Origin of the sequence: Campylobacter sp. 2014D-0259 (assembly GCF_008000505.1) — a bacterium.
In the GTDB taxonomy this organism is placed as follows: domain Bacteria; phylum Campylobacterota; class Campylobacteria; order Campylobacterales; family Campylobacteraceae; genus Campylobacter_D; species Campylobacter_D jejuni.
The window spans coordinates 1-57,671 of record NZ_VOAQ01000014.1 but is presented as its reverse complement, the minus strand read 5'-3'; the positions used below and the strand labels follow the sequence as shown (position 1 = coordinate 57,671).

The 57,671-nt window shown below is 31.0% G+C and carries 60 protein-coding genes and 1 pseudogene (1 of these 61 running past the window's edge); 28 read left to right on the top strand and 33 right to left on the bottom strand.

Going from position 1 to position 57,671, the window contains the following annotated elements; all coding sequences use genetic code 11:
* A protein-coding gene (locus SR63_RS02620; protein ID WP_002866654.1) for a beta-ketoacyl-ACP synthase III crosses the window boundary here: on the top strand, positions 1 to 782 show its 3' portion. It extends 193 nt beyond the left edge of the window; only the last 782 of its 975 coding nucleotides appear in the window; its start codon lies beyond the left edge, outside the window; the stop codon is at positions 780 to 782.
* Here the strand turns inward: SR63_RS02620 and SR63_RS02615 are convergent.
* From SR63_RS02615 to SR63_RS02535, 17 genes are all read right to left on the bottom strand, one after another.
* Entirely contained in the window at positions 779 to 1,129 is a 351-nt protein-coding gene (locus tag SR63_RS02615) for a RidA family protein (RefSeq protein ID WP_002866655.1), read from the bottom strand. The genes SR63_RS02620 and SR63_RS02615 overlap by 4 nt on opposite strands.
* Positions 1,126 to 2,202: a phosphoserine transaminase gene (serC, locus tag SR63_RS02610; RefSeq protein WP_147498349.1), complete on the bottom strand. Its 1,077-nt coding sequence runs from the start codon at positions 2,200 to 2,202 to the stop codon at positions 1,126 to 1,128. Before serC ends, SR63_RS02615 begins: the two co-directional genes overlap by 4 nt.
* A 9-nt stretch (positions 2,203 to 2,211) precedes the next feature.
* The gene (xseA, locus tag SR63_RS02605; RefSeq protein ID WP_022552225.1) at positions 2,212 to 3,375 is read right to left on the bottom strand and encodes an exodeoxyribonuclease VII large subunit; all 1,164 of its coding nucleotides are present in this window, start codon (positions 3,373 to 3,375) and stop codon (positions 2,212 to 2,214) included.
* Positions 3,372 to 4,079 (bottom strand): bifunctional demethylmenaquinone methyltransferase/2-methoxy-6-polyprenyl-1,4-benzoquinol methylase UbiE, encoded by a 708-nt coding sequence (gene ubiE, locus SR63_RS02600; RefSeq protein WP_022552224.1) that lies wholly within the window; start codon positions 4,077 to 4,079, stop codon positions 3,372 to 3,374. Before ubiE ends, xseA begins: the two co-directional genes overlap by 4 nt.
* A 2-nt stretch (positions 4,080 to 4,081) precedes the next feature.
* Positions 4,082 to 5,278 carry a hypothetical protein gene (locus SR63_RS02595; protein ID WP_002892855.1) on the bottom strand — a complete coding sequence of 399 codons (1,197 nt, stop codon included), beginning with the start codon at positions 5,276 to 5,278 and terminating at the stop codon, positions 4,082 to 4,084.
* Between the two features lie 45 nt (positions 5,279 to 5,323).
* Positions 5,324 to 5,734: a peroxide-responsive transcriptional repressor PerR gene (gene perR, locus SR63_RS02590; protein ID WP_002854244.1), complete on the bottom strand. Its 411-nt coding sequence runs from the start codon at positions 5,732 to 5,734 to the stop codon at positions 5,324 to 5,326.
* Positions 5,735 to 5,819: 85 nt separating this feature from the next.
* Entirely contained in the window at positions 5,820 to 7,667 is a 1,848-nt protein-coding gene (gene dxs, locus SR63_RS02585) for a 1-deoxy-D-xylulose-5-phosphate synthase (protein ID WP_002866660.1), read from the bottom strand.
* Positions 7,660 to 8,490 (bottom strand): flagellar assembly protein FliH, encoded by an 831-nt coding sequence (gene fliH / locus SR63_RS02580; RefSeq protein ID WP_002866661.1) that lies wholly within the window; start codon positions 8,488 to 8,490, stop codon positions 7,660 to 7,662. The genes dxs and fliH overlap by 8 nt, the downstream gene beginning before the upstream one ends.
* A gap of 7 nt (positions 8,491 to 8,497) precedes the next feature.
* On the bottom strand, positions 8,498 to 9,526 hold the full coding sequence (gene fliG / locus SR63_RS02575; protein WP_002854670.1) for a flagellar motor switch protein FliG: 1,029 nt from the start codon (positions 9,524 to 9,526) through the stop codon (positions 8,498 to 8,500).
* On the bottom strand, positions 9,526 to 11,208 hold the full coding sequence (gene fliF, locus SR63_RS02570; RefSeq protein ID WP_002866662.1) for a flagellar basal-body MS-ring/collar protein FliF: 1,683 nt from the start codon (positions 11,206 to 11,208) through the stop codon (positions 9,526 to 9,528). Before fliF ends, fliG begins: the two co-directional genes overlap by 1 nt.
* A 51-nt stretch (positions 11,209 to 11,259) precedes the next feature.
* Positions 11,260 to 12,354: a histidinol-phosphate transaminase gene (hisC, locus tag SR63_RS02565; RefSeq protein ID WP_012006641.1), complete on the bottom strand. Its 1,095-nt coding sequence runs from the start codon at positions 12,352 to 12,354 to the stop codon at positions 11,260 to 11,262.
* Positions 12,344 to 13,417: a prephenate dehydratase gene (gene pheA, locus SR63_RS02560; protein WP_002866665.1), complete on the bottom strand. Its 1,074-nt coding sequence runs from the start codon at positions 13,415 to 13,417 to the stop codon at positions 12,344 to 12,346. Before pheA ends, hisC begins: the two co-directional genes overlap by 11 nt.
* Positions 13,405 to 14,172 (bottom strand): HAD-IIA family hydrolase, encoded by a 768-nt coding sequence (locus SR63_RS02555; RefSeq protein ID WP_002866666.1) that lies wholly within the window; start codon positions 14,170 to 14,172, stop codon positions 13,405 to 13,407. The genes pheA and SR63_RS02555 overlap by 13 nt, the downstream gene beginning before the upstream one ends.
* A 1-nt stretch (position 14,173) precedes the next feature.
* A complete protein-coding gene (gene lysA, locus SR63_RS02550) occupies positions 14,174 to 15,382 on the bottom strand; it encodes a diaminopimelate decarboxylase (RefSeq protein ID WP_002854538.1) in 1,209 nt (402 codons plus the stop codon).
* A 43-nt stretch (positions 15,383 to 15,425) separates the two neighbouring features.
* Positions 15,426 to 16,484 carry an LptF/LptG family permease gene (locus tag SR63_RS02545; protein WP_052793092.1) on the bottom strand — a complete coding sequence of 353 codons (1,059 nt, stop codon included), beginning with the start codon at positions 16,482 to 16,484 and terminating at the stop codon, positions 15,426 to 15,428.
* 1 nt (position 16,485) lies between these two features.
* Positions 16,486 to 17,031: an aminoacyl-tRNA hydrolase gene (gene pth / locus SR63_RS02540; RefSeq protein ID WP_052793091.1), complete on the bottom strand. Its 546-nt coding sequence runs from the start codon at positions 17,029 to 17,031 to the stop codon at positions 16,486 to 16,488.
* Positions 17,028 to 17,564: a 50S ribosomal protein L25/general stress protein Ctc gene (locus tag SR63_RS02535; protein WP_002785352.1), complete on the bottom strand. Its 537-nt coding sequence runs from the start codon at positions 17,562 to 17,564 to the stop codon at positions 17,028 to 17,030. The genes pth and SR63_RS02535 overlap by 4 nt, the downstream gene beginning before the upstream one ends.
* A 130-nt stretch (positions 17,565 to 17,694) precedes the next feature.
* Between SR63_RS02535 and SR63_RS02530 the strand changes: the two genes are divergently transcribed.
* The 3 genes from SR63_RS02530 to SR63_RS02520 are packed head-to-tail and all read left to right on the top strand — an operon-like array spanning position 17,695 to position 18,965.
* Positions 17,695 to 18,033: a DMT family transporter gene (locus SR63_RS02530; RefSeq protein ID WP_002892867.1), complete on the top strand. Its 339-nt coding sequence runs from the start codon at positions 17,695 to 17,697 to the stop codon at positions 18,031 to 18,033.
* Positions 18,034 to 18,035: 2 nt separating this feature from the next.
* Positions 18,036 to 18,350, top strand: coding sequence for a DMT family transporter (locus tag SR63_RS02525; protein WP_063674905.1), 315 nt, complete (start codon positions 18,036 to 18,038; stop codon positions 18,348 to 18,350).
* 9 nt (positions 18,351 to 18,359) lie between these two features.
* Positions 18,360 to 18,965 (top strand): dethiobiotin synthase, encoded by a 606-nt coding sequence (locus SR63_RS02520; protein ID WP_063674903.1) that lies wholly within the window; start codon positions 18,360 to 18,362, stop codon positions 18,963 to 18,965.
* Here the strand turns inward: SR63_RS02520 and SR63_RS02515 are convergent.
* Positions 18,952 to 20,235: an adenosylmethionine--8-amino-7-oxononanoate transaminase gene (locus tag SR63_RS02515; protein ID WP_063674901.1), complete on the bottom strand. Its 1,284-nt coding sequence runs from the start codon at positions 20,233 to 20,235 to the stop codon at positions 18,952 to 18,954. The genes SR63_RS02520 and SR63_RS02515 overlap by 14 nt on opposite strands.
* Before the next feature lie 67 nt (positions 20,236 to 20,302).
* On the opposite strand from SR63_RS02515, the gene SR63_RS02510 reads away from it, so the two are divergent.
* Genes SR63_RS02510 through SR63_RS02480 form a run of 7 tightly spaced genes read left to right on the top strand, consistent with a single transcriptional unit; the run spans position 20,303 to position 25,470 of the window.
* Complete coding sequence (locus SR63_RS02510) at positions 20,303 to 21,445, top strand: aminotransferase class I/II-fold pyridoxal phosphate-dependent enzyme (RefSeq protein ID WP_052834194.1); 1,143 nt, start codon at positions 20,303 to 20,305, stop codon at positions 21,443 to 21,445.
* Positions 21,442 to 22,053, top strand: a complete 612-nt coding sequence (locus SR63_RS02505; RefSeq protein WP_147498348.1) for a pimeloyl-ACP methyl esterase BioG family protein — start codon at positions 21,442 to 21,444, stop codon at positions 22,051 to 22,053. Before SR63_RS02510 ends, SR63_RS02505 begins: the two co-directional genes overlap by 4 nt.
* Entirely contained in the window at positions 22,050 to 22,736 is a 687-nt protein-coding gene (gene bioC, locus SR63_RS02500) for a malonyl-ACP O-methyltransferase BioC (RefSeq protein ID WP_147498347.1), read from the top strand. Before SR63_RS02505 ends, bioC begins: the two co-directional genes overlap by 4 nt.
* Positions 22,737 to 22,786: 50 nt before the next feature.
* Complete coding sequence (gene modA, locus SR63_RS02495) at positions 22,787 to 23,536, top strand: molybdate ABC transporter substrate-binding protein (protein ID WP_063674899.1); 750 nt, start codon at positions 22,787 to 22,789, stop codon at positions 23,534 to 23,536.
* On the top strand, positions 23,533 to 23,934 hold the full coding sequence (locus SR63_RS02490; RefSeq protein ID WP_052834190.1) for a molybdopterin-binding protein: 402 nt from the start codon (positions 23,533 to 23,535) through the stop codon (positions 23,932 to 23,934). Before modA ends, SR63_RS02490 begins: the two co-directional genes overlap by 4 nt.
* Positions 23,927 to 24,601 carry a molybdate ABC transporter permease subunit gene (gene modB, locus SR63_RS02485; RefSeq protein ID WP_044793916.1) on the top strand — a complete coding sequence of 225 codons (675 nt, stop codon included), beginning with the start codon at positions 23,927 to 23,929 and terminating at the stop codon, positions 24,599 to 24,601. The genes SR63_RS02490 and modB overlap by 8 nt, the downstream gene beginning before the upstream one ends.
* Positions 24,598 to 25,470, top strand: coding sequence for a sulfate/molybdate ABC transporter ATP-binding protein (locus tag SR63_RS02480; protein ID WP_052834189.1), 873 nt, complete (start codon positions 24,598 to 24,600; stop codon positions 25,468 to 25,470). The genes modB and SR63_RS02480 overlap by 4 nt, the downstream gene beginning before the upstream one ends.
* An 11-nt stretch (positions 25,471 to 25,481) precedes the next feature.
* Here the strand turns inward: SR63_RS02480 and SR63_RS02475 are convergent, their stop codons facing one another.
* From SR63_RS02475 to surE, 4 genes and pseudogenes are all read right to left on the bottom strand, one after another.
* Entirely contained in the window at positions 25,482 to 26,300 is an 819-nt protein-coding gene (locus SR63_RS02475) for a CPBP family intramembrane glutamic endopeptidase (protein WP_002876876.1), read from the bottom strand.
* A gap of 143 nt (positions 26,301 to 26,443) precedes the next feature.
* Positions 26,444 to 26,945: pseudogene (locus SR63_RS02470) on the bottom strand (GNAT family N-acetyltransferase).
* Positions 26,929 to 27,585 (bottom strand): ThiF family adenylyltransferase, encoded by a 657-nt coding sequence (locus SR63_RS02465; protein ID WP_052834186.1) that lies wholly within the window; start codon positions 27,583 to 27,585, stop codon positions 26,929 to 26,931. Before SR63_RS02465 ends, SR63_RS02470 begins: the two are co-directional and overlap by 17 nt.
* Positions 27,582 to 28,355: a 5'/3'-nucleotidase SurE gene (gene surE, locus SR63_RS02460; RefSeq protein ID WP_052834185.1), complete on the bottom strand. Its 774-nt coding sequence runs from the start codon at positions 28,353 to 28,355 to the stop codon at positions 27,582 to 27,584. The genes SR63_RS02465 and surE overlap by 4 nt, the downstream gene beginning before the upstream one ends.
* Positions 28,356 to 28,534: 179 nt before the next feature.
* On the opposite strand from surE, the gene SR63_RS02455 reads away from it, so the two are divergent.
* From SR63_RS02455 to SR63_RS02410, 10 genes are all read left to right on the top strand, one after another.
* A complete protein-coding gene (locus SR63_RS02455) occupies positions 28,535 to 29,905 on the top strand; it encodes an MFS transporter (RefSeq protein WP_002865955.1) in 1,371 nt (456 codons plus the stop codon).
* Between the two features lie 141 nt (positions 29,906 to 30,046).
* Positions 30,047 to 30,799 carry an AcfC family glycoprotein adhesin PEB3 gene (gene peb3 / locus SR63_RS02450; RefSeq protein WP_052794775.1) on the top strand — a complete coding sequence of 251 codons (753 nt, stop codon included), beginning with the start codon at positions 30,047 to 30,049 and terminating at the stop codon, positions 30,797 to 30,799.
* 96 nt (positions 30,800 to 30,895) lie between these two features.
* On the top strand, positions 30,896 to 31,990 hold the full coding sequence (gene lpxB / locus SR63_RS02445) for a lipid-A-disaccharide synthase (RefSeq protein ID WP_022552219.1): 1,095 nt from the start codon (positions 30,896 to 30,898) through the stop codon (positions 31,988 to 31,990).
* An 11-nt stretch (positions 31,991 to 32,001) separates the two neighbouring features.
* Entirely contained in the window at positions 32,002 to 32,487 is a 486-nt protein-coding gene (greA, locus tag SR63_RS02440) for a transcription elongation factor GreA (protein ID WP_022552218.1), read from the top strand.
* A 9-nt stretch (positions 32,488 to 32,496) separates the two neighbouring features.
* The gene (locus SR63_RS02435; RefSeq protein WP_323469217.1) at positions 32,497 to 33,255 is read left to right on the top strand and encodes a UDP-2,3-diacylglucosamine diphosphatase; all 759 of its coding nucleotides are present in this window, start codon (positions 32,497 to 32,499) and stop codon (positions 33,253 to 33,255) included.
* A complete protein-coding gene (locus SR63_RS02430) occupies positions 33,248 to 34,204 on the top strand; it encodes a chemotaxis protein (protein ID WP_002857365.1) in 957 nt (318 codons plus the stop codon). Before SR63_RS02435 ends, SR63_RS02430 begins: the two co-directional genes overlap by 8 nt.
* A gap of 3 nt (positions 34,205 to 34,207) precedes the next feature.
* Positions 34,208 to 36,517: a chemotaxis protein CheW gene (locus tag SR63_RS02425; RefSeq protein WP_002857311.1), complete on the top strand. Its 2,310-nt coding sequence runs from the start codon at positions 34,208 to 34,210 to the stop codon at positions 36,515 to 36,517.
* A gap of 4 nt (positions 36,518 to 36,521) precedes the next feature.
* Positions 36,522 to 37,043, top strand: coding sequence for a chemotaxis protein CheW (locus SR63_RS02420; RefSeq protein ID WP_002826355.1), 522 nt, complete (start codon positions 36,522 to 36,524; stop codon positions 37,041 to 37,043).
* Positions 37,043 to 37,666, top strand: coding sequence for a phosphoserine phosphatase SerB (gene serB, locus SR63_RS02415; protein ID WP_002880526.1), 624 nt, complete (start codon positions 37,043 to 37,045; stop codon positions 37,664 to 37,666). Before SR63_RS02420 ends, serB begins: the two co-directional genes overlap by 1 nt.
* Positions 37,666 to 38,643, top strand: a complete 978-nt coding sequence (locus tag SR63_RS02410; RefSeq protein ID WP_002921692.1) for a transaldolase — start codon at positions 37,666 to 37,668, stop codon at positions 38,641 to 38,643. The genes serB and SR63_RS02410 overlap by 1 nt, the downstream gene beginning before the upstream one ends.
* Here SR63_RS02410 and SR63_RS02405 read toward each other — a convergent pair whose 3' ends face one another.
* From SR63_RS02405 to SR63_RS02360, 10 genes are all read right to left on the bottom strand, one after another.
* Positions 38,644 to 39,066, bottom strand: coding sequence for a Sua5 YciO YrdC YwlC family protein (locus SR63_RS02405; RefSeq protein WP_147498346.1), 423 nt, complete (start codon positions 39,064 to 39,066; stop codon positions 38,644 to 38,646).
* On the bottom strand, positions 39,063 to 42,332 hold the full coding sequence (gene carB / locus SR63_RS02400; protein ID WP_063674894.1) for a carbamoyl-phosphate synthase large subunit: 3,270 nt from the start codon (positions 42,330 to 42,332) through the stop codon (positions 39,063 to 39,065). Before carB ends, SR63_RS02405 begins: the two co-directional genes overlap by 4 nt.
* Before the next feature lie 260 nt (positions 42,333 to 42,592).
* The gene (gene mreC, locus SR63_RS02395; RefSeq protein WP_002877813.1) at positions 42,593 to 43,342 is read right to left on the bottom strand and encodes a rod shape-determining protein MreC; all 750 of its coding nucleotides are present in this window, start codon (positions 43,340 to 43,342) and stop codon (positions 42,593 to 42,595) included.
* Positions 43,332 to 44,372 (bottom strand): rod shape-determining protein, encoded by a 1,041-nt coding sequence (locus tag SR63_RS02390; RefSeq protein WP_002851700.1) that lies wholly within the window; start codon positions 44,370 to 44,372, stop codon positions 43,332 to 43,334. The genes mreC and SR63_RS02390 overlap by 11 nt, the downstream gene beginning before the upstream one ends.
* 11 nt (positions 44,373 to 44,383) lie before the next feature.
* On the bottom strand, positions 44,384 to 45,607 hold the full coding sequence (gene clpX, locus SR63_RS02385; RefSeq protein ID WP_002864582.1) for an ATP-dependent Clp protease ATP-binding subunit ClpX: 1,224 nt from the start codon (positions 45,605 to 45,607) through the stop codon (positions 44,384 to 44,386).
* Entirely contained in the window at positions 45,600 to 46,391 is a 792-nt protein-coding gene (lpxA, locus tag SR63_RS02380) for an acyl-ACP--UDP-N-acetylglucosamine O-acyltransferase (protein ID WP_002854387.1), read from the bottom strand. Before lpxA ends, clpX begins: the two co-directional genes overlap by 8 nt.
* A complete protein-coding gene (gene fabZ, locus SR63_RS02375) occupies positions 46,391 to 46,831 on the bottom strand; it encodes a 3-hydroxyacyl-ACP dehydratase FabZ (RefSeq protein ID WP_002851782.1) in 441 nt (146 codons plus the stop codon). The genes lpxA and fabZ overlap by 1 nt, the downstream gene beginning before the upstream one ends.
* 94 nt (positions 46,832 to 46,925) lie before the next feature.
* Positions 46,926 to 48,017, bottom strand: coding sequence for an epoxyqueuosine reductase QueH (locus SR63_RS02370; RefSeq protein WP_002865940.1), 1,092 nt, complete (start codon positions 48,015 to 48,017; stop codon positions 46,926 to 46,928).
* Positions 48,017 to 48,472 carry a thioredoxin-dependent thiol peroxidase gene (gene bcp, locus SR63_RS02365; protein ID WP_002851665.1) on the bottom strand — a complete coding sequence of 152 codons (456 nt, stop codon included), beginning with the start codon at positions 48,470 to 48,472 and terminating at the stop codon, positions 48,017 to 48,019. The genes SR63_RS02370 and bcp overlap by 1 nt, the downstream gene beginning before the upstream one ends.
* On the bottom strand, positions 48,469 to 48,675 hold the full coding sequence (locus SR63_RS02360) for a 4-oxalocrotonate tautomerase family protein (protein ID WP_002857551.1): 207 nt from the start codon (positions 48,673 to 48,675) through the stop codon (positions 48,469 to 48,471). Before SR63_RS02360 ends, bcp begins: the two co-directional genes overlap by 4 nt.
* Positions 48,676 to 48,850: 175 nt before the next feature.
* Here SR63_RS02360 and ilvE point away from each other — a divergent pair, with 175 nt between their 5' ends.
* The 6 genes from ilvE to SR63_RS02330 all read left to right on the top strand — a co-directional run bounded on the left by ilvE (position 48,851) and on the right by SR63_RS02330 (position 55,500).
* Complete coding sequence (ilvE, locus tag SR63_RS02355) at positions 48,851 to 49,765, top strand: branched-chain-amino-acid transaminase (RefSeq protein WP_002857493.1); 915 nt, start codon at positions 48,851 to 48,853, stop codon at positions 49,763 to 49,765.
* Positions 49,766 to 49,777: 12 nt separating this feature from the next.
* Positions 49,778 to 50,866, top strand: coding sequence for a prohibitin family protein (locus SR63_RS02350; RefSeq protein ID WP_002854522.1), 1,089 nt, complete (start codon positions 49,778 to 49,780; stop codon positions 50,864 to 50,866).
* Positions 50,867 to 50,877: 11 nt separating this feature from the next.
* Positions 50,878 to 51,408, top strand: a complete 531-nt coding sequence (locus tag SR63_RS02345; protein WP_002858737.1) for a DUF2393 domain-containing protein — start codon at positions 50,878 to 50,880, stop codon at positions 51,406 to 51,408.
* Positions 51,408 to 51,917 (top strand): DUF2393 family protein, encoded by a 510-nt coding sequence (locus SR63_RS02340; RefSeq protein ID WP_002864577.1) that lies wholly within the window; start codon positions 51,408 to 51,410, stop codon positions 51,915 to 51,917. Before SR63_RS02345 ends, SR63_RS02340 begins: the two co-directional genes overlap by 1 nt.
* A 480-nt stretch (positions 51,918 to 52,397) precedes the next feature.
* Positions 52,398 to 52,973, top strand: coding sequence for a cytochrome c3 family protein (locus tag SR63_RS02335; protein ID WP_147498345.1), 576 nt, complete (start codon positions 52,398 to 52,400; stop codon positions 52,971 to 52,973).
* 10 nt (positions 52,974 to 52,983) lie between these two features.
* A complete protein-coding gene (locus tag SR63_RS02330) occupies positions 52,984 to 55,500 on the top strand; it encodes a molybdopterin guanine dinucleotide-containing S/N-oxide reductase (RefSeq protein WP_010891848.1) in 2,517 nt (838 codons plus the stop codon).
* A 23-nt stretch (positions 55,501 to 55,523) separates the two neighbouring features.
* Here the strand turns inward: SR63_RS02330 and zupT are convergent, their stop codons facing one another.
* On the bottom strand, positions 55,524 to 56,399 hold the full coding sequence (gene zupT / locus SR63_RS02325; RefSeq protein WP_002851840.1) for a zinc transporter ZupT: 876 nt from the start codon (positions 56,397 to 56,399) through the stop codon (positions 55,524 to 55,526).
* 191 nt (positions 56,400 to 56,590) lie between these two features.
* Between zupT and SR63_RS02320 the strand changes: the two genes are divergently transcribed.
* Positions 56,591 to 57,671: cache domain-containing protein (locus SR63_RS02320; protein WP_187106436.1), on the top strand; the 1,081-nt coding region annotated here is incomplete at its 3' end.

Below are 57,671 nucleotides of genomic sequence, written 5' to 3'. Positions count from 1 at the left end.
AAAGAGCAAATTTAAAACCTGAAGATATTGATGCTATTCTCGTAGCCACTTTAAGTCCTGATTATTTTACTATGCCTTCAACAGCTTGTAAAATTGCTTCAAATTTAGGACTCGTAAATATCAGTGCTTTTGATATTTCAGCAGCTTGTTCTGGTTTTATCTATTTACTTGAACAAGCTAAAGCTTTGGTAGAAAGTGGTTTGAAAAAAAATGTTTTAATCATAGGAGCTGAAAAAACAAGTTCCATTATGGATTACAATGACAGAAGTATTTGCATACTCTTTGGAGACGGTGCGGGTGCTGGAGTTGTAAGCTTGGATAATGAAAATCACATCCTTGATGTACATACTGCAAGCAATGGTAATTATGGAGATCTTTTAATGACTCAAAGATCGCAAAAATCAAACCTATGTCAAACACTTTCTATGCAAATGAAAGGCAATGAAGTTTTTAAAATAGCAGTAAACACACTTAGCAATGATGTTGTAGAAATTTTAGCCAAAAATAACATTTTAGCACAAGAAATTGATCTTTTTATTCCTCATCAAGCTAATCTACGCATCATTAAAGCCGTCCAAGAAAAACTCAATCTAAGCGATGAAAAATGTGTGATTACCGTACAAAAATATGGCAATACCTCAGCTGCTTCTATACCTATGGCAATGAATGATGCCTATGAAGAAGGTCGACTTAAAAAAGGAGATCTAATCTTACTAGATGCTTTTGGCGGTGGTTTTACTTGGGGATCTGCACTTTTAAAATTTGGAGGAGAGAATTTTTAATTCTCTCTTAGCTTTCCAAAAGCTTGAATTTCCACCAAATAACCCTCTGCTAAAGCACTTCCTACACAAGCTCTAATAGGTTTAGGGTAATTTTTAATCCAAGCATCATAAATTTCATTCATTGCATCAAAATCTTGCATATTAGCTAACCAGATTTGAATTTGAATCAAATCTCCTTTGCATGCGCCTATTTTTTCAAACAAAGTATCAAGTTCTGCAAGTGCTTCTTTAGTTTGTTTTTTAATATCTCCGCTAGGTTCAAAAGCCACTTGTCCTGCAGTTTTAAAATATTTATCAAAAACAATAATTTGCGACATTCTATCGCACTCATCAAAACGCTTTATCATGCATATTTTCCTTGAAATTCTTTCATAAATTCACACAAGGTTTTTACCTGATCCAAATTAAGCGCATTATAAATACTTGCACGAATTCCTCCTAAAATTCTATGTCCTTTAAGTCCTATCATTCCAGCTTCTTCGGCTTCCTTTACAAAAAGAGGCTCTAAATCTTTATTTTTAGCAATATTAAAACTCACATTCATTAAAGATCTATCCTTTTTATCTGCATGTCCTTTATAAAATCCATTGCTTAAATCAATACACTCATAAAGCATAGCAGCTTTTTGAGAATTTTTCTCATGTACTTTATCAAGTTCGCCTTGATTTAAAAGCCAATCCATTTCAAGATTAAACATATAAATAGCAAAGGTTGGAGGCGTGTTAAACAAGGACTGATTCTCAGCATGAGTCAAATAATTTAACATACTAGGAATTTGTTTATTTTTAGATCTTTCTAACATATCTTTACGGATAAAAATACAACTTAAACCCGAAATTCCAGCATTTTTTTGCACCCCGCCATAAAAAAGAGCGATATTTGAAAAATCTACTTTTCTAGAAAAAAAATCACTCGATGCATCCACAATCAAAGGAGCTTTAGTTTTAGGATAATTTTGATATTGAGTGCCGTAAATAGTATTGTTAGAACAAATATAAGCATAATCAGCATTATCACTAAATTCCACTCTAGGAATATGATTAAAATTACTTTCCTCGCTACTTGCTACGGTTTTAACATTGACACCTAAAATTTGCGCTTCTTTAATTGCTTTTTTTGTCCAAACTCCTGTATTTGCATATTCACAAACCCCATTTAAAGACAAATTCATAGGAATCATAGCAAATTGTAAACTTGCTCCACCTTGTAAAAATAATACTTCATAATCATCATTTAACCCGTAAAGTTTTTTAGCTTTCTCTTGTGCTCCAAAATGCACTTCTTCAAATACTTTTGTGCGGTGAGAAATTTCCATTATAGAATAACCCCTACCATGATAATCACAGAGTTCTTTTTGAGCTTGCTCTAAAATTTCTAAAGGTAAAGTCGATGGCCCTGCACTGAAATTGATTTTTCTCATAATCTATCCTTATAAAATTTTTGCTTCTTTTTGAGAAGTTTGAGAACTTAAAATAACAATATCATCACTCTTAAGATCTTCTAAATTTGCTATTTTACCATTTTTTCTGATACAAATAAACTTTTTGCTTTTATTAAAAAAATTCTCATGTTGCAAATAAGCATTTTGCAATTTATCTAATTTTAATTCATTATAACGCATTTGATTTGCTAGTAGATGATTTAATTGCTTTTCTATATTATGGCTTTGTTTTATTTTTTCATCTATTATTTTTGGCAAAGAATTAAATTTGAAAAATTTGCTTAAATTTAAAAGCAAATTTTCATAATTTTGTATTTTATGATTCCAAAGTTGCATCAATTTTTCTTCCATTAAATCCAAACTTTGCTCTATATCCAGCTTAGAATAAAACAAAGTATCTATAGCAGCTGAGGGCGTTGGAGCTCTAAAATCTGCAACAAAATCACTAATAACATAATCAATCTCATGTCCTATGGCTGAAATGATAGGAGTTTTTGCTTTAAAAATCTCTCTTGCTAAATTTTCATCATTAAAACAAAAAAGATCTTCCCTGCTTCCTCCACCACGTGCTATAATAAGAACATCTAAATCCATATCATCGGCTTTTTTTAAAGCTTGTATAAGAGAAAAAGGAGCATTATTTCCTTGAGTTAAAGCATCAAAAATATAAATTTTTGCCAAAAAATATTCTTTTTGATGAATAAGTTTTAACATATCTTGCAAAGCAGCAGAAGTTTTTGAAGTGATAATGCCTACTTTTTTAGGAAATTTTGGCAAAGATTTTTTAAAGAGTGGATCAAAAAGTCCTTCTTTTTGCAAACGCTCTTTTAAAGCCAAAAACTGTGCTTCCAAATCCCCAAAACCTGCTTTTTTTATACTAGTAGCGATAAATTGATAACGACCACTTTCAGGATATAAACTCACACTTCCACAAAGCTCTAAAAAATCCCCCACAGCTGGTTTAAATCCGACTTTTAAATTAGCTCCTTTAAACATAGCACAAGCAATGCTTGATCTTTCATCTTTTAAATCAAAATACCAATGCCCTGAACCATGCAAAGTGATTTTTGAAATTTCTCCACTTAAAACTATATCCTCAAAATGTGTTTCTAATAAAGCCTTTGCTTTAAGATTTAATTCTGTCGGCGTCATAGTTTTTTTGCTATAAACATTGAACTCACGCCAAAGCTAAAACTTTTATAATCAAGCATTTCAAAACCAGCATTTTTAAGTTCTAAGATGAACTCTTCCTTACTTAAAAATCCTTCAATAGAGTTTGGCAAATACTCATAAGCACTTTTATTTTTACTGATTATCCCACCTATACTTGGTAAAATATTTTTAAGATAAAAATCTCTACAAGCTGCTATAAATCCACCCTTTTCTCTTTTTGTAAATTCCAAAACTACCAAAATACCATCTTTTTGAAGTACTCTAGCAAATTCACTTAAGGCTTTTTGTCTTTCTATAACATTGCGAATGCCATAACTAATACTTAAAATATCTAAACTTTGACTTTCTAAAGGCAAATTTTGCGCCCCTGCTTCTATAAATTCGACATTCGGAAATTTTTCTTTTGCAACATTTAGCATACCACTACTTGGATCAATACCTTTAATATTTAAAATGTTTTTTTCCATTTTTAAAGCACTCTCTTGCCAAATCTCTATCATATCCCCTGTGCCACAGGCAATATCAGCGATTTTTAAATCTTTTTTTAAATATAAACTCATCACTCTTTGACAAGCTTTTTTGCGCCACACTACATCAGCTCCAAAGCTTAAAATTCTATTCGCCTTATCATAAGTAGGTGCAATTTGATTAAACATTTCTATAATTTTTTCTTGTTTTTGCATTTTTATCCTTTGTAAATTTTCAAATTTTTACTTGATTTTTTAAGCAATTTGCAAAATTTATTTTTATTATTGATTATTTTCGAAAAAATATTTTTATCTCTATCTTTACAATATTTTTCATAAAGTTTGTTTAAATTTTTTATCTCTAAAAAACGATAAAAATATTCTAAAAATATTGCCAATTCAAAAAAACTATTTTCAAAAAGCTCTAAATCAAAATTTTTTAGTATATTTTTTCTAAATAAAATAATTTTTTTTCTAAGTTCTAACGCAACAAGTTGTTTAAAAAACCTATCTTTGCAATCGCCTTCATAAAAAGAATTTTCCTTTATGAAAAAATCAAAATCATTAAACAAATCTTGGATTTTTTCATCGCTTAAAAATAGCAATAAATCTTGATTTGAATTTTCACTTGCTAAAATATCTTGAGTTTTTTTCGTTATATCTTTAAACTTTAAAGCCAAAATATTACTCAAATTTTTATCTAAAATAGTATTCATACTTGATAAAACTATATACAAGCTTCTTGAATAAAATAAAAATTCGCATAAACTTTGCTTATCTTTTCTCTCTAAAGATAAAGTCCAATAAAATTTTAATTTTTTAAATAAATAAAATAAAAAAATTCTAAATCCATCATAAGCATTAATATAATTTGGAAAATCCAAGCTAAAATTCTGATTTTTTTCTATAATTTTAAAACATTTCTCTATATCAAAATTTTGATATTCAAAACCATATAAAACGATATGTTTAGAATTTAAATCATGATGTAATTCTTTTTGAATTTTAAAATCTTTAGGAATTTTAAATTCATTGGAACTATCCAAAGTTGGAAAAAATATTTTTAAAATACAAATTTTAGGCTCTTCATAAATATCAATATAACTTTTTAAAGAGCAAAATTTAAATTCGAAGCGTTCTTTTTTAATGCTCTTTCCTATAATCTTTTTTCGAGCTTTTTCAAATTTTTTTTTAGAAATTTTCTCTTCTTGATTCTGTTCTAAAATTGAATTATTAAATTTTGTAATTTTATAAAATTCATTGCAAAAACTTTGAAATTTAACACTATGATTTGAAGTTATTTGAGTATAAAAAGTTTCAAATTTAGAATTTCGAAAAGGTATATTATCTTTTTTTAAATTCTCTAAAAGAGTGCAATCAGATAGTAAAAAGTTTTTTTGAATTTCATAAACCATTAAAATAACCCTTAAAATATATGGGTTATTTTAACCTTATTTTGCTTAATGACACTTTTTGCAACTATCAACATAAGCACAAACAGACAGATGATTGACGAGATTGCCTATCTTTTTTTCTAAATGCTCTTGATATTCATAAAGCTTAGCATCTTTAAAACTTAAATCCTCTATACCACCACATTTGGCGCAAACAACATGAATATGTTCTTCTTCATAAATATCGTAACAAGTTTTTTGATTTAAAACATTGATTTCAACAACTAAACCTTGTTCTTGTAAAGTATTAAGATTTTTATAAACCGTCGCTAAAGAGATTGAAGGGTATTCTTTTTTAATTTCTGTATATAATTCATCAATATTAGGATGCTCATGTCTTTTTAAAATTTTTAAAACACATAGTCTTTGCGGAGTAGCTTTTAACTCATGTTTTTTAAGCATTTGTAGTAATTCCATTTTATTTATTCCTTGCTTTTTTAAGTAAAAATAATAATAAAATTTTTATTAAAAGAAGTTTATATTAAATAATATTTTTTATTATTTAATGATAAAATTTTAAAACTTTCGTCAACAAACTATTGACATCTTTTTCTAGATTTTTTTCCACCTCACTTGTTTTTCCATGTTCAATAAATTTGTCTTCATATTCAAAGCTAACAACTTTTACATGCAAATCATATTTTTGTAAAAAATTATTAATTAAACTTTCTATACCGCCAATTTTAACATTTTCACTAAAAATAAACCAAATTTTACTTTTTTTAGCAAGCTCACACAAAAGCTCTTCATCTAAAGGTTTAGCAAAAATTAAATCAATCAAATTAGCATTATTATTCATTTCTTGCAAGGCTCTTAAGACTTGCCACGCTTTTGCCACACCTTGTCCATAACCTAAAAAAGCAATTTCACTATTATTTTTTACAAGCCATTGTGCCTTACCAAGTTTTATCTCACAAGGATTAAATTCTTTATCCAAAATAAAACTCCCTCTAGGATAACGAAAAGCAATAGGTCCTTGATGTAAATAAGCATACTCCATTATATTTTGCATCATTTGTTCATCTCTTGGGGCTAAAAGAGTGAAATTTGGCAAAGGAGCTAAAAAACTAAGATCAAAAACACCTTGATGCGTCTCCCCATCTTCGCCTACTATCCCTGCTCTATCCATAGCAAAAACCACATTTAAATTCATAATCGCACAATCATGGATCACTTGATCATAAGCACGCTGCAAAAAGGTGCTATATATTGCAATAAAAGGTTTAAATCCTTCTTTTGCCATAGCGGCCATAGAAGTTACTGCATGCTGTTCTGCAATAGCCACATCCCAAAAACGATTTGGATATTTTTCTATAAGCTTATCAAGACCTGTTCCACTTGGCATAGCCGCTGTAACCCCAACAATATTTTCATATTTTGAGGCTAAATCAAGCAAATTCTTAGAAAAAATTTCAGTAGCAGATTTTTTAGCATCACTTTTTTTAACACTCTCTCCACTATCTATATCAAAAGCTCCCACCCCGTGCCATTTAGCATGTTTTCCTTCAGCTAAAGCATAGCCTTTACCTTTTATGGTTTGAGCATGTATCACACAAGGCTTTTGCATAGCTTTTGCTTGTTTTAATGCAGAAATAATTTCACCTAAATTATGTCCATCAATAGGCCCTATATATTCAAGCCCTAATTCTTCAAACAAAAGCCCAGGAGTAATAAGTTTAAAACTCTCTTCAAAACGCTTGGCCATATAAGTAGCACTATCAGGCAATATATCCAACATTTTAGCAATACGCTTTTTAAAACTTTGATAAAACTGCGTTGCCATAGCCTGAGAAAGATACTTTGAAATTGCTCCAATTGGTTTTGAAATACTCATTTCATTATCATTTAAAAGTATTACGCAAGCAAATTTAGAATCACCCAATTCATTTAAAGCCTCATAGGCCATACCCGCACTTAAAGCACCATCTCCAATCAAAGCAACAGGAATACGCTTTTCACCTTTTAAAGCAATGGCCTTACAAGCACCTACTGCCAAAGAAATAGAGGTGCTAGAATGCCCTGCTACAAAATAATCTCCCTCGCTAGGTTTTGTATAACCACTTAAACCATTGATTTGTCTTAAAGTATCAAATATTTCTTCTTTTCCGCTTAAAAGCTTGTGTGTATAAGACTGATGCGACACATCAAAAATAAAAGGATCTTTTTTTGCATCAAAAACCAAATGCATTGCTATACTAAGTTCTACAGCACCCAAATTTGAACTTAAATGCCCACCATTTTTACTCACAACTTGTATGATTTTTTCACGCATAGATGCTGCTAAATTTTCTAATTCTTTTAAACTTAGCTTTTCTAACTCTTCTTGAGTATGGGCAAATTTTTTACTCATTATTCACCATTTTTTTAATTTTAGTTAGACGAGAGTTAAGATTGGATTCTATATTGCCTGCGTCACTTATAATAACAACACTTCCTTTGCTAATTGCATCATCAAGACTTATTTTAATATGAGCATTCTGATCAAATTGCTCTTTTAAATACTCATAATCCTCTGCATTAACCTTAAGCTCAATTGCACTAGCACCCTTAAGCTCGCCGATTAAATCTTTGGCCAAAGCATAAGCTATCTTACTTGAATTTAGTTCAAGCTCTTTTAAGATTACTTCTTTAGCGATATCTATAGCAGTATCTGCTAATTCTTTCTCATTTTTTTCTATGAAATTTTCAAGATTTTCGCAAGCATTATCGAGTTTGGCTATACTTTTTAAATACTTATCTTTAAAATCACTCAATTCCTTTTGAAATTCTTCTTTTGCTTTCTCATAACCTTCTTTGGCAAATTTTTCTTTAGCATTTTCAAGTTCTGAATTTAAGCGGTTATTAAATTCATTCTCTTGGCTTTCTATTTGCATTTGAAGTTTAATAATATTGCTTGACATTTCATCTGTTTTTTTAAGCAAATCTTCAACAAAACTTGGTTGAAATGTTGGAATTTGAGTTTCCATAACAGCTTGCGTAGGGGCAATAGCTTGATTTTCTTCAACTGCTTTTTCGTCATTTAAAGATATATTAGCATTTTCTTCATCTGGAGTTTGAGTATGTTTTTTTTCACCTGTATGATTATCAAATTCTGAAATAACTTTAAAACGATATCCTTCAACAACATGCTGATCAGAAGCCCCACCAGAAATTACATTGCTACGATTAACCATCTCTCACCTACTCTATCATTTCATCCGCATCGCCTGTTTGAACAAGACCTTGTTCTGCAAGTTTTTGCACCACTTCAACAACCTTTCTTTGTGCATCTTCAACATCTTTAACACGCACAGCACCCAAAAAACCCATTTCTTCAAGAAAAGCTTCGCTTGCACGCGTAGACATATTGGCTAAGAATTTTTGCTTTAACTCTTCACTTGCACCTTTTAAACCTATCATTAAATCACGCTTATCAGCTACTTTTAAAATTTCTCTTATAGCTTGAGTGCTAAGTTTTTGTATATCATCGAAAGTAAACATAAGCTCTTTAATAGTCTCTGCTAAGCGTTCATCACTTTGTTCAATATAAGTAATGGTTGATTTGCTTGCTTTTTGACCCAAACGATTAAGCACTTCTGCTACCGCTCTTGGGCCGCCCACTTCAACCTTATAAGAGGTAAGACTTTCAAGCTTGCTTTCTAGCACTGCAGAAACTCTTTTAATAATACTTGGAGAAATATCGCCAAGATTTGCCATTCTTATAACCACCTCAGCCCTTAATTCATCACTAAAATACTCTAAAGTTTCTGCCGCATGAATAGAATCCATGTGTGCCAAAATAAGAGCGATGGTTTGTGGGTGCTCTTTGGTAATAAAGTCTGCAAGTTGCTGTGGTTTAATTTGCGCCAAATAAGCAAAATTTTGATTATTCTCCATACTTTTAGTGAGTTTTTCAAGAATTTTATTTGCAATCTCTGGCCCAAAAGTACGAAAAAGTATTTCTTTAGCATATTCCAAACCACCACTTTTAATATATTGATTTGATTGAAGCAGAGTGTAAAATTCTTCTAAAACTGCAGTAGCTACGGATCTATCAACATTTTTAGCCATAGCAATATAACGTGAAATTTCTGTAATTACATCAATTTCCATATGTGAAAACACAGAAGTTGTTGCATCTTCGCCAAGTTGTATAAGAAATATCGCTACCTTCTCAGGCATCGATAAATCATCATAGACCATTTTTTGTTCTTCACTTAGCTTTATCATCACATATCCTTTTCGCCAAATTCACTATCATTTTGAATTAAGTTTTGTAAAAGTGCTGCAATTTCCTCGCCTTTATCACTTACTAAACCACGCAATTTTTCAAGTAAAACCTCATATTGAATAGAATCTTCATTAAAATTATCCCCAAAACCAAGTTGTTCTTCAACTTTTTTCCTTGCTGCATTAAATTTCTCCAAAGCATCTTCAGCATCATCTAAAACAGCATTTGGACCTTGCTGCATTTCTTCTTGCGCTGCGACATCTTCAAGCATTTTTTGAGTAAATGGAGCAATGACTTTTTTGTAAAAAATAAAAAGTAAAATCGCTGCAATAAAATACTTAACTGGTGGAATAAATGGCTCAACAAAACGATTGTAAAAAGTTTTAACTTTACTCTCAACTCTAATCGACTCACGATGAAATGGTAAATTTTGCACTACAACACTATCGCCTCTAGTAGCGCTAAAATTAATAGTATTTTTAACTATACTCTCAACACTTGCAAGCTCTTCTTTAGTCAATGGAACATATTCGCTTTTCACATCCCCATTTTCATCAACCACATCTTGATATTTTCCATCTATAGTGACAGCTGCTGAAGTGCGTAAAACTGTTGCAAATTGTTTTTTGGTATTTGTAATAGTTTTAGAAAGTTCATTATTTGTAGTAACTTGATTTTTTTTATAAGTGTCAATTTGACCTTTATTGTCAAGTCCTTCAACAGGACCTATATTAGAAACAGCACCTGGAACACCTTGAATTTCTGGATCTTTTCTACCTGTTCTTTCCTCGTTTAAAGTTTGCTCACTACGCACTATAGGATTTGGATCATAAATTTCACTTTGAGATTCTTGCTTGGAAAAATCAAAATCTATATTTACACTCACTTTTACTTTATCCATACCACCTGCAAAAGGAGCTAAATTTTCTATAATCTTATCTTCTAAAGCTTTTTCTTGATCACTTTTAAATTTAATTTGCGCACGAACCAAGTCATCTTCATATGCTTCTTGCTCATCTAAAGGCACACCACTTTGATCACTAATCTTAACATTTTCTTTAGTAAGTTTTGGAACTGCCGCTGAAACAATATTTTTTATACCATCAATTTGTTTTCTAGTAAGCTTTAAGCCTTCGCGAACATTAACAACAACTGAAGCTGTAGGCGGAATTTGCCTTTCAGTAAAAACACTATCTTTAGGAAATGCTATGTGTACAACAGCGCTACGAATAGGTTCTAAAGTCTCAATAGTTCTTGCAAGTTCGCCTTCTATGGCTCTTTGGTATTTTACCCTTTGCTCTTCATTTGTAGCTCCAAAAGCTTGAGTATCAAAAGCTTCAAAACCCACGCGACTATCTTTTATAAGACCTTCGCTTGCAATAAACATTCTTTGACGATAAACCTGATCTTGTGGAACTAAAATTTTATTTTCACTTTCTAATTTATAGGGAATATTATTTTGTTCAAGTTTAGCTACAATTGCAGCAGAAGAACTTGGGCTTACATTTTCAACTAAAACTGCATATCCATTATTTGCATTACTACCACTTCCACGAAATAAAGCTAAAAAAACCAAAAACCCAACCACTACTACAATAGATGCAGCAATCACTATACGCTGCTTGCGAGTTAAATTTTGATAAAGTTGCCCAATTTGATGAAGCATATTTTTAAAATCCATTAATTCTCATCCCTTAGTTTAGCGAATTTTACATATTTTTATTTGATTTATCTATCTTAAAATCTTATCAAATTCTGTAAAAAATTTTTCATTTTCATAAGATGTTCCTATAGTAATGCGTATAGCATTTAAACCATAGCTTTTTAAATTTCTTATTATTATACCCTTTTTAAGCAATTTTTCAGACAAATCTGTACTATTTTTTTCATCAAAAAAATAAGTGATGAAATTTGTATAACTATCAATGATTTTGATATTATGTTTTTTGGCAAATTCTTTATAAAGCTGCATTTGAGAAAAATTATTTTCTAAAGTTTTTTTAGTAAATTCATCATCATCTATTGCTGCAACTGCTGCTTTTAAAGCAAGATTGCTCACATTAAAAGGAGCACGAAGCTTGTAAAATGCATTAATAATATTAGCATTAGCTATACCATAACCAATGCGTAAGCCTCCTAATCCATAAAGTTTAGAAAAAGTTCCCAAATAAAGTACATTGTCAAATTCTTTAATCAATTCACAAGGTTCTAAATGTTTTTTGCTATCTTTAAAACTTGCAAATTCATTATAAGCTGCATCAATCACAACTAAACAATCCTCATCCACACCTTTAATAAACTTGGTCACTTCACTTGCATCCAAACACTCGCCTAAAGGATTATTTGGTAAGCACAAGAAAATGAGTTTAATTTCATCTTTGTGTGCTTCATAAAGCTTTTTAAACTCATTTAAATCATGAGTAATGCTTTGAGTTTTATAACACTTTGCACCGCATTGTTTGGCATAAATTTCATACATAGCAAAGGTAACTCCAGCTTGTAAAAAAGCATTTTTAGAATTTAACTTAGCATGTATAGCAAATTCAATCACTTGATCACTACCTGCACCAATGATGATATTTTCATTTTGAACTTTGTATTTTTGAGCCAATGTGCTTTTAAGTTCTATCATACTATCATCAGGGTAAAGATGAGCTTTGTTTGCATTTTGTCTTAAGCATTCTATAGCTTTTGGTGGCGTACCAAAAGGATTTTCATTACTTGCTAATTTTATCACTTCTTTAACGCCATATTCTTTGGCAATAACTTCTATATCTTTTCCGGGTTCATAATTGCTTAAATGATTTAAAAATTCATTAAATTTCATCTTTTTCTCCTGATAAATAAGATCCAAGCCAAACAATCTCTTGTATATCTTTTAAAGCTTTTTTTACATTTTCATCATCAATATGCCCTTCAAAATCTATGTAAAAACTGTGTAAAAATTCTTTTGATTTTACAGGACGAGATTCAAGCTTAGTAAGATTGATATTTTCTTTTTTAAACTGCTCTAATAAAAAACTAAGCCCACCAGGTTTATGTGCTGTGTGTGCTAAAATAGAAGTTTTACAATTTGGCATTTTAGGATTTTTAATATCGCTTAAAATTAAAAATCTTGTTTTATTGGCTGCATTATCTTCTATTTTGTCAAAAAGCACAGGCACATTATAAAGCTTAGCCGCTATTTTAGAGCAAATTGCTGCCGCATATTTATCTTGCGAAGCTAAATAAGCCGCATTAGCTGTAGATTTTGAAGGAACAAATTCTATAGCACTAAGTTCATGACTTTCTAAAAATTTACGACATTGATTATAACCTTGCGGATGCGAATAAATGCGTTTGATTTCTTTTAAATTTTCATTAATCCCCACAAAAGAATGATGAATATCCATATAAATTTCACCAAAAATTTTAAGCTCATTATACTTACCTAGACAATCTAAAGTAATACCTACTGCACCTTCAGTATTATTTTCTATAGGCACAACACCGTATTTTGCTTCTTTGTTGCTTAACTCTTTAAAAACATCTTCGATATTAGCCAAGGCTATATAACGACTCATCGCACCAAAACGACTTCTTGCTGCTTGATGAGTATAAGTTCCCTCAGGCCCTAAATAAGCTATAGTTTGAGGCATTTCTAAATTTCTTGAAACCGCAAAAATTTCTTGATAGATTGCCTCTATGGCATTTTGATCCAAAAGTCCTAAATTGGCATTTTTTAAACGATTGATAATGGCTCTTTCACGCTCGGGACGATAAATAGTTCCCCCACTGCTTTGTTTAAGCTCGCCTATACTTTTAACATAAGTCATTCTTTCATTTAAAAGTTCTAAAATTTTATCATCAACCGTATCGATTTTATTTCTAAATTCTTCTAAATTTGGCATTTTAGCTCCTTTAAAAACTCAAAAACACTAGGATAAACTCCATCAAGCAAATCCGTATCAAGCCCTTTTGTGTCGCTTATCTTTCCGCTTAAAACCAGCAAGGTTTTCATGCCAAGTTCTTTTGCCTTAAGCAAGTCTCCTCTAAAATCATCACTAATGATTTTAATATCTTCAAAATCGATTTTTGAATTTTGTTTTCTTATCAAATTTAAAGCTTCTTTATAAAAAGCAATGCTAGGCTTACCCACAACCTCGTATTCAAAATCAATAGCATTTTTAAGCATAGCCATAATGCTACCTACACCAGGATAAGGCCTACCATCTTTTTTATAAATGCTAGTTTCGTGCATAGCTATAAACCTAACTTCTCTTCTAGCAAATTCTATCATACTAGCAAAATCTTTAAATTTAAAATCATCATAACTAGCTACAAGCACAGCACTAGGATTTACAAAATCGAGTTCAAAACCAAGATTTTCAAGACTTTTTACAAACTCATCTGCACCAAAAGCCGCAACTTTACAAGGTTTTAAAAGGTATTTTAAAACGCTAAAAGGATCAATATAAGCATTTTCTTTTATAGCCAATCCTTTTTGCTGTAATTTTTCTAAAAAATCAAGTTTTTTTGTATTGTTAGTAATGATAACATAAGGAAGATTTTTTGCATTTAAAAAATCGATCAATTCTTTAGCGCCATGGATTAAACTCTTATCATGATCAGAAATTAAAGTCCCTTGAACATCTAAAAAAAACATTTTAAGCCTTTAAAAATTTCTCTTCTAAAGCGATTTGATTTTCAAAATTTTCTCTTTGACGGATCAATCTTACCTGTCCTTCTTCAAGGGCTAATTCGCAAACTTTATTACGAGTATTGTAGTTACTACTCATACTAAAACCATAAGCTCCAGTATTTTTAATAACCATTATATCGCCACTTTGAGTGCTAGGTAAAGACCTTGCTTTAGCAAAAAAGTCTCCACTCTCACAAATTCCACCTACAACATCACATAAACTCTCTTGAGCTTGATTATAAGGTAAGATTATTTCATGATAAGCCTCGTATAAACTTGGGCGTATAAGATCATTCATCGCTCCATCTACTACAACAAAACGCTTGGTTTTATTTTGTTTTTCATAAAGTACTGAACAAACAAATTCTCCACTTTTAGCAACTAAATACCTTCCAGGCTCCATTCCTATGGTTAAATCAAGCCCATGAAGTTGTGCTAATATACCTTGTGCATAATTATAAAGATCAGGTTCGCACTCATCTTTTTCATAAGCCACACCCAAGCCACCGCCTATATCAAAAAATTTAAGATCGATTTGCAAGGCTTTTAACTCTCTTACAAGTTTTGCAACAATGCCTGCTGCTTCATGAATAGGAGAAATATCTAAAAGTTGCGAACCTATATGAAAATGCACTCCAACAGGCTCTAAAAAAGATGAATTTTTTGCATAAAGATACATTTTTCTTGCTATATCAATTTCAACACCAAATTTATTTTCATTTAATCCTGTAGAAATATAAGGATGAGTTTTTGCATCAACATTTGGATTAACACGAATACTGATTCTTGCCTTTAGATTAAGTTCTTTAGCCACACTTTCTAAAAGCATCATTTCAGCTTCGCTTTCAAGGTTAATATATAAAATATCATATTCTAAAGCTTGTCTTAACTCTTCTTTGGTTTTTCCTACTCCACTAAAAATAATCTTATAAGCTTTTGCTCCTGCTTTTAAGGCACGCTTTACCTCGCCTATACTTACACAATCAAATCCACTATCTAAATTTGCAAGCATTTGCAACAAACTTAAATTTGAATTGGCTTTTACAGCGTAAAAAATTTGAGATTTTCTAGCCTTAAAAGCCTCTTTGAGATTTAAAAAACGCTCTTTTATGAAATCAAAATTGTAAATATAAAAAGGAGTATTAAATTCTTGCTTTAATTGTTTATAATCCATATTTAACCTTTAATTTTTATAATTTTACTACACAAAGCTTAATTTATCGATGCTTATAATACATATAAGCACTTAAACAACCCAAAATTATAATAGGCACTACAATGCCAATTTCACTTGCAATCACACTATTTTCGCTTAATCTAGTAAGCAAAAACAAGACTCCCCAAATCATCAAAGTCACTACAAAAGCTATAAAAGTTACAAAAGCAAGATTAAAAAATCTTGCTATTACAGGAAAAAAATAATACATAATAAGCATTAAAAATGGTGCAAAAAAAGGAGTAAAAACAAATTTATAAAGATTGATTTTAAGAGCATCTGTATTGACATTTTGCGCCTTAAAAAGCTCAAAACTTTCAAGTGCGTCAGATATTGAATAATCACTATTACTAGCAACCCCTTCTATAATCTTTGGTTTAAAACCCTCAAGTGATTTAAGCTCGGAGAAATCTTGTATCTTTAAACCATCATTAGCAAGTTCATAATTTTTAGGTAATAATGTAATATTACCATCTCGCAAAATCCAACTTTCACCTTCAAAATGGGCATTTTTAGCACTTACAAAAGAGCTTAAATTTAAATCATTAATATTAAAAATTTTTATATTTTGAGCACTATTTTGTCCATTGTTTATCTTTGAAATATAAACAAAATTATTGTTAAATTTCAAAAACACTTCTCCACTTTGATTCATAATAGTGCCATTTTTTAAAATATTTCTCTTATAATCATTTGCATAAGCAAAAGAAGTAAAATTCAATCCTATATAAATACAACAAAAAAATAAAGCCCATAAAAAAGGAAATAAAATAACATAATTTCTGCCCAGTCCTAACGCATAAAGACTTACAAATTCATTTGCTCTGATCATAGAAATCAAAGAAACTACCAAGGCAAAAATCAAAGAAATGGGTAATACATAAGGCACTGCCGAGAAAGATAAAAACATAACATAAAGCAAATCAAGATTTGCGGCTTTTGGTAGATCTTTAAAATTTAAGAGCAAATCAATACCGCAATAAAAACCAAGTAAAGAAAAAAATATAATAAAAAAATTTTTTAGATAAATCCCTGAAATAAAACGAAAAAATATCCACATCTTAAGCCTTTAGGCTGTATTTGGATGATATAGCAGACAAATCATCATTTTCAATAAGCTCAAGCAAAGCTTTTTTTGTACGCTCTAAAACTTTGCTTAAAGTTATTTCTTCTTCAGCTTTAAACTTGCCCAAAACATGGGAAATCACATTTTCACCCTTTCCCACTCCTATACGCACTCTTTCATAATCATTTCCACATAAAGTATCTATGCTTTTAAGCCCATTATGTCCACCACTTGAACCGCCTTTTTTAAAGCGCAAGGCTCCTAAATTTATATCTATATCATCATGGATAACTATCATTCTTTCGCATTTATAAAAATCATTCACTGCTTTTACACTAAGTCCTGAATTATTCATATAAGTGCTAGGTTTAAGAAGAAGTAAAGAAGAACCTATTTTAAAAAGTTCTCCTTTAAATTTAGAGTTTGTAAGATTTGTAAAATTGCTTTCTTTTAAAAGCAAGTCAATTAGCATAAAACCGACATTATGACGGGTATTTTCATACTCTACGCCTATATTGCCAAGCCCTACGACTAAAATCATCTAGCTTTTTCTACACCTACAACCGCTACTCTATCAGCATCAATCATAGTTACTCCCGCAGGAACTACAATATCACGAACAAGCAAAGCATCACCCACATCAAGCTTACTTACATCAAGTTCGAAGAAATTTGGCAAATTTTCAGCTGCACATTTTACTTTTAATCTTCTTTTTGATTGGATTAAAACACCTTTATTTTTAAGACCTATAGCTGTTCCTGTGATTTTAACTGGAACCATGTATTTAGAAATCACACCTTTTTGTGCAACTTTTAAATCCACATGTTTAAGTTCTGCAGTTACAGGATCTTTTTGATAATCCACAACTACAACGCTTAAAGTTTGAGAACCTACTTTTACATCAAAAATTAAAGTGGTTTTTTTACGAACTTCTTTAATGAAGTCATTAACTTTAAAAGCGGCATTGATATTTTCTAATCCTTTTCCATAGATGTTTGCGATTAGATAACCATCTCTTTTTAAAGCTTTAGCCGCTTTTCTACCGATACTCTCTCTAACGATACCTTCTAACATCTTTTGTCCTTTCTTAAAAAATGAGCTTTGATTATATCTAATTTTGGCTTATGGAAAAGTAAATTTATAGCTTCTTTAATTTCTTTAAGATATAATTTGTTTTATAAATTATGTTAATTTAAGGCTTCGTGTGAATGAAAAATTCAATATCAATATAGCTTGGTTTTTAATAATCTTAGGTGGGATTATAGAATGCTTTTGGGTAAGCGGACTTAAATATTCTACAGAAATTTGGCATTATATTTTAACAGCCATTGGAGTTTGTATTTCTTTTACTTGCTTTTTAAAAGCTTGTGAAAGACTTGAAGTAAGTATTACTTATAGTGTTTTTGTAGGCATTGGCACTGTTGGGGTGGTTTTAAATGAAATGTTTATTTTTAACGAGGCTGTTTCTATAGTTAAACTTGTGCTTATAGCGATTTTACTTTTAAGCATTATAGCCCTTAAATGGGTAAGCAAGGAAGCTTAAACATGGAATGGTTTTATTTGTTTTTAGCTACTACTTGTGAAATTTTTGGCGTGGCGATCATGAAAGAACTTGTAAATACTAAAAATAAGCTTTATCTTTTGGCTTTGATAGTGTGCTTTGGGTTTTCTTTTACTTTTTTAAGCTTAAGTATGCAAAATATCGCTATGAGTGTTGCTTATGCTATATGGACAGGAGCTGGAACCGCTGGTGGGGTAATGATAGAAGTGCTTTTTTATAAAGAAAGTAAAAGTTTTTTAAAACTTTTTTTAATCGCTGTGATTATTGCTTGTACAGTGGGTTTAAAATTTCTTTCTTGAGGATTTTTTGTGCAAATTTATGTAAGTGGAATACATACTGATGTAGGAAAAACACATTTTAGTGCAGCTTTTTGTGCGAATTTTAACTATGATTATTTTAAACTCATTCAAGCAGGAAGTCCAACAGATAGCGAGTTTATTGCAAAATTTAGTCCAAAAACAAAGATTTTTAAAGAAGGTATTTTTTTGCAAACTCCAGCTTCTCCTCATCTTGGAAAAATCAAAGAAAAGCTTGATTATAAAGCCTTAGATATCATTTTACCAAAAAGTGAGAACCTACTTATTGAGCTTGCGGGTGGGCTTTTTTCTCCTATGGATGAAAATTACACTATGATTGATTTTATGGCTTTAAATAAAAGGGCAAGTATTTTAGTAGCAAAATACTATCTTGGAAGCATTAATCATATTTTGCTTAGTATTGAAGCTTTAGAGCAAAGAAATATTAATCTTTTAGCCCTTGTGATGATGGGCAAAAAAGATACCTTTCAAGATGATTTTATAAAAAATTATGCAAAAATTCCCATAATTAATCTTGATTTTTTTGATGAAAATAGCATTTTAAATCAAGATTTTAAAGAGCAAATGCAAGAAATTTTGCAACTTAAAATTCCTTAAAAATTTGTTCTAAACTCTCTACTACATAAACGATTTGTTCTTTTGTGATGATGTAAGGAGGCATAAAATAAATCGTATTTGCTAAAGGTCTTAAAAGCAAACCTTTTTCTAAGGCTTTTTGAAATACAAAAAGTCCCACGCGTTCGTGTTTATGGCTTAAAATATCAAAAGCACTGATCATTCCGCAAGTTCTAAAATTTCCTAAAAAATCAAATTTTTTAAGTTTTGAAAATTCTTGCTGGATAAAGGTGCTTAAAATTTGATTTTTTTCTAAAATATTTTCATTTTCAAAGATATCTAAAACCGCATTAGCTGCTGCACAAGCTAGAGTGTTTCCTGTATAACTATGAGAGTGTAAAAAGGCTTTTTGCTCACTATAGGGTGCATAAAAGACATTATAAATTTCATCCTTTGTAAGCACTACAGAAAGGGGCATAAATCCTCCTGTAATTCCCTTTGAAAGACAGATAAAATCGGGGCTTTGTTTGCATTGATGCAAGGCAAACAAAGTGCCTGTGCGTCCAAAACCTACCGCAATTTCATCAAAAATCACTTGCACATTAAAATCATGGCAAAGCTTTATTGCTTCATCGATAAAGCTAGCTTCATACATGTGCATATTTCCCGCGCATTGGACTAAAGGCTCAAGTATAAAAGCGCAAATTTCACTCGAGTGTTTTTCTAAAATATCTTTTAAAATTTCAAGCTCTTTAGTATAGTCTTTACCTTGTGGCACAGGAGTGCTTAAACACTCTAAAAGCAAGGCTTTGTAAGTATCTTTATAAAGCGCAACATCGCCCACACTTAAAGCCCCTAAGGTTTCGCCATGATAGGAATTGCTTAAAGATAAAAATTTATTTTTTTTCAAACCTTTATTTAAATGATAATGAAAACTCATTTTAAGTGCTACTTCAATGGCACTTGATCCATTATCCGCATAAAAACATTTATTAAAATCATGCCCCACTTTTTCACAAAGTCTAGCCGAAAATTTGATGATAGGCTCATGTGTAAAACCTGCTAAAATCACATGCTCAAGCTCATCAACTTGTTTTTTGATGGCATTTGCGATTTTTTCATTACAATGACCAAAAAGATTTACCCACCAAGAACTCACACAATCCATATAAGCTTTATCATCAAAATCATAAAGCCATACGCCTTTTGCTTTTTTTATAGGGATTAAAGGTAAGGTTTCGTGATCTTTCATTTGTGTGCAAGGGTGCCAAATGTGTTTTAAATCGAGATTTTTTAAGATTTGATTTTGCATTATAACTTCTTTTTTAAAAATATTTTGGCAAAATAATACTTTAAATTTTTAAATTTACAGGAAAAAAATGAAGCTTGAAAAAATTTTGCAAGATCTAGAGCAAAATCACAATCTAAGAACTCTAACACCTTTAAAACATGAAAATAAATTTGTTTATAAGCAAGATCAAAAACTTTTAAATTTAGCAGGAAATGATTATCTTTATTTGGCGTCTTCTAAAGAGTTAAAAGCTGAGTTTTTAAACACCCTAAAAGAACAAGATTTGTTTTTTTCAAGTTCGAGTTCAAGAAGTTTGAGTGGAAATTTTGAAATTTATGAAGAATTAGAAAGTTTTTTAAAGACTAAATTTAAAGATAAGGAAATTTTACATTTTAATAGTGGCTATCATTTAAATATCTCTTGTATAGCAGCACTTTCTAGCGTTTCTAAGACGCTTTTTTTAGCCGATAAATTTATTCATGCAAGTATGATTGATGGCTTAAGACTTAGCGGGGCTGATTTTTTTCGTTTTCATCACAAAAATATGAATCATTTAGAGAGTTTGATCCAAAAACATTATGAAAATTATGAAAATATCATCATTTTAAGTGAAGCTTTGTTTAGTATGGATGGAGATTTTAGCGATTTTAAAATTTTGTGTGAGCTTAAAAAGCGTTATGATAAAATCAAGCTTTATATAGATGAAGCACACAGCGTGGGTTGTTTTGATGAGGAGGGTTTGGGGTTTGTTAAAAAATTAGCCTTAGAAAATGAAGTGGATTTTTTGGTTTTTACCTTTGGTAAAGCCATTGCTTCCATGGGTGCTTGTATAATATGTGATGAAAAATATAAGAAATTTTTCATCAACAAGGCTAGAGCTTTTATTTATTCTACAGCCTTGCCACCTATTAATGTAGCTTGGACGCAATTTATTTTTAAAAAAATGCCTTATTTTAAGAAAGAAAGAGAAAAATTAGAACTTTTAAGCACTTTTTTTAAAAGTAAATTGCAAGAAAAAAATCACACTGTTTTAGGTGATGCTTATATCATTTGCTTGCTTTTAGGTGAAAATAAAAAAGCCTTAGAAATTTCACAAAAACTTCAAAAAGCTGGATTTTTTGCTCCTGCGATCAAAGAACCTACCGTGCCAAAGAATACAGCTAGAATTCGTTTTTCTTTGCACGCAGGACTTAATACAGAAGAACTTGAAAGGATAATAGAGCTTTTATGAAATATGAATTTTTATGCAAAAATCCTGATTCAAAAAAACTTATAGTGGTATTTGGAGGGTTTGCTTCACATCCTAGTCATTTTTCGCATTTAAAAAGCGATAAAAATATGATTTTATTTTATAATTATGAAAATTTTGATTTAAATTTTGATTTCAAAGCTTTTGATGAACTTTTTTTAATCGCTTTTTCTATGGGGGTTTGTGTGGCAAATAAAGTTTTAAAAGAGCTTAATTTTAAACAAAAAATAGCCATAAATGGCACAAATTTAGGCATAGATAAATCAAAAGGAATTCATCCTGCAATTTTTAAAAAAACCCTGCAAAATTTTAAATTAGAACATTTTAAAAAGGCTTTATTTAAAGAACGCAAAAGCTTAGCCAAAGATTTTATTTTTAAAGATGAAAAAGCTTTGAAAATAGAGCTTGAAAAACTTTTTGACTTTGCTTTAATAAAACAAGAAGAAAATTTGCTTTGGGATAAGGTTTATTCAAGTAAAGAAGATGAAATTTTTCCGCCAAATGCCTTGAAAAATAGTTTTAAAAATTTGATTTTTTTAGATGAACCGCATTTTGCTTTTTTTCATTTTAAAACTTGGGATGAGCTTTGAATTTTTTAAAAGCAAAAGATTATGAAAAACATGCAAAAGTGCAAGATTTCATGGGTTTAAAACTTTGTGAAATTTTAAAAGATTTAAAAATTTCACATTTTGAAAAAGTGTTTGAATTTGGTTGTGGCAGGGGTGAATTGAGCAAAAAACTTCAAAATTTCATTACTTTTGATGAGTATTTAAAAAACGATATTTTAGATTTTGAAGAAAATTCTAATATTTTAATTTTTGATATGAATGAAATTGCAAAACAGGATTTAAGTAAAGAGAAATTTGATCTTATCGTTTCAAATGCAACTTTGCAATGGCTTGATTTAAAACGCATTTTACCAAGTCTTAGGGATATGCTAAATCAAAATGGAATTTTACTTCTTTCTACTTTTGCAGAACAAAATTTAAAAGAAATCAAACAAAGCACAGGTTTTGGTTTAAATTATTTTAGCTTAAATGAATTAGAGCAAATTTTTAAAGTCTATTTTAATGAAGTAAAAATTACTCAAGAACTCATAAAATTAAGCTTTGATAATGCTTTAGATGTTTTTAGACATTTAAAATTAAGCGGGGTAAATTCTTTAGGTTTTTATCCTTTAAATAAAAGCTTTTTAAAAGAATTTGAAGAAAAATTTCAAAACAAACTCACTTATCATCCTGTATTTATTTTATGCAAAAATGATATAAAATGAATTTTTTGTGTTATAATCCAAAAATTAAATTTTTACACAAGGAAAACTAAATGAAAAAGTTTATAGTATTTTTTGGGATTTTGTTTTTTGTTTCGTGTTTAAATGCACAAAATTTAAGTATTTTTGTAGCTTCTTCAGCTTCAAAGGCGATGAGTGAAGTTAAAGATGAGTTTTTGAAAACACATCCAGAAGATAAAATAGAATTGGTTTTTGGTGCTTCTGGAAAATATTATGAGCTTTTAAAACAAGGAAGAGAATTTGGTCTCTTTTTTTCAGCCGATACTAAATATGCTAAGGCTATTTATGATGATAAAAATGCCTTAATAAAGCCAAAAATTTATGTTTTAGGAGTTTTGGCTTTGTATAGTCTGGATGAAAATTTACTCCAAGGAGGCATTGAAAATTTAAAAGAAAAGGCAGGTAAAATCACGCATCTAAGCATAGCCAATCCTAAAGTAGCTCCTTATGGAGTAGCAGCTAAAGAAGTGCTTGAAAATTTGGGTTTAAATGAGCTTCTTAAGGATAAAATCGTTTTAGGCGAAAATATCTCAGTGCCTGTTTTACATGTAGATAGCAAAAATGCAGATATAGCTATAGTGGCTTATTCTTTAGTTTCTCCTATCAATCATCCTAAGGGTAAAACAAGTATTATTAATCCAAAGTATTTTAGCCCTTTAGAACAAAGTTATGTCATCACAAAATACGCTAAGGATAAAAAATTAGCCTTTGAATTTAGCGAATTTATTGGCTCTTCAAAAGCAAAAGAAATTTTTAAAAAATACGGATTTAGCACACCATGAACCTTATAAAAGGACAAATTTGCGAGCTTTTAAATCAAGAGGATATAGTTATTGTTAAAATACTTTCTAAAGAAGTGATTTTTAGTGTTTTAATGCTTGAATTAAAGTCTTTAGAAAATTTAAAAATTGGTGCGAGTGTAGAACTTCTTTTTAAAGAGCATGAGCTTTGTTTTAGCACAAGCAAAACTCTTTTAAGTGTTGAAAATTCTTTTTTAGCTAAAATTACAAAAATTAAAAAAGGCGAACTTTTGTATCAGGTATTTTTTGATTTTAAAGGTAATGAACTTTCTAGTATTATCACCAAAGAAAAAGCTTTAGAACTTGAAATTTGTGAAAATCAAGAATGGCTTTGTTTTGTAAAAGCAAATGATATTGTATTAAGGAGTCATAGTGCTTGATCCAGCTTTTTTACAAACCCTTTATCTTACTTTTAAACTTGCTTTTATCACGACTTTTATCCTTTTTTTTATCGGTGTATTTTTAGCTTATTTGTTAAGTTTTGTGCGTTTTCCTTTTAAAACAATCCTTCAAAGCTTTATTTCCTTGCCTTTGATTTTACCTCCTAGTGTTTTGGGATTTTATTTGCTTGTAACTTTTTCGGCTAATAGTTTTTTAGGGCAAGTTTTAAAAGAATATTTTAATCTTTCTTTGGTTTTTACTTTTGAAGGTCTTGTTTTTGCTTCTTTGATTTTTTCTTTGCCTTTTATGGTAAATCCTTTACAAAGTGCCTTTTCATCGATCAATCCAAATTTACTCGATGCTTCTTATAGTTTAGGTAAAAGTAAAATTTATACTCTTTTTAGAGTGATTTTACCTAATTCTAAAGCAGGAATTTTTAGTGCTTGTGCGATGAGTTTTGCCCATACTGTGGGTGAATTTGGAGTCGTGATGATGATAGGAGGACATAAACAAGGTGAAACTTTAGTAGCTAGTATAGCTATTTATGATGAACTTGAAATCTTAAACTATAGCTTGGCACATCAATATGCTTTTATATTGTTTATTTTTTCTTTTTTAGTGCTTTTTAGTCTTTATTTTGTCAATAAAAAAATGAGTTTTCAATGATAAAAATTGATATCAATCATCCTATGAATACCGCCAAAGGAAGACTGGATTTAAATTTTAAAAAAGATATAGAATCAGGAAAAATTACTGCACTTTTTGGCGAAAGCGGAGCAGGAAAAACCACTCTTTTAAAAATCATAGCAGGACTTATAAAGCCTAAATTGGGGCGTATAGAAGTAGATAATGAACTTTGGTTTGATTCTTCAAAAAATTTTAGTTTAGCTTTGCAAAAAAGAAAAATTGGTTTTGTTTTTCAAGATTATGCGCTTTTTCCAAATATGAATGTAAAAGAAAACATCGCCTATGCCGCTAGTTCTAAGACAAAGGTTAGTGAGCTTTTAGCCTTAATGGATCTTGAAAATTTGGCTAAAATTTATCCTAAACATTTAAGCGGAGGACAAGCACAAAGAGTAGCTTTAGCAAGAGCTTTAGCAAGGGAGCCAAAAATTTTGCTTTTAGATGAGCCTTTGAGTGCTTTGGATTTTAAAATGCGTGCCAATTTACAAGATGAATTGGCTAAAATTTTAGAGTATTTTAAGATAAGTACTTTATTGGTAAGTCATGATTTGGCTGAAATTTATAAGTTAAGTCATAGAATTTTAGAGCTTAAAAATGGAAATATCATTAAGGATTTTCCTAAAAATGAATTTTTTACTCATTCAAGTATTAGTGCAAAATTGCGTTTGAGTGCAACTTTGCTAGAAATTAAAAAAAGTGATATTTTAGTCGTTTTAACCTTGCTTTTAAATCAAGATATTATTAAAATCACTCTTAGTGAAGAGGAATTTTTAAAAGCTTATCAAGATATAAAAATAGGCGATACTCTCATACTTTCAGTAAAAGCTTTTAATCCTTTAATTCTTAAATAACACATACTTAATTATGATTTCAAATAAAAAGGATAAGTAAAAAATATTAGATGGATTAAATTTAATCCACAATGAAATAATACACTTATCCATAAACTTTTACTATATTTATAAGCCAATCCATATATAATTCCAGCTAAGCTTGCAAAAACAATCATTAAAACTCCACTTCTATAATGAATTAATCCAAAGGCTATACTTGCTATTAATAAAGCCAAATTTGGATTTAAAATTTGAGAAAGTCTTTGCTGAAGATAACCTCTAAAATATACTTCTTCGACCAAAACTACTAATAAAATATTAGAAAATAAGAAATAAGGTAACCACCAAGGTAAACTAAATTCTAATTTTAAAACATTGAAATACCAAGGTATAAATAATAAAATCAAAGGACTTAAAATCAATAAAATCCATTTGAGTAATGAAGCTTTTACATAATTTTTATTTGTAAATAAAGCAGGCAACAATAAAAATAATATAAATACACCCAAAGGCTTATCAAAATTAAAATATAAAGTAAATGGCGCACTATTTTCACTTGCATAAACCTTATCTAAAACTTTTATATTATTAATTCCTGGTATAAAATGTAAAAATAAACCTATACAAAAAACAAATAATATCAATTCTAAAATAAGTGATTTTTTATATTTATAATACAAAGCCAATCCAAATGCAATGATATTAATCACAACAAAAGCAATATTAATTATTTTAAAATAATAAGCAAAAAATACGCTAATTATAAAAATTAAATAGGATGTTTTAATTTTATTAAAAGACAAAAAAACTAAAGCAAGTGCCAAAAAAACATAAGTTATTATAGACATATATCCAAAAAACCTCCTTTTTTATAGTATATCTATTTTTCTTTAAAGTTACTATTGCATTTTATCGCTAAACAGTTCTTTATGATATTTTAACCACTAATCGCTAGATATTTTCTAGCAACCCTTCTCTTATTTTAATATTTTTAATTTTTCCTGAAAAAATAAAATCTAAAATTTATAAAATTAAGATAATTTTTATAAATTTCCTTTTCTCATTAAAAAGTTTTTTAAAATTTGCCCTTCTTTTGAAACTTCATTTTCTCTAATAACCTCAAAGCCATTTTTTAAAAAGAAGGGTTTTGCGCTTAAAGAAGCAAAAACATAAAGTTCTTTGTAAGAGTATTTTTTTAACACAAAATCAAGCAACTCTTTAGCCAAACCAAGTCTTGTAAATTTAGGGTGAGTAAAAAGCAAATCAAGCATTTTCTCATCTTCTTTTAAACTTATAAAACTTGCAATTTCTCCTTGTTTTTCATAGATATAAACAAAATCTTTTGTGAATTTTTCTTCCCATTTTTTCTTATCTATCTTAATCCAAGCTTTGATTTGATCTTGAGTATATTCTTTAACGCAAAGCTTACTCACACTTTCTTTGAAAAGTTTTACACAAGGGTTTAAATCTTGAAATTTAGCTCTTCTTATCAAGTATTTTTCTCATTGCTAAACTTGCTAAAGCCAAGCCAAAAGAAGCTGTCACACCCATAAAAGAACCCAAATCTTTACAATGTGCTTCTTCATCAGAAAATACCACATCAAAATTTCCCTTAAAGCCTGATTTTCTAAGCTCATAACGAAATTTTTTCGCTAAAGCATCGCCGTGAGTTTTAAAAATACTTGTGATTTTAATGCGTGTTGGATCAAGCTTTCTAGCTCCACCTGTTGAAGAGATAAAAATTTGTTTTTTAAAATCTATAAGATGAGCTAAAGCCACTTTTGCAGGGATATCATCAATGGCATCTATGATAAGATCAAACTCGCTTAAATCAAAATTTTTTAAAAAATCTTCATCGATTTTACTGACTATACCTTTTGCCTTATAAATTCTTTCAAATACTTTAGCTTTTTCTTCACCTATATTTTCGCTATGAATTTGGCGATTTTGATTAGTGATTTCAAATTTATCCGCATCGATTAAAGTAAGGTTTTTAAAACCGCTACGATAAAGTGCATCAACGCAAATTCCACCCACTCCACCAAGTCCGCAAATCAAAACTTTTGTTTGTGAAATTTTTTGAAATTTTTCTTCTCCAACGAGCCATTTTATACGCGTAAATCTATCATTCATTCTTTTGCCTTTAACCATTTTTTAACTTTTTTCATTTTTTCATAAGCTGTAAGATCTAGCATTATAGGGGTTATTGTAGCGTAGCCTTTTTTAAGTAAGGCAATGTCGCTATTTTTCTCATCTTCAAAGTCTAAATTCGCTGCTGCAAGCCAATAGTACTCAACTCCTCGTGGATTGACATTTGAGTGGGCTTCAAAATTATAAACCCTTTTGCCCGCTTTACAAATTTTAATGCCTTTGATTTTTGATTTTGCAGGAAAATTGATATTTAAAAATTCTTTTTTTTCCAAAGGAAAACCTTTATCAAAAATGTTTTGAATGATTTTTTTGGTAATTTTTAAAGCATTTTTATAGTCTAGTTCTTTTTCACTTTTTTTATAAAATTGAGAAAGAGCGATAGCGGGAATTCCTTGTAAAACCGCCTCCATAGCTCCTGCACAAGTTCCTGAGTAGGTAATGTCTTCGCCTACATTTGCTCCTTTGTTAATCCCACTGATTACAAGATCAGGCAAGCGTGTTTTATAAAGTGCGTGAAGTGCAAGATAAACACAATCTGCTGGAGTGCCATCATCAAGTTTGTAAAATCTTTTTCCTACTTTAACAAAACGCAAAGGTTTGGTTAGGGTTATGGAGTGTGAACAAGCTGATTTTTCACTAGCAGGAGCTACTATGGTAATCTTGGCTTTAAATTCTTTTTTTAACATCTTAATGAGTTTTTTAAGTCCTTCGCTTTCATAGCCATCGTCATTAGTGATAAGAATTTCTTTCATTGCTTTTCCTTGCAAAAGATAAAATTTGGATTTTAGCATATTTTTTTAAAGCTTCATAGTATAAAAATTTTAATTTTAAATTATATAAATTTCGTATTATTTTTAATTATTTTTTTATTTTATATCGATTAATATTATTTAAACTATAAAAATATAAAGTTAGTAAGGAGGGTTTAAATATGTTTGATTTTTTCAAACCTAAGGCAAAAGCTATTAAATTTCCTAAAGAGGAAATTTTACCTAGATATTACAAAATGAGAACTTGGAGTTTAAGTGGGGTTTTTATAGGATATATGGGATATTATCTTGTGCGAAATAATATCACTCTTTCAACTCCATTTATACAAAATCAACTTGATCTCAGTAAATCAGACATCGGAACAATCACAGGCTCAATGCTTATAGCTTACGGGATTAGCAAGGGTGCAATGAGCGTTATAAGCGACAAAGCTGATCCTAAAAAATACATGGCTTTAGGTCTTATTTTATGTGCTCTTGTAAATGTTTTACTTGGTTTTTCAAATTCTTTTTACGCTTATGTAGGTTTTGTTATCGCGCTTGGGGTTTTTCAAGGTATGGGGGTAGGTCCTTCTTTTATCACTCTTGCAAACTGGTATCCTAAAAAAGAGCGGGGAATTTACACGGCCGTTTGGAATATCTCACATAATATAGGAGGCGGGATAGTTGCTCCTATAGTTTCGCTTTCAGGTTTTGCTTTGGCAGCATTATTGGGTGTGAGTATGGCGGATTTTAATGAAACATATTGGCACATGAATCATTTTTATGTTCCTGCTGCTTGTGCAGTTATCATTAGTCTTTATGTGCTTTATGCAGTTAAAGGAAGTCCTAAAAATGAAGGTTTGATTGATATTACTGAAATCAATGAAATGCGAGGGATTAAAACAGAAGAAATCAAAGCTGTAGAAACTCCAAATTTAAGCAGTTTTGAAATTTTTTATCGTTATGTGCTTAAAAACAAAAATGCTTGGTATGTGGCTTGGATGGATACTTTTGTTTATATGGTGCGTTTTGGGCTTATTTCTTGGCTTCCTATTTACTTGCTAGAAACAAAAGGCTTTAATAAAGAACAAATGGGTATTGCCTTTTGGCTTTTTGAATGGGCTGCCATACCTTCTACTTTACTTGCAGGATATATTTCAGATAAAATTTTTAAAGGCTATAGAATGCCTCCTGCTATAGGTGCTATGGTGATTATTTTCTTTATGATTATTGGATATTTTACTTCAAATAATCTTTATATGGTTATTTTCTTTGCAGCTATGGCGGGGTGTTTAGTCTATATACCACAATTTTTAGCAAGTGTGCAAACTATGGAAGTCGTTCCTGCTTTTGCAGTAGGATCTTGCGTAGGACTTCGTGGCTTTATGAGTTATGTAGTCGGTGCTTCACTTGGAACAAAAGCTATAGGCTGGGCTGTGGATTACTATGGTAGTTGGAATGCTGGTCTTATCATGCTCCTTAGTGCTTGTATTCTTTGTATACTTTGTTCTACTTTATGTCATTTTAGTGCTAAAAAGAAGTATCAATAACAATTTTAACTTTTGCTTGCAAAAATACCAAGCAAAAGTTAGATTTTAATAATATTTTTGTTACATTATAACTATTTATTAACATATAATTTCTAAAATCTCACCTTCAATCAATAAAAATTTATCATAAAAGGAAATACTATGAAAAAAATTATTACTTTATTTGGTGCATGTGCCTTAGCTTTTAGTATGGCAAATGCAGATGTAAATCTTTACGGACCAGGTGGCCCACACACGGCCTTAAAAGATATAGCAAACAAATATAGCGAAAAAACAGGCGTTAAAGTAAATGTAAATTTTGGCCCTCAAGCGACTTGGTTTGAAAAGGCTAAAAAAGATGCAGATATTTTATTTGGCGCTTCAGATCAATCGGCTTTAGCTATAGCAAGTGATTTTGGAAAAGATTTTAATGTGAGTAAAATCAAGCCTTTGTATTTTAGAGAAGCTATCATACTTACTCAAAAAGGCAATCCTTTAAAAATCAAAGGTTTAAAAGATTTGGCTAATAAAAAAGTAAGAATCGTTGTACCTGAAGGTGCTGGAAAGAGCAATACTTCTGGAACGGGAGTTTGGGAAGATATGATAGGTAGAACTCAAGATATAAAAACCATACAAAATTTTAGAAACAATATCGTAGCTTTTGTTCCAAATAGTGGAAGTGCAAGAAAGCTTTTCGCACAAGATCAAGCCGATGCTTGGATCACTTGGATTGACTGGTCAAAAAGCAATCCTGACATAGGAACTGCCGTAGCTATAGAAAAAGATTTGGTTGTTAATAGAACTTTTAATGTGGTAGCTAAAGAAGGTGCGAGCAAAGAAACACAAGATTTTATTGCTTATTTAAGTTCTAAGGAAGCTAAAGAAATTTTTAAAAAATACGGCTGGAGAGAATAAATCTTCATACACGCTTTTTAGCGTGTATTCTTCCATAACTTCTTTTAATTAAGCCAAAATAAGATAAAATGTTTAAAATATTGATAAGGAAATTTTTTGAAAACCTTTTTAGTTTGCGCCTTAGAGCCTTCAGCAAATTTGCATTTAAAAGAAGTTTTAAAAGCTTATAAAAAAGACTTTGGCAAATTTGAACTTCATGGGATTTATGATGAGAGTTTATGCAAAGAATTTGATTTAAATTCTAAGCCACTTTATAGCTCACATGAGTTTAGTGCTATGGGTTTTATAGAAGTTTTACCTTTGATTTTTAAAGCAAAACAAGCTATAAAAGAGCTTATAAATTTAAGTTTTACTCAAAAAATAGATGGGATTTTATGTATAGATTCACCCGCTTTTAACATACCTTTTGCCAAGGCTTTAAAAAAAGCAGGCAGTAAAATTCCACGCATTTATTATATTTTACCTCAAGTTTGGGCATGGAAAAAAGGTCGCATACCTATCATAGAAAGTCATTTTGATATTTTAGCTTCTATTTTGCCCTTTGATAATCAATTTTTTAGCAAAAGTACTTATGTAGGCCATCCGCTTTTAGATGAGATAAAAGAATTTAAAAATCAAGAAGATATTAATCATATACTTTCAAAAAAAGATGATGAAAAAACTATAGCCTTTTTACCAGGTTCAAGGCGTAGTGAAATTAGGCGTTTAATGCCTATTTTTAAAGAACTTTCTCAAAAATTTAAGGGTGAAAAAATTCTTTGTATCCCCCCGTTTAATCTTGAAAAATTAGAAATTTATGGTGATATTAGCGAATTTAAGATAGAAAGCAACACTCCAAAAGTGCTTAAAAAAGCCGATTTTGCCTTTATTTGTAGTGGAACAGCTACTTTAGAAGCAGCTTTAGTGGGAACTCCTTTTGTTCTTACTTACAAAGCAAAGGCTATCGATATTTTTATCGCAAAACTTTTTGTAAAATTAAAACACATAGGACTTGCAAATATTTTTTGTGATTTCGCTGGAAAAGAAGCTTTAAATCCTGAATTTTTACAAGATAAAGTCAATGTTTTAAATTTATATGAAGCTTATAATAAATATGATTATAAGGCATTTTTTGCTAAAGTTGATTTTTTAAAAGAATATTTACAATTTGGAAGTGCTAAAAATTTAGCAAAAATCCTAAGCGAAATATAAAAGGATAAATCATGCAAAAAGAACCAATGAGTCAATTTGGCTATGATAAATTAGCCGCAGAGTTAAAAGATTTAAAAGACAATCAACGCCATGCCGTTGTAATAGAAATCGATACAGCAAGGAGTCATGGGGATTTGAAAGAAAATGCGGAATACCATGCTGCAAGAGAAAAACAAGCTTTGATAGAAAGTCGTATTGCAGAGCTTAGTGACTTGCTAGCAAGAGCTCAAGTGATCGATCCTTCAAGCTATGAACATGATAGTGTGAAATTTGGTTCAAGTGTTGTGATCATGGATTTGGATACAGAAAAAGAAAGTAAATATACTTTAGTAGGAATTTGCGAAGGAGATTTAGATAAGGGTTATATTTCCATCGCATCTCCAATAGCAAAAGCTATGCTTGGGAAAAAAGAAGGAGATGATTTTAAAGTGCGTTTGCCAAAAGGTGAGAGTGAATTTGAAATCCTTTCTATAAATTATGAGCCTTTGAAATTTTAAGGATAAAAAATTTTACTACAAAATGGAGCGATTTTAATCGCGGATGCTCATGAAAATGAACAAAGAAAGGGATTTTGGGAATTTTTACAAGCCTTAAAGAAAGGTAAAATTTCCACCCCTCAACTCATACTTATGGGTGATATTTTCGATTTGCTTATAGGCGAAATCTCTGCTACACATGAATTTGCTAAACCTTACATAGAACTTTTAGAAGAATTGGCCTTAAAAATTGAAATTATCTACTTAGAAGGCAATCATGATTTTAATCTTTCTTGTTTTTTTAAAAGGGTAAAAATTTTTAACTTACAAGAGCAGCCCATAAAGCTTAATTTGCATACAAGTAAAGGTAATAATCTTGTTTTAAATAATGCTTTTATAAAATTAGCTCACGGAGATATTTTTTTACCACCTCTTTTACAATTTACTCTTAAAACATTAAGAAATCATTATTTGCTTATATTTTTAAATTTTTTAAATATTATTACTTGTAATTTTATTTCAAATAAAATTCTTCAAAATCAAAACAAAAAAAACCTTTTTTATCAAATAAAAGATTTTGAAAATTTAGCGAAAAAAAGATATGAAAGATATGAAAATTTAGGATTTTGGGTATGTGAAGGACACTATCATCAAAATCATCAAATCAACAAAGAAAACATTAAATATCTTAACTTAGCTAGTTTTGCATATGAGAGAAGTTTTTTTGTAGTAGAATATCAGCAAGAAATCAAATTTCGAGAACAGAAATTGAGGGGTCAAAATGTTTGATGAAAATATCGTGAAAACGGGTTCAAATGAAATGGAGCTTGTCGATTTCCGTATCTTTAAGCAAGGACACGATAAAGTCTATGAAGGAATTTATGGTGTAAATGTTTCTAAGGTAAGGGAGATTATAAAAATCCCAAGCCTTACAGAACTTCCAGGTGTACCTGATTACATCGAAGGTATCTTTGATCTTCGTGGAGTGGTTATACCTGTAGTCAATCTTGCCAAATGGATGCAAATCACTGAGCCAGAAAGCACTATGTTAAAACCTAGGGTTATTATTACTGAATTTAGCAATATCCTTATTGGTTTTATAGTTCACGAAGCAAAAAGAATTCGTAGAATAAACTGGAAAGATATAGAACCAGCAACTTTTTCTACAGGATCAGGTGCTTTAGATAAAGGTAAAATCACAGGTGTAACACGCATTGAAAATGATGAAGTGTTGCTAATTTTAGATCTTGAAAGTGTTGTTGAAGATTTAGGAATTTACGCTCCAAAAACAGATATAGATTTTGGAAAAATAGAAAAATTTACTGGAACAGCACTTATACTTGATGACAGCATGACTGCTAGAAAACGCGTCAAAGAAATGATGCAACAGATGGGCTTTCAAGTTGTTGAAGCTAAGGACGGCGTAGAGGGCATAAACAAATTAGAAGAATTAAGCCAAGTTTATGGTGAAAGTTTAAATGATACTTTAAAAATTATAGTAAGCGATGTCGAAATGCCACAAATGGATGGTTTCCACTTTGCTGCACGCATTAAAGAAGATCCAAGATTTAAAGATATTCCTATAGTCTTTAACTCGTCTTTATCAAATGAATTTATGAATGAGAAAGGTGTTCAAGAAGCTGGTGGAGAAGGCTATCTTGTCAAATTTAACGCTAGCGATTTCTTCAATGAAATTGCAAAGGTTATCAAAAAACATCAATCTCAAGAACAGGGGTAAAATATGGAAGATATGCAAGAAATACTTGAAGACTTTTTGGTTGAAGCTTTTGAGCTTGTTGAGCAAATCGACCATGATTTAGTAGAGCTTGAATCAAATCCAGAAGATTTAGAATTATTAAATAGAATTTTCCGTGTTGCACATACGGTTAAAGGATCATCAAGTTTCTTAAATTTTGATGTTTTAACGAAGTTAACTCACCACATGGAAGATGTTTTAAACAAAGCAAGACATGGCGAGTTAAAAATAACTCCAGATATCATGGATGTGGTTTTAGAGTCTATTGATAGAATGAAAACTTTGCTTAATTCCATTCGTGATAATGGCAACGATACTGCTATTGGTATGGATATAGAACCAATTTGCGCAAGATTAACAGCTATTTCAGAAGGAGAGTCTCCTGTTGCGGCAACAGATTCAAATGAAAAATCTACTCCACAAGCAGAACCAGAAGCACCAAAACAAGAAACAACTACTCCTGAACCTGAAGTAGATGTTAATCAATTAAGTGATTCTGAAGTTGAAGCTGAAATAGAAAGACTTTTAAAAGTTAGAAAAGCTGAAGATCAAGCTCGTCGCGCACAAAAGAAACAAACAACAAATGCGGCACCTAAACCGACTAACAATACAGCAAATAAACCTGCGGAAAGTGGAGAGAAAAAAGTTCCTGCTTCAGGTAGCAATGCTAGCAGTATGGATCAAACCATACGCGTGGAGGTAAAAAGATTAGATCACTTAATGAATCTAATTGGGGAGCTTGTTTTAGGTAAAAACCGTTTGCTTAAAATTTACGATGATGTTGAAGAGCGTTATGAAGGAGAAAAATTCCTTGAAGAACTTAATCAGGTTGTAAGTCAATTAAGTATTATTACAACTGATGTTCAGCTTGCTGTAATGAAAACAAGAATGCAACCTATAGCAAAAGTTTTCAATAAATTCCCAAGAGTTGTTCGTGATTTGAGTCGTGAATTAGGAAAGCAAATAGAACTTGAAATTACAGGTGAAGAAACTGAACTTGATAAATCTATCGTAGAGGAAATTGGCGATCCTATCATGCATATGATTAGAAATTCATGTGACCATGGTGTTGAGGATCCAGCAACTCGTGCAGCTAATGGAAAACCTGAAAAAGGTATAGTTCAACTTAAAGCTTATAATGAAGGCAATCACATCGTTGTAGAAATTACAGACGACGGTAAAGGACTTGATCCAAATGGCTTAAAAGCAAAAGCTATAGAGAAAAATTTGATTACCGAAAGAGAAGCAGATCAAATGACAGACAAAGAAGCTTTTGCTTTGATTTTCAAACCTGGTTTTTCAACTGCGGCTAAAGTAACAAATGTTTCAGGTCGTGGCGTAGGAATGGATGTTGTTAAAACCAACATCGAAAAACTAAATGGGGTAATTGAAATTGATAGTGAGTTAGGTAAAGGAAGTTCGTTTAAACTTAAAATTCCTCTTACCTTGGCAATCATTCAATCTTTACTTGTAGGAACTCAAGAAGAATTTTATGCAATTCCACTTGCAAGCGTTCTTGAAACAGTTAGAGTACCAATTGATGATATCTATACTATCGAAGGTAAAAATGTATTACGCTTAAGAGATGAAGTGCTTTCCCTTGTGAGACTTTCAGATGTATTTGGAGTTAAACAAGTCCTTGAAAGCGGTGATCAAACTTATGTCGTTGTTATAGGGGTAGCAGAAAGCAAGCTTGGTATTATAGTAGATACTCTTGTAGGACAAGAAGAAATAGTTATTAAATCTATGGGTGATTATTTACAAAATATCCAAGGTATAGCAGGAGCTACAATCCGTGGTGATGGTAGAGTGACATTAATCATCGATGTAGGTGCTATGATGGATATGGCCAAAGAAATTAAAGTTGATATTAAAGCGCAATTAGAATCAAGTGCGAAAAAACCTAAAGAACAACCAAGTGATTATAAAGTCTTAATTGTAGATGATTCTAAAATGGATAGAACTTTAATGCAAAAAGCTTTAGAACCACTAGGAGTTAGTTTAGTTGAAGCAACAAATGGTGTTGAAGCATTGAATATTATAAAATCTGGCGAACATGATATTGATGCAATGCTTATAGATATCGAAATGCCAAGAATGGATGGATACACCTTAGCTGGTGAAATTAGAAAGTATTCTAAATATCGTAACTTACCACTCATTGCAGTTACTTCAAGAACAAGTAAAACTGACCGCTTAAGAGGTGTTGAAGTGGGTATGACTGAATATATCACTAAACCTTATTCTCCAGAATACTTGGAAAATGTGGTTAGAAAAAATTTGAAACTAGGATAAGAATATGAGTAATGAAAAATTAGAGCAAATTTTGCAAAAACAGCAAACTCAGATGGCTGGTCCTGATGTCGATCAAAGAGAAGATGATATCATCCAACTTGTCGGCTTTGTAGTTGGAGATGAGGAATATGCGATTCCAATTCTTAATATACAAGAAATCATCAAACCTATAGAATATACTAGAGTTCCTAGTGTACCTGATTATGTTCTAGGGGTTTTTAATATGCGTGGTAATGTTATGCCACTCATTGATCTAGCTCAACGCTTTCATTTAGGAAGTTCTAAAATGACACCTCAAACAAGATATATTGTTTTAAGAGGTGAGACAAATGGAACTGGAGTTGGAGGAAATGCTGGTTTTGTTATAGATAGATTAACTGAAGCAATTAAAATTCACAGAAACAGAATCGATCCACCACCTGAAACTTTAGTTAAAGACAAAGGTATGATTTATGGTATAGGAAAAAGAGATGAAAATATCTTAACTATACTCAAAGTAGAAGCTTTACTTAAGCGCGAATTTTAATGATTAAACTTTGTGTTTTTGACTTTGACGCTACTTTAATGGATGGTGAAACCATCGATATTTTAGCTACAGCGCATGGCAAGGGTAATCAAACAAGCGAAATTACCCGCCATGCCATGGCTGGAGAGCTTGATTTTTTCGAAAGTCTTCAAAAACGAGTAAGCCTTTTAAAAGGTATGTCTTATAAAAAAGTTTTAGAATTAGGTAGCACACTTCCACTAATGCATGGAGCACATGAACTTATCCAATATTTAAAATCTAAAAATATACAAATTGTTATTTTTAGCGGTGGTTTTCATGAAGGCATAGATCCTGCTATGCAAAAACTTGGAATTAACCTCGGTTTTGCAAATTATCTGCATCATAAAAATGACATTTTAACAGGGCTAGTTGGTGGGGAAATGATGTTTTCAAATTCAAAAGGCTTAATGTTACAACGATTAAAAAGCTTTTTAAATTTGAAAACAGATGAAGTGATGTGCGTTGGCGATGGGGCAAATGATTTGGCAATGTTTAACGAAAGTGGATTAAAGATTGCATTTTGTGCTAAAGAAATTTTACGTTCTCAAGCTGATATTTGCATAGATATAAAAGACTTAAAAGAAATAATAAAGGTAATATAATGAAAAATTTTTCTCTTTGGTGTGATTTTATAGAAAATAGTTTTTTAGATAATGAATTTTTAAATTTATTATCACATGGAATTAATGGTGCTACTTCAAATCCCGCTATTTTTAAAAATGCTATTTTAAATTCTCCAATTTATAAAGATAAAATTCTTAAATTAAAAGGAAAAAAAACAAAAGATATTTATGAAGAATTAGCAATTTCTGATATTCAAAAAGCAGCTGATAAACTAGCTCCTCTTTTTTATCAAAAAAATGATGGATTTATAAGTATTGAAATAGATCCAAGACTTCATGATAACACGACTCTTAGTTTAGGCGAAGCTAAAAGACTTTATAGTGCTATTAGCAAAGAAAATGTAATGATTAAAATACCAGCTACAAAAGCTTCTTATGAAGTAATGTATGAACTTATGAAAAATGGTATTAGCGTCAATGCTACCTTAATTTTTTCTCTTGAACAAAGTCAAAAATGTTTTGAAGCTTTAAATGCAGGTTTAGTCGAATTTAGAAAAAACAATATAGCCTTAAAAGAACAAAATACTAGAACACCACAAGCTGTTATAAGTATTTTTGTAAGTCGTTTTGATAGACTTTTAAATCCTAAAGCCAAAGAGCAAAATCGTATTGGAATTTTAAATGCAAATTTAGCTTATAACAATATCTACTCAAAAAATGAACCTAATATTCGCGCCTTGTTTGCAAGCACTGGAGTTAAAGGAGATGATCTGCCAAAAGACTATTATATCAAAGAACTTCTTTTTGAGAATTCTGTTAATACTGCTCCTCTTGATGCAATAGAGGCATTTAAAGGAAAAATGGATTTTAAAAAACCTTTAATGAATTTTGAAATTTATACAGAACTTAATCAAATCATTTCTCAAAGCGAACGAGAAAAAGCTTGCAATGATTTATTAAGCGATGGCATAGAGCAATTTTGTATTGCTTTTGAAGATATTTTAAAAGCTCTTTAATTAACGTATTTTTATCATTTTATTCTTTGAAAGTTTTAATATTTTTGATGGGATATTTTCGAAAAATTTCTCATCAAGTATTATATCAGCAACACTTCTAGCCCATTCTTCATCAAATTCTTTTCCATGCTTGTTTGCTGAAGATGAATAAAAATAGCCATTTTTACTTAAAAAATTCGCATGTTTACACTCTTTCACAATACGAATGGCCTGATTATTTGGATAAATAAAAGTTGTTTTTTTAGAACGACGTACTAAATTTTTAAAAGATTTTGGAATTCTTACCAAACTTTTTAACTCGTAAAATTTCGCAGAAGTGATTAAGCAAGGTTGATTTTTATCTCTACCTTTTAAAGCATTAATCTCTTCTAAATTTTTACTTAAAAATCCTACCGTAGTATCTGTTTGAGCTAAATAAATCAAGATTTAAGCCACTCTTGCAAACTCTTTACATCTAGGCAAGATTTACTCTGTATAGCTTTAATCGATTTTGCGCCTGCTAAAGCTGATCGTAAATTTGTAAAATAAGGTATTTTAAAACGAATGATATTTTCACGAATTTTTTTCGTATCGCCTTTAAAACTGTGACTATCGCTTGTATTGATAACTAAATAAATTTCCCCATTTTTCAATTTATCTTCAACATTGGGGCGTCCTTCTGAAATTTTATGTACAAGTTCGCACTCAAAACCACTTTCTAAAATTTCCTTACAAGTTCCCCCTGTTGCCATAAGCTTAAAGCCAAGCTTTACATATTCTGCGGCGATTTTTTTGGTATATTTTTTATCCTTATCTTTTAAGGAGATAAATACCACGCCTTGCTCTGGAAGATGATTAAACGATGCGATTTGACTTTTTGCGTAAGAATTTGCAAAATCCTTGCTTATACTCATAACTTCACCCGTTGAACGCATTTCAGGGCCTAATTCTAAATCACTTCCGCTAAGTTTTGCAAATGGAAATACCGCTTCTTTTACACTCATATATTTTGGAGTTTTAGGGCGTAAAATTTTAGTATCAAAATTAACCACTTTGAAAGTATCATAAAATTTTAAAGCTTCTTTTAAATTTCCTTGCCACATCACACGCGTTGCCACTTTTGCTAAAGGAATACCCGTAGCTTTACTAACAAAAGGCACAGTACGACTAGCTCTAGGATTTACTTCTATCATATAAAGCTCATTATTATGTAAAGCAAATTGTATATTTAAAAGCCCTACAACTCCTAAATTTAAAGCAATATCTGCGGTTTTTTGTGCAATAAATTCTTGCATTTTTTCATCGATATTACAAGGTGGTAAAGAACAAGCACTATCGCCTGAATGAATTCCTGCTTCTTCTATATGCTCCATAATTCCTGCCACATAAACATCTTTGCCATCACAAATCGCATCAACATCAATTTCTGTAGCATTGTCTAAAAACTGATCGATCAAAACAGGACTTTTATCACTCACATCTACAGCTTCTTGCATATAGAGTCTAAGTTCGGCCTCATCATTTACCACACGCATCGCACGCCCACCTAAAACATAACTTGGTCTTACAAGCACAGGATATCCTATATCACTAGCTTTAAGCACTGCTTCTTCCACACTTGTTGCAGTGGAATTTTTCGGCTGATTAATACCTAGCTTTGTAATAAATTCAGCAAATTTCTTTCTATCTTCTGCCATATCAATTACTCTTGCACTAGTACCTATAATCTTAGCTCCAAAAGCGCTTAAACGCTTAGCAAATTTCAAAGGAGTTTGTCCGCCAAAATGCACAATCACTCCATCAGGTTTTTCACGCTCAATCACCGCTCTTAAATGTTCAAAATCAATAGGCTCGAAATACAAAATATCACTTGTATCATAGTCAGTCGAAACGGTTTCAGGATTACAATTATACATAATAGTTTTAATACCCATATCTTTAAGCGCAAAAGAAGCATGTACGCAAGCATAGTCAAATTCTATACCTTGTCCTATGCGGTTTGGCCCCCCGCCTATAATCATCACTTTTTTTTCTTTTTTATCCTTAGCATCGTTTTTACTTTGAGTAAGTTCGCTTACATTAATACTTGAATAAAGATAAGGAGTTAAAGCTTCAAATTCACCCGCACAAGTATCCACTTCGCTAAATTCTGCAATGATTTTTTGCTTCATTCTTGCATAATAAATATCATTTTGGCTTAATTCTAAATTATCTTTCAAATTTACAAGCAAGGCTATCATTTTATCTGAAAAACCCATAGTTTTTGCTTTTCTCAAAAGAGCTTTATTGTTTAAAATATCCATATCAATTTGCTCTTCAAAATCTACAATTTCTTTAATCTGTGTTAAAAACCAAGGATCTATTTTACAAAGCTCATAAAGTTCTTCTACGCTAAAACCTTCTCTAAAAGCTTGAGCAACATAAAGCAAACGCTTTTCATTGGCATTGCGAATTTTAAAAACAAGATCATTTCTATCTTCAAATTTTACTCTATCAAAACCACTCAAAGAACGCTCAAGAGAACAAAGTGCTTTTTGTATACTTTCTTTAAAAGTACGTCCTATAGCCATCACCTCACCCACACTTTTCATAGCTGTACCTAAAGTTGTATTTGCTCCTGGAAATTTTTCAAAAGTAAAGCGAGGAATTTTTGTTACAATGTAATCAATCACAGGCTCGAAAGATGCAGGAGTTCCTGTAATATCATTTTTAATCTCATCTAAACTAAAACCTACCGCCAAAAGTGTCGCAACCTTTGCTATAGGATAACCCGTTGCCTTAGAAGCTAAAGCACTTGATCTTGAAACTCTTGGATTCATTTCTATAACTATCATTCTTCCATTTTTTGGGTTGATAGCAAATTGCACATTACTTCCGCCTGTATCTACACCAATTTCACGCAAAATAGCAAAAGAAGCATTACGCATAACTTGATATTCTTTATCCGTCAAAGTTAATGCTGGAGCTATTGTAATACTATCTCCTGTATGAACTCCCATAGGATCGATATTTTCTATACTACAAACTATGATACAATTATCCGCTCTATCGCGTATAACTTCCATTTCATATTCTTTCCAACCCAACAAACTTTCTTCAATCAAAATTTCATGGATAGGCGATAAAGCTAAAGCAGTATTGGCAAGTTCTTTAAATTCGTCCATATTATAAACCACACCACTTCCAGCACCTCCTAAAGTATAAGAAGCACGGATCATCAAAGGAAAGCCAATTTCATCTACAGCTTTTAAAGCTTCATCATAATTATACGCATACATCGATTTTGGCAAATCCATGCCGATTTTTTTCATACATTCTTTAAAGACCTGACGATCTTCACCTTTTTTAATCGCCTCAGGGTTTGCACCTAAAAATTTCACATCTCCTAAAAGTCCACTTTCATAAACTTCCATAGCAACATTTAACGCTACTTGTCCACCCATGGTTGGTAAAATTGCATCAATTTTTTCTTTTTTAATAATACTTAAAATACTTTCTTTTGTTATGGGTTCTATATAAGTCGCATCTGCAAATTCGGGATCTGTCATGATGGTTGCAGGATTTGAGTTGATTAATACTACACGATATCCTAATTCTTTTAAAGTCTTTGCGGCTTGAGTTCCAGAATAATCAAATTCACAAGCTTGTCCTATCACAATAGGACCACTTCCTATAAGTAAAATGCTTTTAATATCTGTTCGTTTTGGCATAAATTTTCCTAAGAGCATAAATTTGGGCTGATTATAACAAAAATTAGTTTTATAAACTTTGAAATTATCGATATAATTTTAAAAAATAAACACTCTGCTTTTAATCTAGGAAATAATACATAAATAAATTTAAGATTTTTTATAAAATTCTCATTCGATTATAAAAATTTATTTGATAATTTAACAAAATTTTTAGCATTAAACAAAGTTATAATAATTAGCAAAAATATAGAAAATTTTTAAAAAGTCTAATCCTTGACTTATAAATTATCTACTACATATAAATAAGCAGGAATACTAATCTTAACATAAGGCTTTACTTCTACACTTTGATACATATCTTCATCATCAATTCTATTCACAATCCCAACAGGTATATCTGAAAAGAAAATATTATCAAGTCCACTTGTTAAAATTTCATCTCCGATATTAATTTTTGCCCATTTTGGAATAAATTTAACCACAATCCTGCCATCTTCACCTTGGATTAAACCTGGAGCTTTGGATTTTCCTATATAAACAGAAAAAACACACTGATCATCACCTTGTAAAAGAGCCATTGCTCTACCATTTTTATTAATAGCTATACCTGCAGTATATCCTTGATATATCAAACCACGATTTTTACCAACGGGAATTTTACTCCAATCTAACCACAATTTTTTATAATCATTCAATTGAACATAAGAAATAACTCTAGTTAAAGAAACTTGAGGTAAATATTTTGTAGAATTTTGATCCTCTAAAATACGATTTAATTGATTTGCAAAACTAGTTACCTTTACAGCAATATCTTCTAATTCTTTATTTCTAGCTTTTAGTTGCTGAATTTGATTTGCTTGATTAAAGTGTTCTGAAATTTTTTCTCCCAAATAATCTTTAATATTATAAAAATTACCTATAACAAAATCATTAACACGGAGAACATTTTGCTTAATAAGTCCTCCATAATAAAAAGATATAAAAACCAAAAAGGCTAAGACAAGAACATAAAAAATCTTATTCTTCATTGGTTAATTGTTGCAATAATGAAATTTCCTCTAAAGCTTTACCTGTTCCTTTTGCTACAGCTAAAAGCGGTTCATCTGCGATATAAACTGGCAAACGTACAATTTCACTTAAGTATTTATCAAGACCACGAATCAATGCTCCGCCACCTGTTAAAACTACACCATTTTCTACTATATCACTTGCTAAATCAGGCGGCATCATTTCAAGAACCATTTTTAAAGCATCAGCAATTTCTTTTAAATACTCACGCATCGCTTCTCTTACATCTTCGCTTGTAAGTTCAATACGACTTAAAAGTCCACTTACTTGATCGCGTCCTTTTACCACCATAGAAAGCTCTTTTGGAAGTTGTATTGCTGAACCTATAGTGATTTTGATCTCTTCGCCTGTTCTTTCACCTATGATAAGATTGTATTTTTCTTTTACATAATTAACTATACTCATATCAAGCTTATCTCCAGCCGTACGAATAGACTTTGAAATCACAAGTCCACCCAAAGAAATCACTCCAATCTCAGTAGTTCCACCCCCTATATCTACTACCAAATTTCCTTTAGGCTCTTGTATAGGTAAACTTGCACCAATAGCTGCTGCCATAGGCTCTTCAATCAAAAATACCTCTCTTGCGCCTGCGCTTAAAGCACTTTCTCTTACCGCTTTTCTTTCTACTTGAGTTAAACCATAAGGAACAGAAATGATAATTCTAGGGCGTAAAAAACTTTTTCTACGGTGTGTTTTTTCTATAAAATAGCGGATCATTTTTTCAGTCATATCAAAATCTGCAATCACGCCATCTTTCATAGGACGAATAGCTTCAATATTGCCTGGAGTTTTTCCCACCATATCTTTAGCTTCTTTACCTACGGCTAAAATTTTTGCTTTGGAACCATACCTTTCTCTTTCAACTGCCACAACAGAAGGCTCATTTATCACTATACCCTTATCTTTTACCAAAACTAGCGTATTAGCTGTTCCTAAATCAATCCCCATATCACTAGAAAAAAATCCTATAAGCTGATCTAATATCATTTCTATCCTTTTTAACTTATTTTTCTTTTTATTAATAATGCCTTTGCATTGTCTTTAACAACTTCTTTGGTTATTACAATATCATAGTCTTTATACTCTGGTAACTCAAACATTAAATCTACCATCATTTCTTCTATAATACTTCTAAGCCCCCTAGCCCCTGTTTTTCTCTCCAATGCAAGTTGTGCGATAGCTCTTAGAGCATCTTCTTCAAATTTTAAATTCACTCCATCAATAGCAAAAAGCTTTTGATATTGCTTAATAATGGCATTTTTAGGCTCAGTTAAAATTCTTACCATATCTTCTTCATTAAGCTCATTTAAAGATGCAATCACATGCAAACGACCTATAAGCTCAGGAATCAAACCAAAATGCACCAAATCATCAGGTTCAATTTTCTCAAGTAAAGCTTTATTTTCTTCTTTTGCATCGTCAAAAAAGCCCACAACTTTATCGCCAAGTTTTCTTTTTAAGATAGTTTCCAAACCATCAAAAGCTCCACCACAAACAAATAAAATATTTGAAGTGTCAATTTGTATAAACTCTTGATTTGGATGTTTTCTTCCCCCTTTTGGTGGAATATTGACCAAACTTCCTTCGATAATCTTAAGTAAAGCTTGTTGCACTCCCTCTCCACTTACATCACGAGTAATAGAACGATTTTCACTCATTCTAGCAATTTTATCAATCTCATCAATAAAAACTATACCTTTTTGAGCTCTTTGCACATCTCCATCTGCAGCTTGTAAAAGACGTGTTAAAATATTTTCCACATCCTCACCTACATATCCTGCTTCAGTTAAAGAAGTTGCATCACAAATTGCTATAGGTACATCTAAAAATTTAGCTAAAGTTTGTGCCAATAAAGTTTTTCCACTTCCTGTTGGCCCAACAAGTAAAATATTTGACTTAAAAAGCTCTGTATCATCATCTTGAAGTTCGGCTTTAAAAAGTCTTTTATAATGATTGTATACTCCAACGCTAAAAACTTTTTTAGCTCTATCTTGTCCTATGACATAACGATCTAGATAAGCTTTTAATTCTTTTGGAGTGATATCTTTAAATTCTGTATTATGGCTTTGTTTAGGTTCTTTAAATTCTTTTTCTTCTCCATAAATAATACTATAAGCACCTTCAACGCAATATTCACAAATAAAAGCATCATCATTTTCATTTGCTAAAATCCTTCTTTGTGGATTCTCCACTTCATTGCAAAAACTACATTTTCTAGGCATTATTTTTACCCCTATAGACAGGAATTCCGCGCTTTGTTTCTAATATAAAATGGCACATTTTTTTAACATTTTCACTTTCTTGATTTTCAAGCAAATTTTTAGCATTTTCTTTTAAATCTCCTTGTCTAAATAAAGTTTTAAAAGCTCTACTAAGTCTATCTACTTCATCTTTATCAAAACGACGACGAATACCTACTAAATTTAAACTTCTAATACTTGCACGATTTCCTTCTGCTAAACAAAACGGTACTATATCCTGAGAAAGTGCACTTGCTCCTGCTATCATACAACCCTCACCTACTTTGACAAATTGGTGAATAGGTGTAAGCCCGCCTACAACCGTAAAATCTCCAAGCTCTACATGTCCTGCTAAAGTTGCATTATTAGCTAAAATAATATTATTACCTAAAAGACAATCATGAGCAATATGACAATAAGCCATAATAAAAGCATTATCGCCTATACGAGTAAAACCATCTCCTTTAGCTGTACCTGAATTTATCGTTGCAAATTCTCTAATAGTTGCATTTTTTCCTATAACAACACCGCTTTTTTGCTCTTCTTTATAAGATATGTCCTGAGGAATATCGCCTACTATAGCATAAGAAAATACACGAGAATGATCACCTATAGTTGTATCTGAAAGAATTCGAGCACCTTGTTTGATGACAACATCATTACCTATTTTAGCATCTTTGCTTACATAGGCATAAGCTTCTATTACAACATCGTCACCAAGTTGTGCACCCTCTTCAATCACCGCACTTGGATGAATTTTTTTCATTATTTATCCACTATCATAGCTTTAAGCTCGGCCTCTGCAACTAAATTTCCATCTACAAAAGCTTGCCCTTTAAAAATCCACATATTACCACGATTTTTAACCACGCTCATTTCATAATCAAGCCTATCTCCAGGACGCACAGGATTTCTAAATTTTGCTCCATCTATGCCTGTGAAATAAACTACTTTACTTTTTGGATCCACTTTATCTTCCATACTTTCAAAAGCTAAAACTCCACCTGTTTGAGCCATACCTTCTAAAATCAAAACTCCAGGATAAATAGGATGCCCTGGAAAATGTCCCATAAAAACATGGTCACTTATACTGATGTTTTTATATCCTCGCACCACTTCTTTAACTTTTAATTCTGTAATTTTATCTACTAGTAAAAAAGGATAACGGTGTGGTAAGATTTCTTGAATTTGCATTACATCTATCATTATTAAATTAACCTTGAAAACAATTAAAAATTTTATTATATAAAAAAATCATTAAAAATTACATTAACAAAAAAAGTTTTTCTTAATAAATTTCTTAAATTTTTGCAAGCACCTCTTGATTATCATGATAAATTTCACTTTTTGCTATCACTTCATATCTTGAAGGTAAAATATTTTCAAGGATGATAATAGGGCTAAGATTATAAGTTCCAAACAATTTATTGCGCCATCTAACTTCTGCTTGAATACTTAAAGGTTTTTTTAAAAAATCTTCAAAATTTTTCCATTTGTTTTTAAAAAACGCATTAAAACGCCAAAATTCCACAAAAACCATTTCATCTTTGGTACTTCTATAAAAGCCTTCTTTTAAATTTTGTTTTAAATTTTCCTCATCTAAAGAAAATCTTGTATAAGCGTTTTTAAAATGCGAATAAAATAAAATATGAGATTTAACGGGCTTTTTATCTAATTTTATCAAAGCGCTTAAAAGACGATAATTTAAAAATTTCTCTCTTAAAATTTGAAATTTTATACCCTTTTTTTCCCATAAAACTACTTTTTTATAAAGAGCTATTCTTGCTTCTATACTTGCAGGTAAAATTTGCTTATTTACAGGAGACATTAATTCATCAATAAAATTCTTATCTTGTTTTTGTTTTTTAAGCCCATAAATACAACCACAATAGTTTTGATGATAAAGCATTTCTTTTTTTGCTAAAGCAAACTGCCTTTGAGTGCCACCATTTTTACGAAAATCAGGAGCTAAAAACTCTACCCCATAAGGCTCACATTCTTTTTGTAAAGCATTTTTTAACTGTTCTAAATCTTTTTTAGGGCTGGTTAAAAGCGTAGTAGTAAGCTTTTTTTCTCCTATTTTAGCAGCAAATTTAACACTAGATCCCATTCTTACATCAAAGCAAATTTCACACCTTGCACCTTTTTCAGGCTCATCTTCATAACCACGCACAGCATTAAGCCATTTTTCATACTCATACTCACCTTTATGAAGCTTGATGCCAAGTTTATCACAAGATCTTTTTACGTCTAAAAATCTTAGTTCGTATTCGCTTAAAGGATGGATATTTGGATCATAAAAATATCCTATGATTTTTTCATCAGGATAAGTCTTTCTAAGTTCTTCAATAAAATAATGGCTATCTACGCTACAACAAATATGTACTAGCATTAAAGACTTTCAAGCACTTTTAAAGCATGATCTTTTACACGAACATTACTATAAATTTGAGCAATCTTACCTGTTTCATCGATAACAAAAGTAGAACGAATAAGACCTTCGTATTCTTTTCCGTAATTTTTCTTAAGCCCCCAAGCTCCATAAGCTTTAGCAACTTCTTTTTCACTATCGCTAAGTAAAATATGTTTTAAATCAAATTTAGAGATAAATTTTTCATGACTTGCCACGCTATCAGGACTGATACCAATAATCACCGCATTTTTACCACCAAATTTATCATAATTTGCACTAAAATCACAAGCTTCTGTAGTGCAACCTGGGGTATTATCTTTTGGATAAAAATACAAAATCACCTTTTTGCCAATAAAATCTTTTAATGCTATTTTTACCCCATCTTGATTTAAAAGCTCAAACTGAGGTGCTTTATCTCCTATATTTAAACTCATTTATTTGCCTTTGCTTTGATAGCTTCTACACTTTCTCCGCCAAAGCCTATGTCATAATTTTCCACATCTTCTAAAACCACAACAACTCTTTCTTTACTTTTATTATATTTCGTGCTTAAAAGTTCGGTAATATCAGCTATAAGTTCCGCTTTTTGTTCCTTGCTTAAAGACGGCTTTGCTAATTTGATATTTACTAATGGCATAATTTCTCCTTTTTAACGATAATTTTTCATAATTATTTCAAAAAATACCTAATATTTTTTTTAACAAAAAGCCTTAATTTAATAAAAGCTTATTGTTAGTATATTTTTGATAAAATCCCGATTTATTCTTAAAATAATATTTTTTAAGAAATAAACAACTATAAAAGGTAAAAAAATGATCTCAGCAGATAAAATTTGGATGGATGGAAAATTAGTTGATTTTAAAGATGCAACTTTGCACTTTTTAACCCATTCTTTGCATTATGGCAATGCTGTTTTTGAAGGAACTAGAGCCTATAAAACAGATAAAGGCTTAGCAATTTTCAGACTTGAAGATCACACCAAAAGACTTTTAGAGTCTGCAAAAATTACTCTTTTAAATTGTCCTTTTTCTCAAAAAGATCTTGAAAATGCACAAATTGAACTCTTAAAAGCAAACAATTTTCAAAGCAATGTCTATATCCGTCCTCTGATTTTCTTAGGCGATGGAGTTATGGGACTTTATCATATAAAAGCTCCTGTAAGAGTTGGAATTGCAGCTTGGGAATGGGGTGCTTACCTTGGAGAAGAAGGTTTAGAAAAAGGCATAAAAGTAAAAATTTCGTCTTTTGCAAGAAATAGTGTTAAATCATGCATGGGAAAAGCTAAAGCAAGTGCGAATTATCTTAACTCTCAAATTGCAAAATTTGAAGCAATTGAAGCAGGCTATGAAGAAGCTTTGATGCTTGATGAAGAAGGTTTTATCGCAGAAGGAACAGGAGAATGTTTCTTTATTGTAAAAGATGGGGTTTTAATCACACCTCCAAATGATTTTTCTTTAAAAAGCATTACTCAAGATACAGTGCTTAAAATCGCTCATGATCTTGGTATCACCGTGCTTCGCCAAAGAATTTCAAGAGATGAAGTTTATACTGCTGATGAAGCATTTTTTACCGGAACAGCCGCTGAAATCACACCTATTAACAATATTGATGCAAGAATAATAGGAAATGGTTTAAGAGGATCTGTAACTAAAAAACTTCAAGATGCTTATTTTGATGTAGTTTATGGACGCAATGAAAAATACGCATCTATGCTAACTTATATTTAAAAAAGGAAATAAATGCCAGCTGATTTGAATGATTATTTCAATAAAAAAAATGGAAATTCTAACAATAACGGAAACAACAACCGTCAAAATTTCAATTTCAAAGCACCAGAATTTAATTTTAAAGGTTTTGGGAAATTCTCTCCATTTGTTTATGGGGTGATTATTATTATCTTATTTTTAATCGTTGCAAAACCTTTTATGGTGATAAATTCTGGGGAAATGGGGATTAAATCAACAACAGGTAAATATGACCCAAATCCATTAGAACCAGGACTTCACTTTTTCTTACCTTTTGTACAAAAAATAACCATAATCGATACTAGAGTAAGACAAATCAACTATGCTTCTATAGAGGGAAGTAATGAAAATTTATCTTCAGGTTCAGGTGTTATTAATAAAAATAGTATTTCTGTACTTGATTCTCGTGGATTGCCTGTATCTATTGATGTTACAGTACAATACCGTTTAAATCCTTTGCAAGTTCCTCAAACCATAGCTACTTGGAGCTTAAATTGGGAAAATAAAATTATCGATCCAGTTGTTCGTGATGTAGTGCGAAGTGTTGTAGGAAAATATACAGCCGAAGAACTTCCTACTAATCGTAATACAATAGCCGCTCAAATAGAAGAAGGTATAAGAAAAACCATAGAAGCCCAACCAAACGAACCTGTAGAACTTCGCGCTGTACAACTTAGAGAAATTATTTTACCTTCAAAAGTAAAAGAACAAATCGAACGCGTGCAAATTGCAAAACAAGAGGCTGAAAGAACTAAATATGAAGTAGAAAGAGCTAATCAAGAAGCCTTAAAAAAAGCTGCTTTAGCTGAAGGGGAAGCAAATGCAACCATAATCAGCGCCAAAGGTAAAGCTATGGCTGTTAAAATAGAAGCAGATGCACAAGCTTATTCTAACAAAGAAATCGCAAACAGCCTAAACACCCCTTTGCTAAATTTAAAACAAATTGAAACTCAAAAAGAATTTAATGAAGCTTTAAAAGTCAATCAAGATGCTAAAATTTTCTTAACTCCAGGTGGAGCAGTGCCAAACATTTGGGTTGATACCAAAGATGCTAAAAAGCAAAGTGCTGCCAACATGAACTAAAGGATACACAAGTGGAGAAACTAAGAGAAATCGTGCTTTTTTACACTACTCATTTATATTTAGTAGATTATATGCTGATTTTATTAGTTTTTTTTCTCTTCACTTGTGTTTTACTTCTTTGTGTATTTTTACGCCATAGACCTATAGCAGCACTTTTTATTATTGCATTTGATATTATTATTTGTTTTTTAGTTTATATCTATGGGTATAAACTAATAGACAATGAAGTAAGAACTCGAAAAATCGCTATTACAGATCAAAAAATGATACAAAGCTCAAATGATTTAATTGTTGATTTTAACATTACAAATAATTCAAAAAATAATTTTAAAGAATGTAAAATTACAGCTAAAATTTTTGCAGATAAAATACCTAATGATAATATCATAGAAGAATATAAAAAGAAATTTATCCCTTTTAGACAAAAAAGTAGAGAAATTAAAGATCTAAAGAAAAACGCAACCCAAGTTCAAAGAATTGCTTTTGAAAATTTTAACTATGAAAATAACTATACCATACGCTTAGTTTCGGAGTGTTTTTAATGCATTTTACGATTTTTCATATTATAGCTTTTATCATTTTACTTATTTGCTTTGCCTTGATTTGTATTTTAATCTTTCTAAAAGTCAAACAGAAAGAAATGGCTTTGATTTCTTATACCATAGCTACTATTTTTACCGCACTTTTGATATATTCTATTTTTCTAACAATCAATCAATTCACCACTCAAGCCGATCTTAGCAAACTAACCTACACAAGAGATCTAAGACATGAAAGCGTTATAGTAAGTGGAAAAGTTCAAAATCTTACTAAATTTGAAATCAAAAAATGCTATTTGATACTTAGCATATTAAACCAACAACAAGTAGGAGGTGAAATTTTCAATGATAAAAATATCCGTAACGCTAAAATGCAAAATACAAGTGTTTCTTATACTATAGAAATCATAGACACACTCCCGGGTAATACCTATAAAGAATTTAGAGCTAGCGTTCCTTTTCCTCCAACTTTTAATAATCCTGAATTTTATCACACCTTAAAATGTATTTGATTCAAGAAATCAACTAGCAAAAATTCTAAAATACATTAATTATTCACATAACAAAACAATAATTCCGCTATAAATTATATAAATATTAATAATAATTTAAGTTTTATTAATATAATATTTATTAATATAGAAGATAAGGAGTCAATCAACCTTTAAATCTAAAAGCACTTTGCTAAATGAGAGTTAAAAATGGGAGGGAAAATAAAGCTATAAAAAGCTTATATCTTAAAACTCAACGAGATCGAAATGGGCTCAGAAGTATTAATCTGGGCTCAAAACAAACTTTTTTTATAATTGAAGTTTTATCTTTTCTAAAAAACAATAAGTAAAATATAATTAACTCAAATTTATTATATCAATAAAGAATAATATTAAAGCACCAAAAATAAGTAATCTTAGTAAAAATTATACAATTAAGTAATAATTAAATTGCATAGTATTAAAATACATTTACATCAAATTTATATTAAGGAATTAGTAATGAAAAAAATTTTCATTTCTTTTGTTGTCCTAGCGACATGTTTATGGGCAAAAAATACCGCCTATACCGATGAAGTTGTATCGCTTTATCTTAATAAAGATGATACTAAAGTCATAGGAAAACTTTTACCTACAAATCCTTTTGAAGTGTTAAAAAGCGAAAATAACAGGGTTTTGCTAAAAATTGATGGTTATGTAAATCCTAAAGCACCTTCTGTGATTTATTTCAATGACTCTCAAAGAATTATTGTTGCAGCTTTTTCTAAAAATACAAAATTAAATTTCTCTCAAAGAATAACTGGAAAAAATGGCAAATGGGATAAGGTAAGCCTTGAAATTTGGGCAGATAAAAAAGAATTTGTCAAAGACAATAAAGAAATGTTAAATCGAGCCAAAGAGCTTTTTGTAAATAACTGCGGAATTTGCCACGCTATCCACAAAGAAAAAGAATTTACAGCTAATGCTTGGCCTGCAATTTTCCGTTCTATGGCTGATAGAACAGGTATTGATAAAAAAGACAGATGGCTAGTTATAGAATACTTACAAAAAAACGCAAAAGATTTTAAAACAAAATAAGGAGAAAAGCATGCTAGATAGAAGAAAATTTTTAAAAATTGGAGCGAGCTTAAGTGCTTTACCTCTCATTCCAAGCTTAAGTGCAGGAAAAACCGTAGAAGCTTCAAAAGTTAGCCTCGGACTTGTAAAAAATGGAGAAGTGATCACCGCAGCACACTGGGGGATTTTAAAACTTACTATAAAAGATGGCAAAATAGTAAAAAGTGAACCTTGGGAAAAAGTTACAAAAATGGATAATCCTTTACAGCACTATACCGCCGATATGGTTTATAAATCTCGTGTGAAGTACCCTTATGTGCGTAAATCCTACCTTGAAAATCCTGACAATCCTAAACCTGAACTTCGCGGAAAAGATGAGTTTGTTCGCGTAAGTTATGATGAAGCGATCAAACTCATCGCCAAAGAACTTAAAAAAACAAGAGATAGTAAAGGCGCAAGTGCGATTTTTGGTGGAAGTTATGGCTGGAAATCAAGTGGAAATATGCAAAACTCACGTATCTTGCTTCATAGATTTTTAAATGTAACAGGTGGATTTGTAGGAGCTACAGGGGACTATTCTACAGGAGCTTCTCAAGTGATTATGCCTTATGTTGTAGGATCGATTGAAGTTTATGAGCAACAAACCTCATGGGAAAATATCTTAAGTGATTCTAAATATGTTGTGATTTGGGGTGCTGATCCACTTTCTACTTTACGTATAGCTTGGACTTCAAACGAACAAAGAGGTTTGGCATATTTTGAAAAACTTAAAGACAGTAAAATCAAAGTAATTTGTATAGATCCTGTAAAAACCACTACAGCAAAATTTTTAAATGCCAAATGGATAGCTCCACGCCCAAATACCGATGTAGCTTTAATGATGGGCATGGCAAGCCATTTAATCGCTAAGAAAAAAGTCAATTACGAGTTTTTAGACACTTACACTACAGGCTTTGATAAATTTAAAGACTATTTAGAAGGCAAAGAAGATGGAGTTAAAAAAGATACCAAATGGGCAAGTAAAATTTGCGGTATCGATGAAAAAACTATCAAAAATTTAGCTGAAACTTTTTATGATAATTCTACTATGATTATGAGTGGTTGGGGTATGCAAAGAGCACATCATGGCGAACAGCCTCACTGGATGTTAGTTACTCTTTGTGCGATGTTAGGACAAATCGGCACAAAAGGAGGTGGTTTTGGACTAAGCTACCATTACAGCAATGGTGGTGTTCCAACTTGCAAAGGCGGAGTGATCGGCGGTATGACAGCAGGTAGCTTAGGGATTTGGAAAAATGGTAAATTTAAAGGCTTAAGCAAAGCAGAAGCTTCAAGCGAAGGTGCAGAATGGCTTCAAAATGCAGCGAGTTATTCTTTCCCTGTAGCAAGAATCGCTGATGCTTTACTTCATCCTGGAAAAACCATAGATCATAATGGTGCTAAAATCACTTATCCTGATATTGATTTTATCTACTGGGTAGGTGGAAATCCTTTAGTGCATCATCAAAATACCAACACTAATGTAAAAGCATGGAGAAAACCACGCACCGTTGTGGTAAATGAAATTTACTGGACTCCAACAGCTAAAATGGCAGATATTGTTATGCCTGTAACTTCATCTTATGAAAGAGATGATATTACCATGACAGGAGATTATTCAAATATGCATATAGCTCCTATGAAACAAGCAGTTGAGCCTGTGGGTGAGAGCAAAGATGATTATGTAATTTTCTCTGATATTTGCAAAATTTATGGAAAAGATGTCTTTAATGCCTACACAGAAAATGGCAAAAAAGCTAAAGATTTCATCAAAGAATACTACAATAGCGCCCTAAAACAAACTCAAAGTTTTGGCGAAGCTTTTGCTACTCCTATGCCAAGTTTTGAAGAATTTTGGGCTAAAAATGAACCAATCACTTTTGAACCAACAGCTGAAAGTTTAGAATGGACTCGTTTTTCAGAATTTATAGAAGATCCTATCTTAAATGCTCTGGGTACAGATTCAGGACTCATTGAAATTTACTCAGAAACGATTAAAAATTATAATTATGATGATTGCAAAGCCCACCCTACTTGGTTTGAGCCTATTGAATGGCTTGGAAATGCAAGCAAAGAAGCACCTTTCCACTTGCTTACAAATCACCCAAGAGATCGCTTGCACTCTCAACTTTGCCACACAAGCTTAAGAGATACTTATGCAATAAAAGATAGAGAGCCGATTTTAATCAATTCCAAAGATGCAAAAAAACTTGGTATAAAAAATGGCGATGTAGTGCGTGTGTTTAATAAACGCGGTGAAGTTTTAGCAGGGGCGGTTGTAAGTGATGAAATCATGCAAGGGGTTGTAAGACTTTGCGAAGGTGCTTGGTATGATCCTAATGAAAACGGACTTTGCAAATGTGGAAATGCAAATGTTTTAACCATGGATATACCAACTTCAAAACTTGCCAATGGCAATATCTCTCACACAGGACTCGTAAATATAGAAAAATTCAAAGGTGAACTACCAAAACTTACTGCCTTTAGCGCCCCAAAAGGTGCGAACTAAATTTAAGAAAGCCGCAAGGCTTTCTATTGTCCAAGCAAATTTAAACTCAAAGCCATTATTGCCATTCCTGCTATAAGTCCATATAAACTATCATGAGCCTTATCATAAGTTTTTGCAGCGGGCAAAAGCTCATCAAGAGATATAAAAACCATAATTCCTGCAATCACAGCAAAACTTATAGCTAAAGTAAGATCGCCTATAAAAGGCAATAAAATCAAAGCTCCAACAAAAGCACCCAAAGGCTCTGCAAAACCCGAAAGAGCTGAATAAATAAAAGCTTTTTTCTTATCTCCTGTAGCATGATAAATCGGCAAACTCACAGCCAAACCTTCTGGGATATTGTGTATAGCCACAGCTATAGCTATAGCAATTCCTAAAGTAAGATTATCAAGACTTGAAATAAAAGTAGCAAAACCTTCTGGGAAATTATGTATAGCAATAGCCAAAGCTGTAAAAATCCCTGTACGTTTTAAAGCTTTAGTATTGATCTGATGCAACTTTTCTCCAGGATGAAATTTCGGAGGATTTTGTCCTTTTTGGGGTAAGGGACAAATTTTTAACTCGCTTAAATCCTCTTTAGGTTCGTGAGGATTGACATCTTCGGGGATTAATTTATCAATCAATAAAGATATTAAAATTCCACCAAAAAAACAAGCTAATCCCAAAAGCTCAGCCCAATGCGAATCATAGTGATTTTTAAAATCTTTAAGTGCAGTAGGTAAAATTTCCATGAAAGAAATGTATATCATTACTCCAGCTGAAAAACCAAGCCCCAAAGAAAGCACTCTTAAATCATCTTTTCTGGAAAAAAAGGCTATTATAGAACCTATAGCCGTAGAAAAACCTGCAAAAAGAGTCAATAGCATTGCGATAAAAATTTGTTCGAATGTAAATTGCATTAATATTCTTAAATAAATAATATTTTAAAACTCTTTATATTTATAAAAAGTTAATACTTGGTAAAAATATACAAAATAATTAAAAATTTTTGATTTTTTATGTAAAAAATTCACTTTTTATACGCTTTTTCTCTTATTTTTTGCTAGAATAATATTTTTATTTTATTTTCAATATAAATATAGGAGTTATAATGCAAAAAATAAATTCAGGTAAATCCGTTGGAATTTCAGCCAAGCTTACACTATGGGTTGGAATTTTAGTTGTATTAATTTTAGCAATCACAAGTGCTGTTAGTTACTTTGATGCCAAAAATCACACATATGAATTGCTAAAAGAAAATCAATTAAAAACTATGGATGATGTTAAAGTAACTTTTGAAAACTATTCCAAAAGCAAGCAAAAAGCTATAGAGGTTCTAGCATATGAAAGTGCTAAAAAATTAGAAGATGAAAATATTTCACTGCTTCTAGATTCTTTTAAGAAGGCGTTTGATTTTGATATTGTTTTTATTGCGTTTGATAAAAACAACAAAATGCTTTTGTCAAATGGAACAATTTTAGATAAAAAATCAAATTTTGACATTACAAAACAAATTTGGTATCAAGAAGCAAAAAATAACAAAGGCATCACAATAACTCAACCATATAAATCCCCTATAGATCAAGAGATTGGTATAACTTATGTTTTCCCTATTTATAAAAATAATCAACTTATAGCTTTCGTTGGAGGCGATTACAATCTAGATAAATTTTCCAAAGATGTATTATCTTTAGGACACTCATCAACTACTTATGCTGCTGTTTATGACTCTGAAGGAAGAATTATTTTTCACGAAGTGCTTGATAGAATTTTAACAAAAAACACTTTAAGCGTTAATATTGCTAACACCATAAAAGAAAACCCTGAATATATAGATCTAAATAAGAGAGATATTCTTTTTCCTGTATTTGATGATAAAGGTATCAAATATGAAGCAATGTGCGATACAAGTTCCAATGGATTATATCGTATTTGTGCTGTAACTTTAGATAGTAACTATACTTCCGCTGTTAATTCCATTTTAATGAAACAAGTTATAGTCGGTATTATAGCTATAATCATAGCTTTAATCTTGATTAGATTTTTAATCAGCAGAAGCCTCTCCCCACTTGCAGCTATCCAAACAGGTTTAACTTCATTCTTTGATTTTATCAACCATAAAACAAAAAATGTTTCTACTATAGAAGTAAAAAGCAATGATGAATTTGGACAAATCTCAAATGCTATCAATG

Bases quoted from the DNA above. Each gene is read 5' to 3' on its own strand.
- SR63_RS02350 (WP_002854522.1), top strand. From the start codon at position 49,778: ATGCCAGCTGATTTGAATGATTATTTCAATAAAAAAAATGGAAATTCT.
- surE (WP_052834185.1), bottom strand. From the start codon at position 28,355: ATGAAAGAAATTCTTATCACTAATGACGATGGCTATGAAAGCGAAGGA.
- SR63_RS02615 (WP_002866655.1), bottom strand. From the start codon at position 1,129: ATGATAAAGCGTTTTGATGAGTGCGATAGAATGTCGCAAATTATTGTT.
- greA (WP_022552218.1), top strand. From the start codon at position 32,002: ATGCAAAAAGAACCAATGAGTCAATTTGGCTATGATAAATTAGCCGCA.
- SR63_RS02370 (WP_002865940.1), bottom strand. From the start codon at position 48,017: ATGCTAGTACATATTTGTTGTAGCGTAGATAGCCATTATTTTATTGAA.
- SR63_RS02465 (WP_052834186.1), bottom strand. From the start codon at position 27,585: ATGAATGATAGATTTACGCGTATAAAATGGCTCGTTGGAGAAGAAAAA.
- SR63_RS02340 (WP_002864577.1), top strand. From the start codon at position 51,408: ATGCATTTTACGATTTTTCATATTATAGCTTTTATCATTTTACTTATT.
- SR63_RS02475 (WP_002876876.1), bottom strand. From the start codon at position 26,300: ATGTCTATAATAACTTATGTTTTTTTGGCACTTGCTTTAGTTTTTTTG.
- fliG (WP_002854670.1), bottom strand. From the start codon at position 9,526: ATGATAAAGCTAAGTGAAGAACAAAAAATGGTCTATGATGATTTATCG.
- SR63_RS02480 (WP_052834189.1), top strand. From the start codon at position 24,598: ATGATAAAAATTGATATCAATCATCCTATGAATACCGCCAAAGGAAGA.
- fliH (WP_002866661.1), bottom strand. From the start codon at position 8,490: ATGGTTAATCGTAGCAATGTAATTTCTGGTGGGGCTTCTGATCAGCAT.
- serC (WP_147498349.1), bottom strand. From the start codon at position 2,202: ATGAGAAAAATCAATTTCAGTGCAGGGCCATCGACTTTACCTTTAGAA.
- carB (WP_063674894.1), bottom strand. From the start codon at position 42,332: ATGCCAAAACGAACAGATATTAAAAGCATTTTACTTATAGGAAGTGGT.
- SR63_RS02410 (WP_002921692.1), top strand. From the start codon at position 37,666: ATGAAAAATTTTTCTCTTTGGTGTGATTTTATAGAAAATAGTTTTTTA.
- SR63_RS02515 (WP_063674901.1), bottom strand. From the start codon at position 20,235: ATGCAAAATCAAATCTTAAAAAATCTCGATTTAAAACACATTTGGCAC.
- modA (WP_063674899.1), top strand. From the start codon at position 22,787: ATGAAAAAGTTTATAGTATTTTTTGGGATTTTGTTTTTTGTTTCGTGT.
- SR63_RS02545 (WP_052793092.1), bottom strand. From the start codon at position 16,484: ATGTGGATATTTTTTCGTTTTATTTCAGGGATTTATCTAAAAAATTTT.
- SR63_RS02510 (WP_052834194.1), top strand. From the start codon at position 20,303: ATGAAGCTTGAAAAAATTTTGCAAGATCTAGAGCAAAATCACAATCTA.
- pheA (WP_002866665.1), bottom strand. From the start codon at position 13,417: ATGCCAAATTTAGAAGAATTTAGAAATAAAATCGATACGGTTGATGAT.
- SR63_RS02430 (WP_002857365.1), top strand. From the start codon at position 33,248: ATGTTTGATGAAAATATCGTGAAAACGGGTTCAAATGAAATGGAGCTT.
- SR63_RS02555 (WP_002866666.1), bottom strand. From the start codon at position 14,172: ATGTTTTTTTTAGATGTTCAAGGGACTTTAATTTCTGATCATGATAAG.
- SR63_RS02390 (WP_002851700.1), bottom strand. From the start codon at position 44,372: ATGATATTAGATCAGCTTATAGGATTTTTTTCTAGTGATATGGGGATT.
- ilvE (WP_002857493.1), top strand. From the start codon at position 48,851: ATGATCTCAGCAGATAAAATTTGGATGGATGGAAAATTAGTTGATTTT.
- SR63_RS02335 (WP_147498345.1), top strand. From the start codon at position 52,398: ATGAAAAAAATTTTCATTTCTTTTGTTGTCCTAGCGACATGTTTATGG.
- fliF (WP_002866662.1), bottom strand. From the start codon at position 11,208: ATGGATTTTAAAAATATGCTTCATCAAATTGGGCAACTTTATCAAAAT.
- SR63_RS02455 (WP_002865955.1), top strand. From the start codon at position 28,535: ATGTTTGATTTTTTCAAACCTAAGGCAAAAGCTATTAAATTTCCTAAA.
- SR63_RS02425 (WP_002857311.1), top strand. From the start codon at position 34,208: ATGGAAGATATGCAAGAAATACTTGAAGACTTTTTGGTTGAAGCTTTT.
- peb3 (WP_052794775.1), top strand. From the start codon at position 30,047: ATGAAAAAAATTATTACTTTATTTGGTGCATGTGCCTTAGCTTTTAGT.
- bcp (WP_002851665.1), bottom strand. From the start codon at position 48,472: ATGAGTTTAAATATAGGAGATAAAGCACCTCAGTTTGAGCTTTTAAAT.
- ubiE (WP_022552224.1), bottom strand. From the start codon at position 4,079: ATGCAAAAACAAGAAAAAATTATAGAAATGTTTAATCAAATTGCACCT.
- SR63_RS02330 (WP_010891848.1), top strand. From the start codon at position 52,984: ATGCTAGATAGAAGAAAATTTTTAAAAATTGGAGCGAGCTTAAGTGCT.
- fabZ (WP_002851782.1), bottom strand. From the start codon at position 46,831: ATGATAGATGTAATGCAAATTCAAGAAATCTTACCACACCGTTATCCT.
- zupT (WP_002851840.1), bottom strand. From the start codon at position 56,399: ATGCAATTTACATTCGAACAAATTTTTATCGCAATGCTATTGACTCTT.
- SR63_RS02360 (WP_002857551.1), bottom strand. From the start codon at position 48,675: ATGCCATTAGTAAATATCAAATTAGCAAAGCCGTCTTTAAGCAAGGAA.
- SR63_RS02535 (WP_002785352.1), bottom strand. From the start codon at position 17,564: ATGTTAGAAGGTATCGTTAGAGAGAGTATCGGTAGAAAAGCGGCTAAA.
- lysA (WP_002854538.1), bottom strand. From the start codon at position 15,382: ATGGATTATAAACAATTAAAGCAAGAATTTAATACTCCTTTTTATATT.
- SR63_RS02490 (WP_052834190.1), top strand. From the start codon at position 23,533: ATGAACCTTATAAAAGGACAAATTTGCGAGCTTTTAAATCAAGAGGAT.
- perR (WP_002854244.1), bottom strand. From the start codon at position 5,734: ATGGAATTACTACAAATGCTTAAAAAACATGAGTTAAAAGCTACTCCG.
- dxs (WP_002866660.1), bottom strand. From the start codon at position 7,667: ATGAGTAAAAAATTTGCCCATACTCAAGAAGAGTTAGAAAAGCTAAGT.
- clpX (WP_002864582.1), bottom strand. From the start codon at position 45,607: ATGCCTAGAAAATGTAGTTTTTGCAATGAAGTGGAGAATCCACAAAGA.
- pth (WP_052793091.1), bottom strand. From the start codon at position 17,031: ATGATTTTAGTCGTAGGGCTTGGCAATATAGGCGTAGAGTATGAAAAT.
- serB (WP_002880526.1), top strand. From the start codon at position 37,043: ATGATTAAACTTTGTGTTTTTGACTTTGACGCTACTTTAATGGATGGT.
- lpxA (WP_002854387.1), bottom strand. From the start codon at position 46,391: ATGAAAAAAATTCATCCAAGTGCGGTGATTGAAGAGGGTGCACAACTT.
- xseA (WP_022552225.1), bottom strand. From the start codon at position 3,375: ATGACGCCGACAGAATTAAATCTTAAAGCAAAGGCTTTATTAGAAACA.
- SR63_RS02505 (WP_147498348.1), top strand. From the start codon at position 21,442: ATGAAATATGAATTTTTATGCAAAAATCCTGATTCAAAAAAACTTATA.
- SR63_RS02420 (WP_002826355.1), top strand. From the start codon at position 36,522: ATGAGTAATGAAAAATTAGAGCAAATTTTGCAAAAACAGCAAACTCAG.
- mreC (WP_002877813.1), bottom strand. From the start codon at position 43,342: ATGAAGAATAAGATTTTTTATGTTCTTGTCTTAGCCTTTTTGGTTTTT.
- SR63_RS02595 (WP_002892855.1), bottom strand. From the start codon at position 5,278: ATGGTTTATGAAATTCAAAAAAACTTTTTACTATCTGATTGCACTCTT.
- SR63_RS02525 (WP_063674905.1), top strand. From the start codon at position 18,036: ATGGAATGGTTTTATTTGTTTTTAGCTACTACTTGTGAAATTTTTGGC.
- hisC (WP_012006641.1), bottom strand. From the start codon at position 12,354: ATGAAATTTAATGAATTTTTAAATCATTTAAGCAATTATGAACCCGGA.